At 72.7% G+C, this 56439-nt stretch carries 53 protein-coding genes (2 of these 53 running past the window's edge); 31 read left to right on the forward strand and 22 right to left on the reverse strand.

Going from position 1 to position 56439, the window contains the following annotated elements:
* From ACF08F_RS16400 to ACF08F_RS16415, 4 genes are all read left to right on the forward strand, one after another.
* A protein-coding gene (locus ACF08F_RS16400; RefSeq protein ID WP_392299168.1) for a WD40/YVTN/BNR-like repeat-containing protein crosses the window boundary here: on the forward strand, nt 1-385 show its final stretch. The gene continues 2234 nt to the left of window position 1, outside the view; 385 of the gene's 2619 nt are visible here — the last part of the coding sequence; its start codon lies off the left edge, out of view; it ends in the stop codon at nt 383-385.
* A 15-nt stretch (nt 386-400) separates the two neighbouring features.
* A complete protein-coding gene (locus tag ACF08F_RS16405) occupies nt 401-655 on the forward strand; it encodes a hypothetical protein (RefSeq protein ID WP_392299169.1) in 255 nt (84 codons plus the stop codon).
* Between the two features lie 32 nt (nt 656-687).
* Nucleotides 688-933: a hypothetical protein gene (locus tag ACF08F_RS16410; protein ID WP_392299170.1), complete on the forward strand. Its 246-nt coding sequence runs from the start codon at nt 688-690 to the stop codon at nt 931-933.
* Between the two features lie 105 nt (nt 934-1038).
* Entirely contained in the window at nt 1039-1842 is an 804-nt protein-coding gene (locus tag ACF08F_RS16415) for a DUF1826 domain-containing protein (protein WP_392299171.1), read from the forward strand.
* On the opposite strand, the gene ACF08F_RS16420 is transcribed toward ACF08F_RS16415, so the two are convergent.
* The gene (locus tag ACF08F_RS16420) at nt 1778-2719 is read right to left on the reverse strand and encodes a hypothetical protein (protein WP_392299172.1); all 942 of its coding nucleotides are present in this window, start codon (nt 2717-2719) and stop codon (nt 1778-1780) included. The genes ACF08F_RS16415 and ACF08F_RS16420 overlap by 65 nt on opposite strands.
* Before the next feature lie 64 nt (nt 2720-2783).
* Between ACF08F_RS16420 and ACF08F_RS16425 the strand changes: the two genes are divergently transcribed.
* A complete protein-coding gene (locus ACF08F_RS16425) occupies nt 2784-4145 on the forward strand; it encodes a 2OG-Fe(II) oxygenase (RefSeq protein WP_392299173.1) in 1362 nt (453 codons plus the stop codon).
* Nucleotides 4146-4200: 55 nt separating this feature from the next.
* Nucleotides 4201-6372 (forward strand): sulfotransferase family protein, encoded by a 2172-nt coding sequence (locus ACF08F_RS16430; protein ID WP_392299174.1) that lies wholly within the window; start codon nt 4201-4203, stop codon nt 6370-6372.
* A gap of 5 nt (nt 6373-6377) precedes the next feature.
* On the opposite strand, the gene ACF08F_RS16435 is transcribed toward ACF08F_RS16430, so the two are convergent.
* Together ACF08F_RS16435 and ACF08F_RS16440 are read right to left on the reverse strand one after the other, a co-directional pair.
* Nucleotides 6378-7220, reverse strand: a complete 843-nt coding sequence (locus ACF08F_RS16435; RefSeq protein ID WP_392299175.1) for an aspartyl/asparaginyl beta-hydroxylase domain-containing protein — start codon at nt 7218-7220, stop codon at nt 6378-6380.
* A complete protein-coding gene (locus tag ACF08F_RS16440) occupies nt 7217-7981 on the reverse strand; it encodes a polysaccharide pyruvyl transferase family protein (protein WP_392299176.1) in 765 nt (254 codons plus the stop codon). Before ACF08F_RS16440 ends, ACF08F_RS16435 begins: the two co-directional genes overlap by 4 nt.
* 63 nt (nt 7982-8044) lie before the next feature.
* Between ACF08F_RS16440 and ACF08F_RS16445 the strand changes: the two genes are divergently transcribed.
* A complete protein-coding gene (locus tag ACF08F_RS16445; RefSeq protein ID WP_392299177.1) occupies nt 8045-8734 on the forward strand; it encodes a hypothetical protein in 690 nt (229 codons plus the stop codon).
* A 166-nt stretch (nt 8735-8900) separates the two neighbouring features.
* Nucleotides 8901-10403 carry a flavin-containing monooxygenase gene (locus tag ACF08F_RS16450; RefSeq protein WP_392299178.1) on the forward strand — a complete coding sequence of 501 codons (1503 nt, stop codon included), beginning with the start codon at nt 8901-8903 and terminating at the stop codon, nt 10401-10403.
* A gap of 96 nt (nt 10404-10499) precedes the next feature.
* On the opposite strand, the gene ACF08F_RS16455 is transcribed toward ACF08F_RS16450, so the two are convergent.
* A complete protein-coding gene (locus ACF08F_RS16455; RefSeq protein WP_392299179.1) occupies nt 10500-12236 on the reverse strand; it encodes an amidase in 1737 nt (578 codons plus the stop codon).
* 174 nt (nt 12237-12410) lie between these two features.
* Between ACF08F_RS16455 and ACF08F_RS16460 the strand changes: the two genes are divergently transcribed.
* Entirely contained in the window at nt 12411-13064 is a 654-nt protein-coding gene (locus tag ACF08F_RS16460; protein WP_392299180.1) for a TetR/AcrR family transcriptional regulator, read from the forward strand.
* Between the two features lie 42 nt (nt 13065-13106).
* Here ACF08F_RS16460 and ACF08F_RS16465 read toward each other — a convergent pair whose 3' ends face one another.
* The 3 genes from ACF08F_RS16465 to ACF08F_RS16475 all read right to left on the reverse strand — a co-directional run bounded on the left by ACF08F_RS16465 (nt 13107) and on the right by ACF08F_RS16475 (nt 16547).
* Nucleotides 13107-14381, reverse strand: coding sequence for an MFS transporter (locus ACF08F_RS16465; RefSeq protein ID WP_392299181.1), 1275 nt, complete (start codon nt 14379-14381; stop codon nt 13107-13109).
* A gap of 112 nt (nt 14382-14493) precedes the next feature.
* The gene (locus tag ACF08F_RS16470; protein WP_392299182.1) at nt 14494-15303 is read right to left on the reverse strand and encodes a hypothetical protein; all 810 of its coding nucleotides are present in this window, start codon (nt 15301-15303) and stop codon (nt 14494-14496) included.
* A 137-nt stretch (nt 15304-15440) separates the two neighbouring features.
* The gene (locus ACF08F_RS16475) at nt 15441-16547 is read right to left on the reverse strand and encodes a magnesium and cobalt transport protein CorA (protein WP_392299183.1); all 1107 of its coding nucleotides are present in this window, start codon (nt 16545-16547) and stop codon (nt 15441-15443) included.
* A 176-nt stretch (nt 16548-16723) separates the two neighbouring features.
* Between ACF08F_RS16475 and ACF08F_RS16480 the strand changes: the two genes are divergently transcribed.
* The gene (locus ACF08F_RS16480) at nt 16724-17875 is read left to right on the forward strand and encodes a winged helix DNA-binding domain-containing protein (RefSeq protein ID WP_392299184.1); all 1152 of its coding nucleotides are present in this window, start codon (nt 16724-16726) and stop codon (nt 17873-17875) included.
* A 30-nt stretch (nt 17876-17905) separates the two neighbouring features.
* On the opposite strand, the gene ACF08F_RS16485 is transcribed toward ACF08F_RS16480, so the two are convergent.
* Entirely contained in the window at nt 17906-18736 is an 831-nt protein-coding gene (locus ACF08F_RS16485; RefSeq protein ID WP_392299185.1) for a LuxR C-terminal-related transcriptional regulator, read from the reverse strand.
* A gap of 116 nt (nt 18737-18852) precedes the next feature.
* On the opposite strand from ACF08F_RS16485, the gene ACF08F_RS16490 reads away from it, so the two are divergent.
* Both ACF08F_RS16490 and ACF08F_RS16495 read left to right on the forward strand, forming a co-directional pair.
* Nucleotides 18853-20538: an AMP-binding protein gene (locus ACF08F_RS16490; protein ID WP_392299186.1), complete on the forward strand. Its 1686-nt coding sequence runs from the start codon at nt 18853-18855 to the stop codon at nt 20536-20538.
* On the forward strand, nt 20535-22133 hold the full coding sequence (locus tag ACF08F_RS16495) for an AMP-binding protein (protein WP_392299187.1): 1599 nt from the start codon (nt 20535-20537) through the stop codon (nt 22131-22133). The genes ACF08F_RS16490 and ACF08F_RS16495 overlap by 4 nt, the downstream gene beginning before the upstream one ends.
* A 44-nt stretch (nt 22134-22177) precedes the next feature.
* Here ACF08F_RS16495 and ACF08F_RS16500 read toward each other — a convergent pair whose 3' ends face one another.
* The 3 genes from ACF08F_RS16500 to ACF08F_RS16510 all read right to left on the reverse strand — a co-directional run bounded on the left by ACF08F_RS16500 (nt 22178) and on the right by ACF08F_RS16510 (nt 25133).
* The gene (locus tag ACF08F_RS16500; protein ID WP_392299188.1) at nt 22178-22693 is read right to left on the reverse strand and encodes a GNAT family N-acetyltransferase; all 516 of its coding nucleotides are present in this window, start codon (nt 22691-22693) and stop codon (nt 22178-22180) included.
* Between the two features lie 19 nt (nt 22694-22712).
* Nucleotides 22713-23546, reverse strand: a complete 834-nt coding sequence (locus tag ACF08F_RS16505; protein ID WP_392299189.1) for a TIGR04222 domain-containing membrane protein — start codon at nt 23544-23546, stop codon at nt 22713-22715.
* A 123-nt stretch (nt 23547-23669) separates the two neighbouring features.
* The gene (locus ACF08F_RS16510; RefSeq protein ID WP_392299190.1) at nt 23670-25133 is read right to left on the reverse strand and encodes a hypothetical protein; all 1464 of its coding nucleotides are present in this window, start codon (nt 25131-25133) and stop codon (nt 23670-23672) included.
* Between the two features lie 234 nt (nt 25134-25367).
* On the opposite strand from ACF08F_RS16510, the gene gcl reads away from it, so the two are divergent.
* Nucleotides 25368-27155, forward strand: coding sequence for a glyoxylate carboligase (gene gcl / locus ACF08F_RS16515; RefSeq protein ID WP_392299191.1), 1788 nt, complete (start codon nt 25368-25370; stop codon nt 27153-27155).
* A 143-nt stretch (nt 27156-27298) separates the two neighbouring features.
* The gene (locus ACF08F_RS16520; protein ID WP_392299192.1) at nt 27299-27718 is read left to right on the forward strand and encodes a hypothetical protein; all 420 of its coding nucleotides are present in this window, start codon (nt 27299-27301) and stop codon (nt 27716-27718) included.
* Nucleotides 27719-27754: 36 nt separating this feature from the next.
* Here ACF08F_RS16520 and ACF08F_RS16525 read toward each other — a convergent pair whose 3' ends face one another.
* Nucleotides 27755-28729 carry an ArsR family transcriptional regulator gene (locus tag ACF08F_RS16525; protein ID WP_392299193.1) on the reverse strand — a complete coding sequence of 325 codons (975 nt, stop codon included), beginning with the start codon at nt 28727-28729 and terminating at the stop codon, nt 27755-27757.
* A 57-nt stretch (nt 28730-28786) separates the two neighbouring features.
* Between ACF08F_RS16525 and ACF08F_RS16530 the strand changes: the two genes are divergently transcribed.
* Nucleotides 28787-30064 (forward strand): MFS transporter, encoded by a 1278-nt coding sequence (locus ACF08F_RS16530; RefSeq protein WP_392299194.1) that lies wholly within the window; start codon nt 28787-28789, stop codon nt 30062-30064.
* Here ACF08F_RS16530 and ACF08F_RS16535 read toward each other — a convergent pair.
* From ACF08F_RS16535 to ACF08F_RS16550, 4 genes are all read right to left on the reverse strand, one after another.
* A complete protein-coding gene (locus tag ACF08F_RS16535; RefSeq protein WP_392299195.1) occupies nt 30000-30665 on the reverse strand; it encodes a DUF1524 domain-containing protein in 666 nt (221 codons plus the stop codon). The two genes, ACF08F_RS16530 and ACF08F_RS16535, sit on opposite strands and share 65 nt — an antisense overlap.
* A 513-nt stretch (nt 30666-31178) precedes the next feature.
* Complete coding sequence (locus ACF08F_RS16540) at nt 31179-32636, reverse strand: catalase (protein WP_392299196.1); 1458 nt, start codon at nt 32634-32636, stop codon at nt 31179-31181.
* 213 nt (nt 32637-32849) lie between these two features.
* On the reverse strand, nt 32850-33740 hold the full coding sequence (locus ACF08F_RS16545) for a 2-hydroxy-3-oxopropionate reductase (protein ID WP_392299197.1): 891 nt from the start codon (nt 33738-33740) through the stop codon (nt 32850-32852).
* Between the two features lie 56 nt (nt 33741-33796).
* Nucleotides 33797-34630: a TIM barrel protein gene (locus tag ACF08F_RS16550; protein WP_392299198.1), complete on the reverse strand. Its 834-nt coding sequence runs from the start codon at nt 34628-34630 to the stop codon at nt 33797-33799.
* 140 nt (nt 34631-34770) lie between these two features.
* Here ACF08F_RS16550 and ACF08F_RS16555 point away from each other — a divergent pair, with 140 nt between their 5' ends.
* From ACF08F_RS16555 to ACF08F_RS16595, 9 genes are all read left to right on the forward strand, one after another.
* Nucleotides 34771-35022 (forward strand): hypothetical protein, encoded by a 252-nt coding sequence (locus ACF08F_RS16555; protein WP_329625519.1) that lies wholly within the window; start codon nt 34771-34773, stop codon nt 35020-35022.
* Nucleotides 35023-35066: 44 nt separating this feature from the next.
* Entirely contained in the window at nt 35067-35405 is a 339-nt protein-coding gene (locus ACF08F_RS16560) for a helix-turn-helix domain-containing protein (protein WP_392299523.1), read from the forward strand.
* Between the two features lie 155 nt (nt 35406-35560).
* Nucleotides 35561-36082: a 2-oxo-4-hydroxy-4-carboxy-5-ureidoimidazoline decarboxylase gene (gene uraD / locus ACF08F_RS16565; RefSeq protein ID WP_392299199.1), complete on the forward strand. Its 522-nt coding sequence runs from the start codon at nt 35561-35563 to the stop codon at nt 36080-36082.
* Nucleotides 36079-36471 carry a hydroxyisourate hydrolase gene (uraH, locus tag ACF08F_RS16570; protein ID WP_055640663.1) on the forward strand — a complete coding sequence of 131 codons (393 nt, stop codon included), beginning with the start codon at nt 36079-36081 and terminating at the stop codon, nt 36469-36471. The genes uraD and uraH overlap by 4 nt, the downstream gene beginning before the upstream one ends.
* Before the next feature lie 5 nt (nt 36472-36476).
* Nucleotides 36477-37400 carry a factor-independent urate hydroxylase gene (gene pucL, locus ACF08F_RS16575; protein ID WP_392299200.1) on the forward strand — a complete coding sequence of 308 codons (924 nt, stop codon included), beginning with the start codon at nt 36477-36479 and terminating at the stop codon, nt 37398-37400.
* Between the two features lie 72 nt (nt 37401-37472).
* Complete coding sequence (locus tag ACF08F_RS16580) at nt 37473-38879, forward strand: nucleobase:cation symporter-2 family protein (RefSeq protein WP_392299201.1); 1407 nt, start codon at nt 37473-37475, stop codon at nt 38877-38879.
* 48 nt (nt 38880-38927) lie between these two features.
* Nucleotides 38928-40316, forward strand: coding sequence for an 8-oxoguanine deaminase (locus ACF08F_RS16585; protein ID WP_392299202.1), 1389 nt, complete (start codon nt 38928-38930; stop codon nt 40314-40316).
* 301 nt (nt 40317-40617) lie between these two features.
* Complete coding sequence (locus tag ACF08F_RS16590; protein ID WP_392299203.1) at nt 40618-42066, forward strand: nucleobase:cation symporter-2 family protein; 1449 nt, start codon at nt 40618-40620, stop codon at nt 42064-42066.
* 62 nt (nt 42067-42128) lie between these two features.
* The gene (locus ACF08F_RS16595) at nt 42129-42833 is read left to right on the forward strand and encodes an aspartate/glutamate racemase family protein (RefSeq protein WP_392299204.1); all 705 of its coding nucleotides are present in this window, start codon (nt 42129-42131) and stop codon (nt 42831-42833) included.
* A gap of 7 nt (nt 42834-42840) precedes the next feature.
* Here ACF08F_RS16595 and ACF08F_RS16600 read toward each other — a convergent pair whose 3' ends face one another.
* Nucleotides 42841-43419, reverse strand: a complete 579-nt coding sequence (locus ACF08F_RS16600) for a hypothetical protein (RefSeq protein WP_392299205.1) — start codon at nt 43417-43419, stop codon at nt 42841-42843.
* Between the two features lie 142 nt (nt 43420-43561).
* Between ACF08F_RS16600 and ACF08F_RS16605 the strand changes: the two genes are divergently transcribed.
* Both ACF08F_RS16605 and ACF08F_RS16610 read left to right on the forward strand, forming a co-directional pair.
* Nucleotides 43562-44521 (forward strand): fibronectin type III domain-containing protein, encoded by a 960-nt coding sequence (locus tag ACF08F_RS16605; protein ID WP_392299206.1) that lies wholly within the window; start codon nt 43562-43564, stop codon nt 44519-44521.
* Between the two features lie 52 nt (nt 44522-44573).
* Entirely contained in the window at nt 44574-46379 is a 1806-nt protein-coding gene (locus tag ACF08F_RS16610) for a hypothetical protein (protein ID WP_392299207.1), read from the forward strand.
* Nucleotides 46380-46514: 135 nt separating this feature from the next.
* Here the strand turns inward: ACF08F_RS16610 and ACF08F_RS16615 are convergent, their stop codons facing one another.
* From ACF08F_RS16615 to ACF08F_RS16625, 3 genes are all read right to left on the reverse strand, one after another.
* Complete coding sequence (locus ACF08F_RS16615; RefSeq protein WP_392299208.1) at nt 46515-47660, reverse strand: GDSL-type esterase/lipase family protein; 1146 nt, start codon at nt 47658-47660, stop codon at nt 46515-46517.
* 273 nt (nt 47661-47933) lie between these two features.
* Nucleotides 47934-49556, reverse strand: coding sequence for a malate synthase A (gene aceB / locus ACF08F_RS16620; protein ID WP_392299209.1), 1623 nt, complete (start codon nt 49554-49556; stop codon nt 47934-47936).
* Nucleotides 49557-49794: 238 nt separating this feature from the next.
* A complete protein-coding gene (locus ACF08F_RS16625; protein ID WP_392299210.1) occupies nt 49795-50409 on the reverse strand; it encodes an NTP transferase domain-containing protein in 615 nt (204 codons plus the stop codon).
* Between the two features lie 193 nt (nt 50410-50602).
* On the opposite strand from ACF08F_RS16625, the gene ACF08F_RS16630 reads away from it, so the two are divergent.
* The 3 genes from ACF08F_RS16630 to ACF08F_RS16640 all read left to right on the forward strand — a co-directional run bounded on the left by ACF08F_RS16630 (nt 50603) and on the right by ACF08F_RS16640 (nt 53229).
* Nucleotides 50603-50923 (forward strand): DUF5955 family protein, encoded by a 321-nt coding sequence (locus tag ACF08F_RS16630; RefSeq protein WP_392299211.1) that lies wholly within the window; start codon nt 50603-50605, stop codon nt 50921-50923.
* A 121-nt stretch (nt 50924-51044) separates the two neighbouring features.
* Nucleotides 51045-52739, forward strand: coding sequence for an MFS transporter (locus tag ACF08F_RS16635; RefSeq protein ID WP_392299212.1), 1695 nt, complete (start codon nt 51045-51047; stop codon nt 52737-52739).
* A 265-nt stretch (nt 52740-53004) separates the two neighbouring features.
* Nucleotides 53005-53229, forward strand: a complete 225-nt coding sequence (locus ACF08F_RS16640; RefSeq protein WP_392299213.1) for a hypothetical protein — start codon at nt 53005-53007, stop codon at nt 53227-53229.
* Here ACF08F_RS16640 and ACF08F_RS16645 read toward each other — a convergent pair.
* Nucleotides 53219-53857: a response regulator gene (locus ACF08F_RS16645; RefSeq protein ID WP_392299214.1), complete on the reverse strand. Its 639-nt coding sequence runs from the start codon at nt 53855-53857 to the stop codon at nt 53219-53221. The two genes, ACF08F_RS16640 and ACF08F_RS16645, sit on opposite strands and share 11 nt — an antisense overlap.
* Nucleotides 53854-55080: a sensor histidine kinase gene (locus ACF08F_RS16650; RefSeq protein WP_392299215.1), complete on the reverse strand. Its 1227-nt coding sequence runs from the start codon at nt 55078-55080 to the stop codon at nt 53854-53856. The genes ACF08F_RS16645 and ACF08F_RS16650 overlap by 4 nt, the downstream gene beginning before the upstream one ends.
* A gap of 124 nt (nt 55081-55204) precedes the next feature.
* Here ACF08F_RS16650 and ACF08F_RS16655 point away from each other — a divergent pair, with 124 nt between their 5' ends.
* Nucleotides 55205-56281: an ABC transporter permease gene (locus ACF08F_RS16655; protein WP_392299216.1), complete on the forward strand. Its 1077-nt coding sequence runs from the start codon at nt 55205-55207 to the stop codon at nt 56279-56281.
* Nucleotides 56278-56439, forward strand: the 5' end (the start) of a protein-coding gene (locus ACF08F_RS16660; RefSeq protein ID WP_392299217.1) for an ABC transporter ATP-binding protein. Its footprint extends 519 nt past the window's final position; 162 of the gene's 681 nt are visible here — the first part of the coding sequence; it begins with the start codon at nt 56278-56280; the stop codon falls past the right edge of the window. The genes ACF08F_RS16655 and ACF08F_RS16660 overlap by 4 nt, the downstream gene beginning before the upstream one ends.

Consider the following 56439-nt stretch of genomic DNA (forward strand, 5'->3'; position numbering starts at 1 on the left):
CTCCAACGGCCTGCCCAACGCCTTCGTCGGCGACCTGCTCTACCAGCGGCACGCCAGGGTGCTCCGGGCCGGGCTGCGCAACCGGGGCGTCTGGGAGATCCCGGTGGACGGCTGGATGACCCAGCCCGTGTGCGGCGTCCAGTGGACGGGCACCGTCGCGGCCAACTCGACCCGCCGCTTCTTCACCTGGGGCTGGCCCGCCACCTGGCACGTCCTGTGGACGGTCATGCCCACCACGATCCGCCCAGGTGCCGAGGAGCTGACCTGGAAGGTCCAGGTGGAACGAGGAGACGCCGAGTACGTCACGTACTGGGTCTCCGTCACCAACCTCACACCCGTCCCGGTCGCATTCGAGGGCCGGTTCGCCATCCTCAGCCGCTACTGAACCGGGAGAAGCGCGATGTGGACCAACGTTCATTACACCGGAACGCTCGGGGCCAACGCGAGCACACGGCTCTTCACCTACGGGTGGCCGGCGTCCTGGCACGTCGTCTGGTACCTGGTGCCGACGAATCCGCAGTCCGGTGCTCCGCAGGTGGACTGGGACGTTGCGGTCGAGCGCTACGAGGCCGGCTACGTGACGTACTGGATCACCGTGAAGAACCTCACCGCGGCCACGATGACCTACGAGGCCCGGTACGCCGTCCTCAACTGACCCGCCCCACCCGTACACGGAAGGACCGAGCCATGCGCATCACGATCGAGATCGACGGCGCCGGCGAGCAGCCGTCCTCCCCGGACTGCACCCCTCCGGTGCCGCGGCCCGAGCCTGTGTCGGGAGTGGACATGGGACCTGCCCCGAACTCCGGTGGACCCACGGGCCAGCCGTCCACCTCCCCCGGGCAGTCGCTGCCCTCCACCGACCAGCCGTACGCGACCGATCCGACGTCGACCGGTACCGACCTTGCGGCCGGTACCGCACCGACGATGTGACCGGCGCCGGGAGCCGGTACCAGGTCTGAGCCGAACGGGTTCTCACGGCCCCGGCCCCGCCTGTCGGGCCGGGGCCGGGGGCGGCCGACGGTTACGGTGCCGTCCGTGGTCCCCATCGACGAGGAGAGCTTCCCCGGCGGTGTCCTCCACGGAGACACGGCACGGGACATCGCACGGCTGACCGACCCCGGGCTGACCGCCGTCGTCCTGGCCCGGCGCGAACGCCCCGGCTGGCTGGACGAGTTGGCCGAGCTCGTGGTCTCGCGGCGGCTCGTCATCCCGCGTACGACACTGGCCGCGGTCTCCCCCGACGAGTTCGCCGACTGGTCCCGCACCGCCCTGGCCGGCACGGACAGGGCGGTCGCGCGTGCGCTCCTGGACGACATGACGGGGATCGTCGAGCAGGTGACGGCCACGGCGGACGTCCGCCGCGTGATGGTGCGGGTGTTCACCGAGGCGCCCACCCGGCGCTGCGGGTTCCACGTCGACACGGTCCCGCCGCAGGCCCCCACGACCGGTGCCGTGCGGGTCTACAACGGCCCGACGACGGAGTACGTCTCCGGCGACGACGTCCGGAGCATGAAGGACTTCTACGCCTACCTGTCACGCCGGGAGCGGGTGTCGAGGGAGACGGCGCCCGGCCCGGACCGTGCCGGGGCAGATCCGCTGACCGACCTGGACGAGACCCCGTCGTTCCTGCGGCCCCACGCCCCCGTCCACCGGGTGCCGCCGGACGCGACCGTCTACTTCAAGCACATCGACGTACGGCGTCACTGGTCGCCGCATCCCGTGGCGGACGCCTGGATCCACCGCTCGCCCATGCAGGGCCCGCCGAGGCTGGTCCTCAACGTGTCCCCGGCACAGCGTGCCCGGACACGCCCCGGTCGGGGACCAGCAGCACATGGCTGAGGGCGGGCAGCGAGGGGTCGAGAGAGCGCAGCAGCCGCAGCACCCGGGCGCCCGCCCGGGCCGGCCCGTGATGTGCCGTGAACCAGGACCTCGGCCCGACCGTCGTGCCGACCGCCCCCAGCACGGCCGGCACCACGTCGTCCACGCCGTCGAAGAAGGTCCCGGTGAAGGCGTTGACGTACTGCCATCCGCCGAGGATCGACCGGTTGACGACGACGGGCACGTCGAGGCAGAGGGCCTCGGCGAGCACCCTCGGCGAGGCGTCGAGAACGGCCGGAACGAACAGGCAGCGCGCGGCGGCGATCACCGCGAGCAGCGCGGACCACTCCAGCGGGCCGGACGTCCTGACCCCCGGCAGCGACCCGGCGCCGGGCGGGGCGTCGACGACCAGGACGCGCAGACCCGTCTCCGCGGCCAGTCGGCGCAGGCAGCGGGCGGCGAGCGGCCAGTTCTTCGCCCGCTGCCGCCAGGGCTCCGCACCGGAGACGTGGACCACGTCCGCGACCGGCTCCGTCGTCAGGGCCCGTGCCGCCGGGGTGCGACGGACCCGGCGCGGGTCGACCCGGAGCGGGTCGATGAAGTCGGACTCGCTCACCAGGAGACGCGGCCCGTTCGCCGGCAGGAACCGGTCCGGTTCACGGAAGCAGTGCAGCCACGCCTCGCAGAGCAGCCCGTAGTCGCGCTCGTCACGGAAACCGGCCCCCGGGAAACCCAGGTAGCTGGTGGCACCGACGAAGCGACAGCCCTCGTCCGCGAGCTCGTTCAGCCGCACGTGCTGGGCGCGGGTGACGACGGGAGCCCGGACCACCGCCCACGGCAGCACCTCGCCGCCCGGCCCGCTCACCCGCAGGAACGGCGCACCCGCCGCGAGATCCACCCGTCGTCCTCCCCACGGGGATCGACACAGCGACATCACAGGAGAGGCCATGACAGGAGAGGCCATGACCGAGCCCATCAGACGCGACTTCTTCACGGAGCGCAACGGCGCCACGCGCATCGAGATCTTCGACGAACTCGGTGACACCGCGAAGGCCGCCCTACACGCCTTCTTCCGGCGGACGGGCTCACCCCACCTGATGGACGAGGTGGTCCTGCCGCTGTTCCGCGACGGCGACTCGCAGATCTTCGCCGCCGTCCGCGACCGGCCGTGGCCGCCCTGGGGACTGGGCGCGCGCAACATCGTCGGAGTCCTGCAGACGCACCTGGTCTCCGACGGATGCTGGGGGCTGAGCCCGGTGCACGTCGCCGACGAGGACCTCACCAACACCGGCCTGTGCGCCGCCCTCTACAAGGAGGCCCTGGAGACGCTGGCCGTCGACCCCGGCGCCGAGGTGCACTACCTCCTCGCCGAGGAGTCGCGACTCGCCGACCTGGTCATGCGCCGGACCGGCTTCGAGCGCACGGAGGACGTCTTCCTCACCGAGGCGGCGCGGTACCTCACCTACCGGGCCCCGGCCCGCGAGCTCCTCAAGAACCTCGGCCTGGCCGGGGCCGACCCGGTCGACCTGCTCGCCGGCGCGGTCGACGACGAGGTGTACGCGCGCAACGCGAGCTTCCACGGCACGGTGTACCTGGGATCGCGCGCGGAATGGACCGCCGACCGCGTCACCGTCCCCTCCGAGATCGCCCGCCTGGTCCGCGGCGGCCACTACAGCAAGCCGGCCGGGGTGCCCACGGGGACGGGCCGGTTCGAGCGGGACGTGCTCGCCGAGGTCGCGCAGGGCGTACGGGAGTTCCTCACCGAAGCCGAGCAGGACGACCTCCTCCGGTACGCCCTCGACAGCGAGTCCTCGTTCCGGCCGGCCACGATCCAGCCGCACGGGCCGGGGGCGGCGGTGGTGGACGAGCGGGTCCGCAGCAGCAAGGTCCTGTACGACCTCGGCCGCTTCGAGGCCCTGTTCACCGAGCGCATCAAGGAGCAGCTGGAGACGGTACGCGCCCGGCTGGGCCACCCGGCGTTCCCGCTGGGCCGCATCGAGCTCCAGGTCACGGCCAACGGCGACCGGGACTACTTCGGCATGCACCGTGACAGCGACGACGGAGACACCCGCGAGCTCACCTTCGTCCACTTCTTCTCCGCCGAGCCGCGCCGCTTCTCCGGCGGGGAGCTGCGCGTCTTCGAGACGGTCGTCGAGGACGGGCGGATCGTCCCCACGGACCGCAGCCAGACGATCGTGCCGCGCGCCAACCTCGCGGTGTTCTTCCCGAGCCGCCACGACCACGAGGTGCTGCCCGTACGCGTACCGGGCAAGGCGTTCGCCGACAGCCGGTTCAGCGTGACCGGCTGGATCCACCGGAAGTGACCGGCGCGTGCGTGAAGAACCGGAGGCGACCGGCGCGTCGCGTCAGGAACCGGGAGTGACCGGCGCGCGGCGTGAGGAGCAGGGAGTCACCGACGCGCCGGCCGTGCCGGAGTCCCGGGAGTGCGTGGCGTGGTCCGTCGAGGGCCACGTCGCGCTCCCCTCCGGCCGCGTGCGGCGGGCCGTGCGCGAGACCCACCACGGCCCCTTCCCCGACGCGCCGGGGCTGCTGTCCCGCGCGGTGCGGGCCGACGCCCACGGCGTACGCGCCCGCTACCTCTTCGCCTCGGCCGAGGAGGCCGCCGGTTTCGCCGCCGCCGGGGACCCCGCCCTGCACCGGCTCGGGACGGCCCGCACCGGACCGGTGGCCGCCGTCCCCGACGCCCCGCTCGCCGCGCCCGTGATCATCGTCTCCCCGCCGCGCTCCGGCAGCACCGCGCTGTTCGACGCGCTGGCCCGCGGCCCCGCCCTGTGGACGGCCGGCGGAGAGAGCGAGGGGGTGATCGAGGGCGTACCCGGACTCCACCCGGCCGCCCGCGGCTACGCCTCGCACGCGCTGGACGCCGAGGACGCCGACACCTGGGGGCACGCGGTACGGGCGGGCTTCCTCGCCGATCTCCGCGACGCGCGCCGACGGCACGGAGGTCCGTACGCGAGCGGGGGCGGGCCACCCAGGCTGCTGGAGAAGACCCCGGAGAACAGCCTGCGGCTCCCCTTCCTGCTGCGGCTGTTCCCCGACGCCACGGTCGTCCGGCTGCACCGCGACGCCCGTGACACGGTGGCCAGCATGGTGCGGGCCTGGACCCACCCCGGCTTCGTCAACATCCCGGACCTGCCCGGCTGGCCACGGCGGGACTGGCACCTGCTGCTGCCGCCGGGCTGGCGCGGCTGGGCGGGCGAGGACCTCGCACGGATCGCGGCCCGGCAGTGGGCCGCCGCCGTGGACGCGATCCTCGACGCCCGAGACCTGCGCCCGGCCGTCCCCTGGGTGGACGTCGACTACGCCGCGCTGCGCGCCGCACCGGGGCGGACGCTGCGACGGCTGGAGGCCGAACTGGGCCTGCCCGCCGCGACGGCAGGCAGGGAGCTGCCCCTGTCGGCCACGACGATCAGCCCGCCGCGCCCCGGCAAGTGGCGCGACACCCCGGGCTTCGACCCGGCGGCGCTCGACGCCGTGCGGCCCACCCTGCGGCGCCTCACGAACGGACACCCGACGATGCCCCCGTCCACACCGCCCTCCCCGTCCACCCCTTCCGCCTCGCCCTCCCCGGTCTCCCGCGCAGGCCGTGCCGGCCCGGAGCCCATCGGCAGCCGCCCCGCCTTCGCCTGCTGGCTCCACGAGACGGACCCCACAGCATCGGACCCCACCGCATCGGAGGCGGTGCTCGACCCGGCCGCGGTGCTCCAGACCGGGGTCACCATCCCCCTCGGCATGGCGCGCAGGGCCCGTTTCCGGGACCGCTTCCTGACCGGCCGTCCCCTCCTGTGGACCGACGACCCCGGGACGGCGGCGCTCGTCCCCTTCTGGGTGCGCTTCGAGGACTTCTGGGCGCTCCGCGCGCTCGCCCCGGGACGCCCCCTGCCGCCCGGCTTCCCGCCCGGACTGCGCGCCGCGCTCGCCGGGGCCGGCGCGCTCGGGACGGCGGAGCAGCGCGCGCGCCGTACGGCCCTGGCCGATGCCGCCGTCGCCGAGGCCGCCGAGGAGTTCGCGCGTACGGACGTCTGCGGGACGGGCCGACTGGTGCGCCCCGGGCACCGCGCGGCGCTGCTCGACTACTACGAGAGGCTCATCGCGACCGGCTCGTGGCCCCTCGGCGACGCACAGGTCGAGGGCCGCTACGGCTGGTACAACGAGTCGTTGTCGCGCTTCTTCCACCACCAGTTCGGCCCCCTGGTGGGCCGCCTCGCGGGACGGCCGGTGAGGCCCTCGTACTCGTACGTCTCCGCGTACCGCGCGGGCGCCGTCCTCGACCGGCACGTCGACCGCGAGCAGTGCGAGTACACGGTGTCCCTGCTCCTCGGGGAGTCGGGACCGGGCATCGAGGGCGGCTGGCCGCTGCTCCTGGACACGGCCGAGGGGCCGGTCTCCCTGGTCCAGCGCCCCGGTGAGGCGGTGCTCTTCCGGGGCACCCGCGTACCGCACTGGCGCCCGCCGCTGCCCGACGGGAGCACCCACACGTCGCTGCTGTTCCACTACGTCCCGGCCGAGTTCACCCGGACCCTGTACTGAGCCGGCTACTGCGGATCGAGGAAGCCGATGTGCCGGGCCTCGGCCTCCGAGACCCGGGGCGCGATCCGCTCCCACCGGGCGACCGCCCGCCGGCCCACGGCGCGCACGACACGGGCATCGGCAAGGCCACCGGTACCGGCGTCGGCACGGGCCTCGACACGGGTGAAGCCCGTCGGCGCCGGTCCCGTCCCGAACATCGCCTCGGCGGCGGGGGCGGTCAGCAGCATGTCCCACACGAGGTGGATCCGGTCGGCGGCCCCGGTGTTCTCGGCCGCGTGGACGCACCCGTGGTTGACCAGGTAGACGGTCCCGGCCGTCAGATGGTGGAGGTCGCCGTCCAGCAGCAGGGTGGCCCCGGGGCCGGTGACGAGCGGGAGGTGGAAGCGGGCCCGCACGCCCACGTCGCCGGTGCGCGACCGTACGACGCTGTGCTCCTCGTGCGGCGCGAGCGCGGCCCCGGGGCCGAGCACGTTGATCCGGAAGTTGACCAGGTGCGGCAGCGCCTCCGCCAGCGCGGACAGGGCGGGGTAGCGTGCGCGGTCGTGGAACCGCTTGCCGAAGCAGGACAGGTCGTGGTCCCGGGAGAAGTCGTCGCAGCGGCCCGAGGCGTTGAGCAGGCTGAACTGCTCCACCCGGCCGCGAGGACCGGTCCAGGCCGTGACGTGGCCGGGATCGCCCGCCAGCGAGGGGACGTGCCCGGCACGCAGCGCCTCCGCCTCCGCCGTGAGGTCCCGCAGGGTCGGGGCGTCGGCGGAGAACAGCCGCAGGCAACGGATCCCGGGGCGGTGGTAGTTGGCGTCCCGGATGCCGCGCAGGAGCGCCAGCGGATCGTGGCGGGTCGTCGTCATCGGAAGGGACACCTCTCCAGGAGGAGGTCCAGGTCGGGGAGTGCCCCCGGGAGCGTCGCGAAATCGGCCAGCGCGACCGGGTCGAGACCGGCACCGTCGGCGCCGACGGGCACCGCCGGAGGCACCGGCACACCGACGGAGAGGAAGTAGTCGTGGAACTTGCTGTCGTCGCCGCCGGGCAGGGGCCGGAACCGGACCCAGACGGCCGGGATCCCGTACGCGTGACTGAGGACGATGCCGTGCAGGCTCGACGAGGCGACCAGACCGGCCCCCGCCAGCTGCTCGACGACGTCCTCGACCCCGCCCTGGACGTCGACGATCCGCCAGCCCGCCGGAATTCCGCGCCGCGCCCGGGCCTTGTCCGCGAAGTGCGGGACGACCGCGGGCCGTCCGCCCGCCCGGACCGCGCGCACGGGCAGGAACCTCGGCACCAGCAGCCCGGGGTCTCCGTAGACCGGAGGACAGACGGCGCCCGAGCGCAGGGCCGCCTCCCGGGTGAGCGGCCCCCGGACGGCGAGCAGTTCGGCCCGCGGGTCGACGCGCTCGCCGGCCTCCATCACACCCGCCCCCCACACCACGGCGCCGGGGCCCGCGAGCGCGGCCACGCTGCCCGTGACGAAGTGCTTGCGGCCCGGGGCGTGCGGAGCGACCCACCGGGCCGGCGCGCCGGAGATCCGGCGGATCAGCCAGGGAGTGAGCCGGTCACCGACATTGCCCTGACTGGGCACCCGGCACCAGAAGGCGGGGACGGACTCGGACACGTCCGTCACTGTAGCGAGCGGACCGCGCTTCTCGTCCGCACCTACCACCGGGATGTCGCCTGGTTGCGCTACGCGCTGGCGGCCGTCGAGAAGTGGTGCCACGGCTTCGCGGACGTGGTCGTCGTGACCCCGCGCACCGGAGCCGCCGCGGTGCGCCGGGCGGTCCGCGGCGACGTACGGCTCACGGTGTGCCCGGACTACCGGGACGACTACCTGGGACAGCAGGTGACCAAGTTGTACGCGGACGAGTTCACGGACGCCGACCTCATCTGCCACCTCGACTCGGACGTCGTCTTCGACCGCCCCGTCTCGCCCGCCGACCTGCTGGCCGCCGGCCGGCCCTGGATCGTCCGCAAGGCGGTCACCCTGCTCGGCCGGCACCGGCCCTGGCTCGCCCCGACGGAGGAGTTCCTGGGGCGTCCGGTCGCCCACGACTTCATGCAGCAGCCGCCCTTCACGTACCCGCGCGGGCTGTACGCGGAGGTACGCGCCCTGTGCCGGGAGCGCCACGGAACCCCCCTGGCCCGCTACGTGGCGGGGCGGCCGCCCCGGGGCTTCTCCGAGTTCAACGTCCTGGGCGCCCACGCCCACGCCGCCCACCGCACCGCCTTCACCTGGTACGACGCGGACACGGCGGAGGTACCGCGGCTGTGCCGCTGGTACTGGAGCAGGGGAGGCATCGACGCGCCCCTGCGCCGGGAACTGGACGCGATCGTCCACGTCCCGGGCGGCCCGCCGCCTGGGACCGCCTGATCGGTTCCCGTACGCGCGGGGAAGGCGGCGTCCACGGCACGCGTCCACCGTAGGGGTGCGGATTGTCACTCCGTACGGCCCGGATGGTGCGGTTTGCGCGTTGTTACCGTGTGGCGGCGCCCGCAGCACGGACGCGCCCGCCCCTCGACACCGCCCGGAGCCGCCCGTGTCCCCGTCCCCCGCCAGGTCCGCCGCCGAGCACCTCGACGTCCTCGTCGTCGGAGCCGGGCTCTCGGGCATCGGCGCCGCGCGCTACCTGAGGACCGAGCTCCCGTCGAAGAGCTTCGCGATCCTCGAGGCACGCCAGGCGTCCGGCGGGACCTGGGACCTGTTCCGCTACCCGGGCATCCGGTCCGACTCGGACCTGCACACCTTCGGATACGCGTTCAAGCCCTGGCGCGGCGAGCAGTCCATCGCCGACGGGCCCCGGATCCTCGACTACCTGCGGCAGACCGCCGCCGAGAACGGCATCGACGCGCACATCCGGTACCACCACAAGGTGCTCGGTGCGTCCTGGTCGACCGACGAGGCGCGCTGGACCGTCGACGTCGAGCGCACCGACACGGGCGAGCGCACCACGCTGACCTGCGGCTGGCTCTTCTGCGCCGGGGGCTACTACCGCTACGACGAGGGCTTCACGCCCCGCTTCGAGGGCCTGGACCGGTTCGCGGGGCCCGTCGTGCACCCGCAGCACTGGCCGGAGGAGCTGGACCACGCCGGCAAGCGCGTCGTGGTGATCGGCAGCGGGGCGACCGCGGTCACGCTCGTCCCGGCGATGGCCGGGACCGCCGCGCACGTGACCATGCTGCAGCGCACGCCGACCTACGTCATGCCGATCGCGCGCACCGACGTGGTCGCCGACGCGCTCAAGAAGTACCTCGGCGGGCGGCGCGGACACGCCCTGTCCCGGCGCAAGAACATCACCCGGCAGCGCCTCGGCTGGGGCTTCTGCCGGCGGTTCCCGAAGACGGCGCGACGCGTGATCCGCTGGGTCAACACCCGTCAGCTTCCCGCCGGTTATCCCGTCGACGAGCACTTCAACCCGCCGTACGACCCGTGGGACCAGCGGCTGTGCGCCGTCCCCGACGGCGATCTGTTCCGGGCGATCCGCGAGGGCCGGGCCTCGGTGGTCACCGACCGGATCACCACGTTCACCGAACGGGGTGTCCTCCTGGAGTCCGGCCGGGAGCTGGCGGCGGACGTCGTCGTCACCGCCACCGGGCTGAACCTGCAGGCGTTCGGCGGCCTCCGCCTCACCGTCGACGGCCGCGAGGTGCGGCCCTCGGACACCCTCGCGTACAAGGGCGTGATGCTCTCGGGCGTGCCGAACTTCGCCTTCGCCATCGGCTACACCAATTCCTCCTGGACCCTGAAGATCGACCTGCTGAGCCGGTACTTCTGCCGACTCCTGGCCCATCTGGACGCCCACGGCCACGACAGCTGCCGGCCCGAGCCGGCGGACCCCGGGATGGCGACCCGTCCGTTCCTCGACTTCGGCGCCGGCTACGTCCGGCGTGGCGTCGACTCGCTGCCCCGGCAGGGGGACCGGACACCGTGGCTGACCTCGATGAACTACCACGACGACGTCGGGCTGCTGGGCTCCGGCAGCATCGCCGACCCGGAACTGGTCTTCTCCCGGGCCACGGCCCGGACGGGGGCGACGGTGTGACGGGCGGGACGGCGTGACGAAGGGCGGACCTCCCGTCGGGCTCGGGAGGTCCGCCCTTCGTCGCGGTCACGACCGCCAGGTCGCTCCGCCGTCAGGTCACTCCGCCGACAGGCGCGGCGTGCGCTGCGGCTCCGTGCGCCGGGTGCCGGTCTTCTCGAAGGCCGCCGCGAGGGACAGCAGGGCGTTGTCGTCGTAGGCGCGGCCCGCGAAGGTCAGTCCGACGGGCATGCCGGTGTCCGTCATGGTGCCCATGGGCACGGTCACGGTCGGGATGCCGAGGTGGCGGGGGACCAGGTTGCCGTTGGCGACCCAGACGCCGTTGCGCCAGCCGAGGTCGGCGGAGGCCACGTCGACGTCCATGTCCGCGGGGCCCACGTCGGCCACAGCGGGGAAGACCACCGCGTCCAGGCCCAGGCCGTCCATCCACAGCTCCAGGTCGACGCGGCGCGTCTCCTCGAGGCCGCGCAGCCCCTGCTCCAGGAGCGGCATGTCGGTGAGGGACGCGTACGGGCGCTCGCGCACGAATCGCGGGTAGTCGCCGATCGTGTCGTCGAAGCCCTCGTACCGGTCGGGCAGCTCGCCCTCCCGCTTGGGCCAGATGCGGGCGCCGTCGACGTCGGCCAGGGAGGAGAGCGCCGGGTCGCCGTTGGCCCGCAGGAAGTCGTCCCAGGCCCAGGCGGACAGGTCCTCGATCTCGAAGGCGAGGTACTCGCGGCTGACCAGTCCGCGGGTGAGCAGCGAGGGCGCTCCGGGACGGTCGGACTCGTAGTTCGACACCACGGGGAAGTCGACCTCGACCACCTCGGCGCCGGCGGCCTCCAGGTCGCGGCGGGCGGCTTCCCACAGGGCGATCACCGAGGGGCGGGTGTCGACGGGCTGCCCGGTCTGGCCGCCGATGCCTCCGTCGGGGTTCGTACCGGCGGCGGGGTCGGCGTTGATGTACATCCGGGGCACGCCGACGCGCTTGCCGGCGAGCGCGGCGGACGCGGCTCCGGCGTCGGCCGGGGCGAGGGCCGGGTAGGAGGCGGGGCGGACCTGCGAAGCGGCGGGCAGCTCCACCCACGGCTGTGCGCGCCAGAGGTCCCCGCGCGTGTGCGGGTCGTCGGCGACGACGACGTCGAGCAGTTCGAGCAGGTCGGCCATGGTGCGGGTGTGCGGGACCACGACGTCCATGGTCGGTACGAGCGGCCAGTTGCCGCGGACCGAGATCACACCGCGGCTGGGGGTGTAGGCGCACAGCGCGTTGTTCGAGGCGGGGGCGCGGCCGGAGGACCAGGTCTCCTCCCCGAGGCCGAAGGCGCCGAAGGACGCCGCCGTCGCCGTGCCGGAGCCGTTGGAGGAGCCGGAGCCGTACGCGCTGGTCAGCCAGTCGGCGCTGTACGGGCTCTCCGCGCGGCCGTACACGCCGCGCTGCATGCCGCCGTTGGCCATCGGCGGCATGTTGGTCAGGCCGATGAGGACCGCGCCGCCCGCGCGCAGGCGCTCGACGGCGAAGGCGTCGCGCTGGGCGACGAGGTGCTCGAAGGCGGGGGAGCCGGACGCGGCCGTGAGCCCCTCGGCGAGGTAGCTGTCCTTGGCGGTGTAGGGGATGCCGTCCAGCGGGCCCAGCGTCTCGCCGCGGGCGCGGCGGGCGTCGGAGGCCTCCGCCTCCGCCCGGGCGCGCGGGTTCATCACGACCATCGCGTTCAGGGCGGTGGCCGTACCGGGCCGGTCGTAGGCGTCGATCCGCGCGAGGTAGGCGTCGAGCAGCTCGACCGAGGTCGTCTCGCCCTTCTCCAGCGCTGCGCGCAGGTCGGCGATACAGGTCTCCACGACATCGAATCCGCGCGTCATGTGGGTCTCTCCTGGGGGTGGGTCGGGCAGGCGGGCCGCTGGCCTTCGGGGCGACCGCGGACAGCCGGTCGTCACACACCCCATCGCACTGACTAGATCTTCAGTCTAGAGTAGCGCTCTAGATTCCCGAAACCTAGACTTGAGGTCTGGAATCCCGGAACCGAAGGTGAGCTCATGTCGACGTCAGAGACCGGGCCCGCGCGGCCCACGGCCCGGGTCCCGATCGACAGGAAGCGTCAGCCCAGCGGGGACGAGGCGCGGGAGCGGGCCATGCGGGCGGCGGTCAGCGTCATCGCGGAGAAGGGCACCGCGGCCCTGCGGATGTCGGACATCGCCGCGCGGGCCGGGATGAGCACCGGGCACATCCTCTACCACTTCGGGAAGAAGGACCGGCTCCTGCTGGAGGTCCTCGCCTGGAGCCAGGCGGACCTCTGGACCCGGTTCCAGCAGGCCGCCGACCAGGCCGCGTCGCCTGCCGAGAAGCTGGACCTGTTCGTCCGCTTCTACCTGCCCAGTCACCAGGGCGACGAACGCTACGCACTGTGGACGCAGGTACTGGCCCAGCGCCACGACGAAGCGGGGCGGAAGATCCTCACCGAGCTGCTGGACGGCTGGGACGAGCGCCTGGAGGCCATCCTCCGCGAGGGCAGGGAGCGGGGACACTTCGCCGCCGTGGACCTCGACGAGTTCACCGTCCGGGCCGTGGCGATGCTGAGCGGGCTCTCCGAGGACGTGATGTTCGGCCGGTCCCGCTGGCAGCACACCTCCCCCCACGCGTTCGCCCTGGCCGCCCTCGAACGCGAACTGCGCCCCGCCGATCAGCGCTGACACCGGCGGAGGCCGCTGAGGTTCCGCGCCGGGCGCGGAACCTCACGCGGCCTTGGCCAGGGTGGACCGGTCCCCGTTGTGCGTGTGCCGGGTGGGCGCCATGACGCCCGCCGGGGTCCGCCGTCCGTCGTGGCGCGGCCACAGGAGGAGGGCGCCGACCGTCCCCGCCCCGGCGAGGACCGCGAGGACGGACCAGGTGAGGGTGAAACCGGCGGCGGTGCCGAGCCATCCCGCGACGGGATAGGTGATCAGCCAGGCCAGGTGCGACAGGGAGAACTGGGCCGCGAACGCCTCGGGGATCGCGTTCCGCGCCACGGAGGCGCGCAGGACCTTGCCGGTCGGTGTGATGACCAGGGCCATGCCGACCCCGATCACGCTCCAGAGGATCGCCGTGCCGGTCCAGGTGAGCAGACCGGTCGCGGTGAGCACGACGGCGGCGACCGTGCTGCCGGCGAGGACCCCGGCGCCGGTCGTCATGACGGTGCGGGCGGCGACCCGGTCGAGGACGCGGGGCAGTACGAGGGCGGCCAGGAGGGTGCCGGTGCCGGAGGCTGCGAGCATCCAGGCGACGTCCGACTGCGTACCGCCGAGTTCGTCACGGACGTGGTTGACGGTGTTCACGACGACGATCGATCCGGCCGCCGCGACCACGAGGTTGAGCGCCATGACGCCGCGCAGCCGTGGCGTCCCGAGGAACGTCCTGATCCCGGCCGCCGCCCTGTCCCACGTTCCGGTGCGGCCGCTGGGGCGGGCTTCGGGGATACGGGTCGACAGGACGAGCGCGGCGGAGAGCAGGAATCCCGCGGAGGTGCCCAGGAACAGTCGGTCGAAGCTCAGGAACGTCAGGGCGACGGCCGCCAGTACGGGGCTGAGCAGGCTCTCCATGGTGGAGGCGACCTGGGAGGCGGACAGGGCGCGCGTGTAGTCGGCCTCGTCGGTGACGATGTCGGGGATCACGGCCTGGAACGTCGGGGTGAACGCCGCGGAGGCGGCCTGGAGCAGGCCGATCAGCAGGTAGATGTGCCAGACCTCGGTGACCAGGGGCAGGGCCAGGACCACCGCGCCGCGGATCGCGTCGAGGAGGAAGAGGAAGGTTCTTCTGGGGAGCCGGTCGACGTACGCGGCGGCCAGGGGTGCGATGGCCACGTACATGACCATCTTGATGGTCAGGGCCGTGCTGAGCACCGCGCCGGCGCGCGGGCCGGCGAGGTCGTAGGCGAGGAGGCCGAGGGCCACCGTGGTCAGCCCGGTCCCGAACAGGGCGATGACCTGGGCGCCGAACAGGTGGCGGTAGTCGCGGATGCCGAACAGTCGCATGGCGGGGTCCTTCCGTGTCCGTGCGGCGGGGCGTGGTCCCGTGGCGGGGGCCGCGCCCCGCGGGTACAGGCGGGGGGTTCTCAGGCATGGGTGTCGCTCTCCGTCGGGCGGGTCAGTGGTGCCCGTGGTGGTGGTCGCCGTGCGCCGGTGCGGCCTCGGTGGTGTGCACCGTGAACTCGGCCGTCCGGACGACGCCGTCGTGCTGGAAGTCCAGGTAGAGGCGGTAGGTGCCGGCCGAGGGCGCGACCGCCATGAAGCTGATCCCGGGCCCGGGCGCGGTGGCGCCGTCGCCGGGGTGGCCCTCCGGGTGGACGTGGAGGTAGCCCAGGTCGCCGACGCGCAGGGCCACGAGGTGTCCGTAGGCGGCCAGGTAGGGCTCCAGGTCGGTGACGGGCCGGTCGTTCCGGCTGACGGTGAGGGTCAGCTCGCTCGCCTCGCCGGGCACGAGCGCGCCGTCGAGGGCGACGGTGTACTCGCCGGTCCGCGCGGTACGGGTGGCCTCGGGGAGCGGGCGCGGGGCGTACGGTCCGGCGACCGCGACGTCGATCCCCAGGGTCAGGGTCCCGTCGTGGCCGACCGGGTGGATGTCGGTGAAGAACCGCCAGTCCCCGGGTTCCAGGTCCAGCTCGGTGCTCCAGTCGCCCTTCTCGTCCCGCATCGGGTGCACGTGCTGGAACCCGGACGTGTCCCGCCGGACGGCGATGAAGTGCAGGTCCTTCTCGTGTTCGGCGACGAACTCGGTCACCGGCCGCCCGTCGGGGCCGGTCACCCTGAATCCGACGTGCTGCCGCCGGCCGGCGGTGAGGATCGTGGAGTCGACTTCGAGGGTGTAGCCGTCCGCCGAGACCGCCAGCCCGCCGGGCCGCCCTCCGCCGTGGTCTCCGTGACCGCTGTGACCGTTGTGACCGCTGTGGTTGTTCATGGCATGTCTCCCCGGATGTGATCCGCCGTGGCGTCGTCCGCGCTGGACGTTGATCACAACCATATACCCCCCCGGGGTATTCCCGGAAGGGTGGAATTCCATGACGGCACCCGTTGAAGTACCGGTACGAGTGACCCCTACAGCCAGTCCTTCTTCTTGAAGACCACGTACAGGCCGGTGCACACCACGGCCATCAGCAGCACCGCGAACGGGTAGCCGCCCGCCCAGTGCAGCTCCGGCATGTTGTCGAAGTTCATGCCGTAGATCGTGCCGACCAGGGTGGGGGCGAAGAGGATGGCGGCCCAGGAGGAGATCTTCTTGATCTCCTCGTTCTGTTCGAAGCCGGCTTCCGCCAGTGTGCGCATCTCGGCGTTCTGTTGTTGGGTGACGAGGGTGGCGTTGACCGTGAGGATGTCCGTCAGGGCCTGGCGGAAGCCGTCGACGCGTTCGCTGGTGTGGGTGACGTGGTCGGCGACGTCGCGGAGGTAGCGCTGGAGTTCCTCGTCCGTGCCGTACTTGGCGAAGCCCGCCATCAGGCCGTGGAGCATGCCCACCAGGGGGCGGGTGGCGCGCTGGAACTCGACCATCTCGCGGGAGAGTTCGTAGATGCGGCGGGAGACCGCCGGGTCGCCGCCGAAGACCTCCGTCTCGATCTCGTCGATGTCGTTCTGGACGCCCGCCACCACCGGGGCGTAGCCGTCGACCACCGCGTCGAGGATCGCGTACAGGACCGCTTCGGGGCCGAGGGAGAGGAGGTCCGGGTTCCCCTCCATGCGGTGGCGGACCGTGGAGAGGTCCGGGGCCGCGCCGTGGCGGACCGTGATGAGGAAGTCCGGGCCCACGAAGATGTGCAGCTCGCCGAACTCGACCTCCTCCTGGGCGTCGAGGTAGCGGGCCGCGCGCAGGACCACGAAGAGCGTCTCGCCGTACCGCTCCAGCTTGGGGCGCTGGTGGGCTTCGAGGGCGTCCTCCACCGCCAGTTCGTGCAGGTCGAACTCCGCTGCCAGGGAGTGCAGTTCCTCCTCCGTCGGGCGCTGCAGGCCGATCCACGCCATGCCGTCCGGGTGCTCGCGCAGCCGGCGGAACGTGTCCGCGAGCGTGGCGGGGGAGGAGACCCGCCGGCCGTCGCGGTAGACGCTCGCCTGCACCACGCTCGGCCGGTCGGCGGGGTGCGGCGTCGACGCGGGCTCGGGCTGTGGTTCCGGACGGCGGCGCCAGGCCGCGCGGGGACGACGGTCGGGCACCGGCCTTCACCTTTCGGAGGGATTCGGGGGATTATTGGGTGACTGGGGGTTTTCGGTGCTATCAGTGTCTTTGGGGATGGTATCCGGTGGTGCGATCTCGGGTGTGTCATGGCTTTCGGTCGTCGGGCTCGGGATTGCGGAAAGGATCTGTCCGCAAAGGCCAGTAGCTTCCTCGTATGGCCTCCACGACGAAGCACCCGGTCCTCAGCCGCCGCGCGCTCAACCGCGCCACCCTCGACCGTCAGCTCCTCCTCCGTCGCGCCCCGCTCGGTGCCGAGGAGGCCGTGGCGCACCTCCTCGGCCTCCAGGCACAGAACACCAAGCCCCCGTACTACGCGCTCGCCGCCCGCCTCGACGGCTTCCGGCCCGAGCAGCTGTCCGGCCTCATGGAGTCCCGCGCCGTCGCCCGCATCGTCACCATGCGCTCCACCGTCCACACCCACACCGCCGAGGACGCCGTCGCCCTGCGCCGGCTCGTGCAGCCCGGGGCCATCGACCGGGAGCTCGCCGTCTTCGTCGGCCGCAAGGGCCTCGACGGCGTCGACCTGGAGCGGCTCGCCGCCCTCTCCCGCGACCTCGTCGAGGAACGGCCCCGCACCCCCAAGCAGCTCCGCGAGGAGCTCCTCAAGGAGTGGCCGCACGCCGACCCGCAGTCCCTCTCCCTCGCCGCCCGCTGCCTGCTGCCCCTTGTCCAGGTCACCCCGCGCGGTCTCTGGGGACGCGGCGGGCAGGTCGCCCTCACCACCGTCGACGAGTGGTTCGGGGACACCGTTCACAGCCAGGCGGCTGCGGGGCGTGGTGAGCTCGACGCGACCGTGCTGCGCTATCTGCGCGCCTTCGGGCCCGCCTCCGTCAAGGACATGCAGACCTGGTGCGGCCTGACCCGGCTCGGCGAGGCCTTCGAACGCCTCCGGCCCGGCCTCCTCGTCTTCCAGGACGAGCGCGGCACCGAGCTCTTCGACGTGCCCGACGCGCCCCGCCCCGACGAGGACACCCCCGCCCCGCCCCGGTTCCTGCCCGAGTTCGACAACCTGCTCCTGTCGCACGCCGACCGCACCCGGGTCGTCACCCCCGAGATCCGCTCCCGCACCTGGCAGGGCAACCGGGCCTTCTCCGTGTTCCTCCTCGACGGCCTCCTCGCCGGGCTCTGGCGCCTCGACGAGGCCGAGGACGGCACCACCACCCTCACCGTCGAGCCCTTCGCGCGCGTGACGCGCGCCCAGCGCGCCGAACTCGCCGCCGAGGCCGAGCGGACCCTCCGGATCATGACGCCGCCGGGCACCCCGTACGACATCGTCCACAAGGAACCGCGCGAGACGGCGGCGTGACGCCCCGCGGGACGCCGCCCCCGCCGCCGGTCACGGCAGCGCCCCCGCCCGGCGGGCCGCCACCACCGCCTCCAGGCGGGTGTGCGCCCCGAGCTTCCGCATCGCCGAACGCAGGTAGCCCTTCACCGTCTCCGGCCGCAGCCCGAGCCGCTCCGCCGCCACCGCGTTCGTCGCCCCCGAGGCCACCGCCGCCAGGACGTCCGTCTCGCGCGGGGTCAGCGGCACCGCCGGCGCGGACTGCCCCGGGACCGCCGTCCCCGTGCCGGACGCCGCCTCCAGACGTCCGCACACCGCGAGCAGCCGATTCCGCAGCTCCGCGTCCTCGACCCGGGGTGCCAGCGCCCGCAGCTCCCCGTACGCCTGCCGCACCTCCTCCCAGGACGGCGCCGAGGGCGGCGGGACCAGCAGCCGCTGGACCTCGTCCCGTACCGCGAGCGCCTGCTCGACGTCCCGGGCCGCCGCCACCGCCGCGTCGAAGACCCGCTCACCGATCGGCAGCGCGTCGCGCAGCGCCCCGTACAGCACCCCGCGCACCTTCCGGCGGACCACGACCGGCACCGCCACCACCGACCGCAGCCCCTCCGCGGAGACCGGCACGTCGTACTCGTGGGTGATGTGCCGCGCCGACGGGTAGTCGGTCACGGCGCACGGCCGCGACAGGGCCAGGCACTTGCCGCCGAGTCCCGAGCCGGCCGAGATCGCGAGCCCGCGCAGCGCCGGGGTCACCGCCCCGCTCAGCTCGGCGATCCGCAGCGCCCGGCCGTCCTGGAACAGCCCCCCGAAGACCACCGGGAGACCGGTGGTGCGGCGCAGCCGCAGCAGCGCGCCGCGCAGCTCCACCGATTCGACGTGCTCGCGCACCGTTCTCTCCCCGCTGTCCGTCGGCAAGGTGCCTGGTTCACCCCCGAACGGGGGTAGTGAGACCTGGGTCACCGATTACACGATGTCCGGGACCGGTCCCGCAACGAGGAGGACACATGACGGATGCGAGCGCGACCAGCGCGACGGAGAGGTTCCGGGCCGCCCGGGACTTCCTGCTCCACCATCGCGAGGACTACGAGACGGCGTACGAGGGCTTCGCCTGGCCCCGGCCCGACCGTTTCAACTGGGCGCTCGACTGGTTCGACGTCATCGCCGCCGGCAACGACAGGACCGCCCTGCACATCGTCGAGGAGGACGGCTCCGAGACGAGGCTGAGCTTCGCCGAGATGTCCGCCCGCTCGAACCGCGTCGCCAACTGGCTGCGCGCCCAGGGCGTCCGCGCCGGGGACCGGATCATCGTCATGCTCGGCAACCAGGCCGAGCTGTGGGAGACGATGCTCGCCGCGATGAAGCTGCGCGCCGTCGTCATCCCCGCCACCCCCCTCCTCGGCCCCGCCGACCTCCGCGACCGCGTCGAGCGGGGCCGCGCCCGCCATGTCCTCGTCCGCTCCGAGGACACCGCCAAGTTCGACGACGTGCCCGGCGACTACACCCGCATCGCGATCGGCGGGGACGGGGTGACCTGGCTCGGCTACGAGCACGCCGCCCAGGAGTCCGCCGACTTCGAGCCCGACGGCGTGACCTTCGCCGAGGACACGCTGATGCTGTACTTCACCTCCGGCACGACGGCCCGGCCGAAGCTCGTCGAGCAGACCCACACCTCGTACCCCATCGGCCACCTCGCGACGATGTACTGGATCGGGCTCAAGCCCGGCGACGTGCACCTCAACATCTCCTCGCCCGGCTGGGCCAAGCACGCCTGGTCCAACCTCTTCGCGCCGTGGAACGCGGAGGCGACCGTCTTCATCCACAACTACACGCGCTTCGACCCGGCCCGGCTGATGAGCGAGATGGACCGGAACGGGGTCACCAGCTTCTGCGCCCCGCCGACGGTGTGGCGGATGCTGATCCAGTCCGACCTGGGCCGGCTCAAGGCCCCGCCGCGTGAGGTCGTCGCCGCCGGCGAACCCCTCAACCCCGAGGTCATCGAGTCGGTGCGGCGCGCCTGGGGCGTCACCATCCGGGACGGCTTCGGCCAGACGGAGACCGCCGTGCAGGTCTCCAACAGCCCCGGCCAGCGGCTCAAGGAGGGCTCCATGGGCCGCCCGAGCCCCGGCTTCCGCGTCACCCTCGTCGATCCCGTGACCGGCCGGGCGGGCGTGGAGGAGGGCGAGATCTGTCTCGACCTGTCCGCGAACCCGGTGGGTCTGATGACCGGCTACCACGGCGACCCGGAGCGTACGGCCGAGGCGATGGCGGGCGGCTACTACCGCACCGGCGACATCGGCTCGCAAGACGCCGACGGGTACATCACGTACATCGGGCGCGCCGACGACGTCTTCAAGGCCTCCGACTACAAGATCAGCCCCTTCGAGCTGGAGAGCGCGCTCCTGGAGCACGAGGCCGTCGCCGAGGCGGCCGTCGTCCCCGCCCCCGACCCGCTCCGGCTGGCCGTCCCCAAGGCGTACGTCGTGCTCGCGGCCGGCTGGGAGCCGGGCGAGGAGACGGCGCGGGTCCTCTTCGGCCACTCGCGCGCGGTCCTCGCCCCGTACAAGCGGATCCGGCGCATCGAGTTCGCCGAGCTGCCCAAGACCGTCTCCGGCAAGATCCGCCGGGTCGAACTGCGCCGGCTCACCGCCGAGGGCGGCGGCAAGGAGTACACGGAAGGGGACCTCGCATGACGACGACGGAACTCTCCTACGCCCACGGGCTGTCCGGCACCCCGCTCCTCGGCGACACCGTCGGCGCCAACCTCGACCGGGCCGTCGCCACCTGGCCCGACCGCGAGGCGCTCGTCGACGTCCCCGGTGGGCGGCGCTGGACGTACGCGCAATTCGGCGCCGACGTCGACCGGTTGGCCGGGGCGCTGCTGGGCAGCGGCGTCCGGAAGGGCGACCGGGTCGGGATCTGGGCGGTGAACTGTGCCGAGTGGGTCCTCGTCCAGTACGCCACCGCCCGCATCGGTGCGGTCATGGTCACCATCAACCCTGCTTACCGCTCGCACGAGTTGGCGTACGTGCTCAACCAGGCGGGCATCTCCCTGCTCTTCGCCTCGCTCGCCCACAAGACGAGCGACTACCGCGCCATGGTCGAGGAAGTGCGGGAGGACTGCCCGGAGTTGAGGGAGGTCGTGCACTTCGGAGACCCCGGCTGGGACGTCTTCCTCGCCCGTACGGCGGGAGGTCTGCGGCCCGAGCCGCTCTCCTGCGACGAGCCGGTCAACATCCAGTACACCTCGGGGACCACGGGCTTCCCGAAGGGGGCCACCCTCTCGCACCACAACATCCTCAACAACGGTTATTTCGTCGGGGAGATGATCGCCTACACCGAGCAGGACAGGATCTGCATCCCCGTTCCCTTTTATCACTGTTTCGGCATGGTGATGGCCAATCTGGCGGCCACTTCGCACGGCGCCTGCATGGTGATCCCGGCGCCGTCCTTCGAGCCCGCCGCCACCCTCAGGGCCGTGCAGGAGGAGCGCTGCACCTCGCTGTACGGGGTGCCGACGATGTTCATCGCCGAGCTGGGCCTGCCCGACTTCGCCGAGTACGACCTCTCCTCCCTCCGCACCGGCATCATGGCCGGATCGCCGTGCCCGGTGGAGGTGATGAAACGGGTCGTCGCCGAGATGAACATGGCGGAGGTGTCGATCTGTTACGGCATGACCGAGACCTCGCCCGTCTCCACCCAGACCCGCCGCGACGACGACCTGGACCGTCGCACCGGCACGGTCGGCCGGGTCCTGCCGCACGTCGAGGTCAAGATCGTCGACCCGGCGACCGGGCTGACCGTGGAGCGGGGCACCGCGGGGGAGCTGTGCACCCGCGGCTACAGCGTGATGCTCGGCTACTGGGACGAGCCGGAGAAGACCGCCGAGGTGATCGACGCGGGCCGCTGGATGCACACCGGGGACCTGGCGGTGATGCGGGACGACGGCTACGTCCAGATCGTCGGCCGCATCAAGGACATGATCATCCGGGGCGGGGAGAACGTGTACCCCCGCGAGATCGAGGAGTTCCTCTACGGGCACGCCAAGATCGCCGACGTCCAGGTCGTCGGCGTGCCCGACGTGCGGTACGGCGAGGAGATCCTGGCCTGTGTGATCCCCCGCGACCCGGCCGACCCGCCCGGCCTGGAGGAGATCACCGCCTTCTGCCGCGACCGGCTCGCCCACTACAAGATCCCGCGCCGGGTGGAGATCCTCTCCGAGTTCCCGATGACGGTCAGCGGCAAGGTGCGGAAGGTGGAGCTGCGGGATCGGTACGGGACGGGGTGACCGGGCCGGCCGGTCAGGCCGGTCCGCGGCCCTTCGGCGGACCGTCAGCAGACCTCTCGGCGCATGCACACCCGGGGCCAGACCGAGAGGCCGTGGGCCGCCTCCGCGCGGCTGATCGCACGCAGCCCCTCCGTCAGCGCCGGGTCGGACTCGGTGAGCGGGCGGAAGCCGAGCCGGGCGTAGTACGGGGCGTTCCACGGGACCTCGGTGAACGTCGTCAGGGTCAGGGCCGTCAGCCCCTGCTCCCTGGCGGCCGCCGCCAGGTGCTCGATCAGCTCCTTGCCGACGCCCCGGCGGGCGGCGTCCGGGTGCACCGACACCTGCTCGATGTGGGCGGAGCCGTCGACGGTGTCGGTGAGCAGATAGGCGACGGGACGGTCGGCGGGGTCCACCGCGACCCAGGCCCGGCCCTCGCGGCGGTACGCCTCCAGGACGTCCAGGGGCAGCGGGTCGTCGTCGGCGATCGCCGCCATGCCGAGAGTGCGGAACGGCTCGCCCGCCGCCCGTTCGATGTCCTGGAGCAGCGGGAGTTCGGCCGGAGCGGCCGCTCTGATGCGCATACGACAGTATGGCGCGGCGTCAGAGGGCGGTGCGGCCCGTCCTCCCGCCCGGCTCCGGAGGAGGCCGGTTCTCGTCCGCCTCGCCGGGCCGGTCGAGCAGCCCGCCGTCCCGGGAGAAGCGGGGCAGGAACAGGGCGAGCGCCGGATCCCCGTACAGCGCCACGTACAGCTGGACGAGGCGGCCGTCCGTCACCTCGCGCCGGTGCGCGGGCAGCGGATGCCGGTCCCGCAGGCCGTCGAGCAGGTCCCGGGCGGCGGGTGTGACCGGCCGCAGCCGCAGCAGCAGCACCGTCGCCGCGAGGACCGGCGGCACGGTGAAGGCCGCGACGAGGCCGGCGCCGCCGTACCCGTCCGCGTACCCTCCGCCGTGCCCGTGGCGTGCCCAGGTGAGGAGCAGGCCGGTGCCGACCGTCAGCGGTACGCAGACGAGCAGGACGCGGGCGGCCCGCAGCCGGGCGGGCGGCCGCAGCAGACCGGCCCGGCCGAGCTCGCCGCCCAGGGCGTCCACGGCCCGGCGCGCCTCCGGGCGCAGGGCGAGCGCCCGCAGGGCCAGCGCCCGGTGCAGCGAGCCGTGCACCCCGAGCTGTATGGGGTCACGGGTCCGGCCCGGTCCGCCGTTGGCCCGAATCGTACGTTTGCGGCCCGCGGCGACCGCCCCTCGCTGGTGCAGGGCCACGAGCGCGACCGTGACGGCCGCCCGGCGCCCGCCCCGCAGCAGCGCGAGGGCCTGCGGCGGCGGCTCGGCGTCCGCGGTCCACGCCCCGCTTTCCTGGCTGCGGGTTCGCAACAGCACGACGGCGAGCACCAGTTCCGCGCAGGCCACCCCGATGAACCACCACATTGCCGTCGTCATTGACGCCACCCCCGAGGGTGTTGTGCCCGGGGGAGCGTGATCGTCACGCGTGAATGGCCGGTTTCGGATGACGATCGGACGGTGAGGCGTCGTGTACGGGCCACCGGGCGACCCGTGGCCCGGTCAGGCTCCGGCGGCGGCCAGTTCGTCGGCCGCGTGGTTGACGGGCTGCGGGGTGCCGGTCAGGTCGAGGACGAAGAGAGGGAGGCCTATCTCGGCGGCGCGTTCACGCGCCTCCGGGGTGTAGCCGGCCAGCGAGAAGAACACGCTGACGCTCGTGCTGGGGGTGCTCAGGCCGTTGAGCCACAGGCATTCGACGGCCCGCAGCCCGGCGGGCCGGGTGCTCGGGTCCACCTGGGCGACGAGCCCGGGCGCCCGCAGGTCCACGCCGGAGGCGGGGCGGTCCTCGGGCTGGACCACGTCCCGGAAGCCGAGCCAGCGGAGGTACCCGGCGGCGGCGGCCACCGCGTCCCGGGCGGTACGGATCGTCACCGGCCGGAAGGCGCCGCGCACCGGCTCCGGGCGCGGGGCCGTGGGCGGCAGCGGGATGTGCGCGGGGTACCGCTCGGCGAACGTGCGGTGCCCGCAGGACCCGGGCGGCACGTCCAGGGCGTCGGAGCCCTGGCCGTCCCGCCCGGCGGGGCCCGTACCGAACCACTCCGAGCCGGGCTCGACCGCCCGAGGCCCACCCGGCCCGGTACCGGCCTCGCCGGGTCCGCCCGTGCCGGGTCCACTCGCATCGAATTCGCCGGCGCCGGGTCCGGATCCGGGTCCACCGGCACCGTGCCCGCCCGCACCGGCCCCACCCTCACCAGGCCCACCGGCACCGAACCCGCCCGCGCCGGGTCCGTCCGCCCCGGGTCCACCCGTACCGAACGTGTCCGCGCCGGGTCCGCCCGCGCCGGGTCCGCCCGCGCCGGGTCCCCCCGTGTCGAGTCCGCTCGTGCCGGGGCGGACGGGTGCCGCGTCGGGCCGGTCGCCGCCGAAGGTGCCGGCCGTGGCCGGCGGCGGCGCGAGCCCGGGGCCGCCCGGGTCGCGGGGGGCCGTACCGGGGCCGCCCCGGGGGTCGGCCTGCGGAGTCGTACCCCAGGCCGTCCCGGAGGGCGGTCCTGAGCGGTCGGGCCCTCCCGCCGTGCCCCCGTGCCCGGACGGCCGGCCGGTGCGGCCGGTGAAGAGCCCCTCCGGGTCGGGCGGGGTCAGCGGGGGCCGTGGGGCGGGCGGGTACTGCGGGGCGGGCGTCCGCGCCGGGGCGTGGCCCCGGCCACCGACGGCCCGCGAGTCCTCCGCCCCGCCGCCCGCTCCGGGCTCCGTACCGGGCTCCGCGTCCACCGACCGGACCGGGACCCGGAGGACCGTGCCGCAGGCGCAGCCGAGCTCCGGGTGGGGCCAGTCGTCCTCGCGGCCGCAGGCGCCGCAGCGGACGGTGACCCACTCGTCCGTCCAGTTCCGGTGCGTGATCGGTTCCGCCGTCGCGCCGGCCGTCACCGGCGGCGCGACCGGGCTTCCGCACGCGCAGGGGAAGACAGGCGCCGCGTACGCCTGCGTCCGCTGGCACTCCGGGCAGCGCACCGGTACCGACTCAGCCACAACCCCTACCCCCTGTCGTTCGGTCCCATCGTCCACCCATCGGCCACCTCGGGGGAGGAGTTCGGCCACTTCGCCGATTCCGCGGGCCGGACCTCTCTTGACGGTTCTCCGCGAGCCGACCTACATTGCTTCCGTATAGCAGAACAGTATTTCCGCATTACGGAAACAGGCCTCCCGGGTTCGTCGAACAGCCGGGTGCGCCTGCCTCCGACCGGCCGAAGCAGGAGCACTCCCATGCCTCGTATGACCGCCGCCGCAGCGGCCGTTGAGATCCTCAAGCGCGAAGGCGTCACCCAGGCGTTCGGCGTCCCCGGCGCGGCGATCAACCCCTTCTACCGCGAGCTCAAGAACGTCGGCGGCGTCGGCCACACGCTCGCCCGCCACGTCGAGGGCGCGTCCCACATGGCCGAGGGCTACACCCGTGCCCAGGCCGGCAACATCGGCGTCTGCATCGGTACGTCCGGCCCCGCCGGCACCGACATGATCACCGGCCTGTACTCGGCCATCGCGGACTCGATCCCGATCCTCTGCATCACCGGCCAGGCCCCGGTCTCGAAGCTCCACAAGGAGGACTTCCAGGCCGTCGACATCGCCACGATCGCCAAGCCGGTCACGAAGGCCGCGACGACCGTCCTGGAGGCCGCGCAGGTCCCGGGCGTCTTCCAGCAGGCCTTCCACCTGATGCGCTCCGGCCGTCCCGGCCCGGTCCTCATCGACCTCCCGATCGACGTCCAGCTGACCGAGATCGAGTTCGACCCGGAGACCTACGAGCCGCTGCCGGTCTACAAGCCGTCCGCGACCCGCGCCCAGGCCGAGAAGGCCCTGAGCTTCCTCCTGGAGGCCGAGCGCCCGCTGATCGTCGCCGGTGGCGGCATCATCAACGCCGACGCCTCCGACCTCCTCGTCGAGTTCGCCGAGCTGACCAACATCCCGGTCATCTCCACCCTCATGGGCTGGGGCACCATCCCGGACGACCACGAGCTCGCCGCCGGCATGGTCGGCGTCCAGACCGCGCACCGCTACGGCAACGCGACCTTCCTGGAGTCCGACACCGTCATCGGCATCGGCAACCGCTGGGCCAACCGCCACACGGGCTACAACCTGGAGGCGTACACCAAGGGCCGCAAGTTCGTCCACGTCGACATCGAGCCCACCCAGCTCGGCAAGATCTTCGCCCCCGACTACGGCATCGCCTCCGACGCCAAGGTCGCCCTGGAGCTCTTCGTCGAGATCGCCAAGGAGTGGAAGGCCGCGGGCAAGCTGCCCGACTTCTCCGCCTGGGCCGCCTCCGCGCAGGAGCGCAAGGCCACCCTCCAGCGCCGCACGCACTTCGACAACATCCCGATGAAGCCGCAGCGCGTCTACGAGGAGATGAACAAGGCCTTCGGCCCGGAGACCCGTTACGTCACCACCATCGGTCTCTCCCAGATCGCGGCCGCGCAGTTCCTGCACGTCTACAAGCCGCGCCACTGGATCAACTGCGGCCAGGCCGGCCCGCTCGGCTGGACCATCCCGGCCGCCATCGGTGCCGCCACCGCGCAGCCGGACGTCCCGGTCGTCGCGCTCTCCGGCGACTACGACTTCCAGTTCATGATCGAGGAGCTGGCGGTCGCCGCCCAGCACAAGGTCCCCTACGTCCACGTCCTCGTGAACAACGCCTACCTCGGCCTGATCCGCCAGGCGCAGGGCGGCCTCGGCATCAACTTCGAGGTCAACCTCGAGTTCGAGAACATCAACACCCCGGAGATCGGCGTCTACGGCGTCGACCACGTCAAGGTCGCCGAGGGCCTGGGCGTCAAGGCGATCCGCGTCACCGACCCGGACAAGCTGGGCGAGGCGCTGGAGGAGGCCAAGAAGCTGGCCGTCGAGTTCCAGGTCCCGGTCGTCGTCGAGGCGATCCTGGAGCGCATCACCAACATCGCGATGAGCAAGACGGTCGACATGAGCGACGTCACCGAGTTCGAGGAGCTCGCGACCGAGCCCGGCCACGCGCCGACCGCGATCAAGGCCCTCAAGGTCTGATCCTCCGGAGGAGGGTCTCGCAGGGACCTCGCCGGGGCCTCGCGGCCGGATAGGCTGCGACCTCACCGAACGGCGCTCGGGGCAATGCCCCGAGCGCCGTTTTCGAGCGTCGTTCCGCGTGCCGTTCCGAGAGGACACACCCCATGCCCGTCGTGACCCGACTCGTCACCCACGTCGAGCTGGACGAGGCGTGGACGACCCCCGCGCAGCTGTCGGTCTCGGCCCGCCTGGACGCCGAACTCTCCGACGGGCGGACCCTGGTCCTCCTCGACGACCGGGGCTGGAGCGAGAGCGTCGTGGGCGACGGGGACATCCGGGCCTTCCTCACCGCCGAGGACATCGAGGACAGCGCCCGCACGGTCGTCGGCCCCGACGAACCCTTCGGCGACGAGACGCGCGAGCAGGCGCAGGCCGCCCACTGGGCGGCTCTCGCCGCTCTCGTCGAGGCGCGTGCGCAAGGGGTACGGGCGGACGCGGCCGAGCTCTCCCGGCTCACCCACACCGTCGTCCTCGGCGACCGCCTCCGCGCCTGGGCGGGCCTCGACGCGCCGCGGGAGAATTGACCGGCCCCCGCCCCGAGGAGCACCGGGGCGGGGGCCTCACCCCTTCTGTGCCCGTACGAGCACCGCGCCCGCCTCCGTCCACTCGTACAGGACCGAGCGGCCCGCCCGCCCCCGCCGCACGAGCCCGGCGTCCCGCAGCACCTTGAGGTGCCGGCCCACCGAGCCGAGCCCCTGCCCGGTCAGCGCCACCAACTGGCTGGTGGACAGCGGCGATCCGAGGCGTACGAGCACACCGGCGCGCGCCGGCCCGAGCAGCGCCCCGAGCGCCTCGGGCACGGCAGGGCCAGAGGTGTCGGCCAGAACCCCCGCGCAGGGATAGACGATTGCGCTCCGCTCCGTCCCCTCCCAGGACACCCAGCCGGTGACCGGCGTCACCGGGACGAGCAGCAGTCGCCCCTGCACGAACGAACGCGCCGGATAGTCACGGGTGTTGACCTGGAGCCGCCCGTCGCCGAGCCAGCGCATCCTGCCCGGGCACAGCTCGTCGAGCGCCGCCGCCCAGCCGTCCCGGCTCAGCCGGGCCGTCCGCGCCGTCACGTCCGCCTCCAGGATGCGCCGCCGCCGCGCCCACTCCGGCCGCACCGTCTCCCGCCACACCCAGCCGAGCACCCCCGCGAGCCGTTCCGGCAGATCGCGCGCCGAGCGCAGCGGCTCCGGCACCGGTCCGCCGATCGCCACCGCCAACTGGTCGACGGCGTCCGCGGGTTCGGTCGCGAGGACCGCCTCGACCTCCTCCTCGAAGCTCCGCTCGCGGTCGCCCACCGGCGTGGGGGTGAGGAAGTCCGCGTTCCAGGTGGGGCCGATGGCCGCCCGCACCAGCAGCGCGTCGAGCGGCTCGGCCGCGAGCCGCTCGCGGTAGACGGGCAGATGCCGGTCGAGCCAGCCGCGCTCGCCCGGATGCGTCGACACCCCCGCGTGCAGCGTCTTGAGCGAGGCGACCGTCTCGGCGAGCGGCGAGAACACGAACCCACTCCCCGCGAGGGTGTCCGTCCCGATCTGCCACCAGCCCATGTTTCGCCTCCCCGCGAAACATTACCGGCGGTCGGGGAGCTCGCCGAGACTCCCCGCATGCCCCGCTACCGCGGCCTCTTCCGCACCCCCGAGTTCACCCCGCTCTTCCTCACCGGCTCCGCCCAGATCGCCGCCCAGACCGTCGCCGGACTCGGGCTCGCCACCCTCGTCTTCCGCGCGACCGGCTCCCCGCTCCTGTCCGCCCTGGCGCTCTTCGGGCCCTCGCTCGCCCAGCTGGCCGGCGCCACCACCCTGCTCTCGGCGGCCGACCGGCTCCCGCCGCGCGCCACGCTCGCCGGGATCGCGGCCTTCTTCGCCCTGAGCACCGCGGTGCTCGCGGTCGCCGGGATGCCGACCTGGGCCCTCTTCGCGGTCCTGCTCGCCCAGGGGCTCGTGGCCTCGCTCGGAGGAGGGGTGCGCTACGGGCTCCTGAACGAGATCCTCGCCCGCGAGGACCACCTCCTGGGCCGCTCGGTGATGAACATGGCCGTCGGCGTCTGCCAGATCGCCGGCTTCGCCACCGGCGGCGTCCTGGTCGCCCAGCTCTCGCCGCGCGGCACGGTCCTCGTGGGCGCGGGGCTCTACCTCGCCGCCGCCCTCCTCGCCCGCCTCGGCCTCGGGGCGCGGCCGCCCCGCGCGGCCGGCCGGGCCTCGGTCGGCGAGACCTGGCGCACCAACCGGCTCCTGCTCTCCTCGCCCGCCCGCCGCCGCTCCTACCTCGCGCTGTGGGTGCCCAACGGGCTGGTCGTCGGCTGTGAGTCGCTCTTCGTGCCGTACGCCCCCGAGCGCGCCGGGCTCCTCTTCGCCTGCGGCGCGCTCGGGATGCTGGCCGGGGACGCGGCCGTCGGCCGCTTCGTACCGTCACGGCTGCGCGAACGGCTCCGCTTCCCGCTCCAGGCCCTGCTCGCGGCCCCGTTCCTGCTCTTCGCCCTCGACCCCGGGCTGCCGCTCGCGCTCGCGCTCGTGGCCGTCTCGGCCGTCGGGTACGCGGCGAGCCTGCTGCACCAGGAGCGGCTGATGGCCCTGGTGCCGGCGGAGCTGAGCGGTCACGCGCTCGGGCTCCACACCTCCGGGATGCTCGCCCTCCAGGGGGTGAGCGCGGCGCTCGCGGGCACCGTCGCCCAGTTCACGTCACCGCGCACGGGGATGGTGCTGCTCGCCCTCGCCTCGCTCGCCGTGACCCTGGCACACGTCCGGGCGGAGCGCAGGCCCGACGGCCCGGAACCCCCCACCCATGGGCCGGAACTCCCGATCGACGGCCCGGAGCCCTCTACCGAGGTGCCGTCGAGCGCATCACGACCGTCTGCTCGCACGGGCCGTCGGCGAACAGCTTGAGCGCCTCCATCTCGTCCTTGTCGACGGAGAGTCCCCAGCGCAGCTTGGTGCTCACCCAGTCGCCGACGTAGCGGCAGTAGAGGGAGTCGTCGGCGGGCACCCACTCGGCGGGGTCGCGTCCCGCCTTCTCCTTCTGGCTGCGGGCGGTGACGGCGACGAGCGTCGCGGCGGCACCCTGGTCGTTGGCGTACTGCTCGCGCCGGGCGGCCGTCCAGCCGGAGGCGCCCGACTGCCAGGCCTCCTCCAGGGCGACGACGTGGTCGACGCGGAGCGAGGCCGGGTCGGTGACGCTCTGGCCGTCGTAGGAGGAGGTCCACCGGCCACCGGTCAGCGTGCAGTCCGTCCCGGCCTTCGGGGCGTCCTCCGCCTCGGCGATGAGGACCTCGGAGCGGGTGTCGCAGCCGTCCGCCGCGTCGAGCCCCTGGTTCCAGTGGCGGAACGCCGACTCCTGGTAGCCGTCCGGGTCCTCGGAGGCCTCGGTCAGTTCGGCGAGCGCGTCGGGGAAGAGGACGACGCCGGCGGAGAGCGCGGGGGAGGGGGCGACGAGCGGGGACAGGATCAGGGCGAGCGGTGCGAGACCGCGCATCAGGTTCTTGATCATGTACCAGTGGATAGCGCCGGTCGCGGGGCGCGCGGGCGGAGAATCGCGGCGCGCTCCCCCGAGCGGGTGCGGATCTTCACCGCAGAAACGATGGGCTGGGGGTCCGTGCGCCCGTCCGTCCGGAGAGCGCGCTCGTATGACACGTCCGTACACACGAAGAAGAGCGCGGAACCAGGGACCGTAAACCTGGTTCCACGCTCTCCCGTTGTACCCGTCCGACGGCACGAGGCTGGCGCGACAGGACGTTCGCGCCGCCGGACGGAGTCTGTGGGGCCCCTGGGGGAAAGGGCTGGGCGTTGGGACCGCGGCGGCGGCGACGGGCGTGCCGGTTGTCCTCTTCCTTCAGGTCAAGAAGAGGGCCCGACGCCCTTACCACCGCACTGGCTCGACGCCGCCGCGGTCCTCACGCTTGTCCGGTCCGCCGACCACCCCTCATCCGGGCCGGCGATCCGGACCGCGTAGGGCACTGACCTCCCGTCAGGTGCCTTACGCAGTCTGGGTGGTGCTGGAGGATCAGTCCTCGCGCAGGGCGCGGACCGCCTCTTCCACGCGCTTGCCGTAGTCCGCGTCGGCGGCGGCGAAGTGCGCGAGGTTCTTCTCGATGACGTCCTCGCGGGACACCTGGGAGAGACCGCCGGCGATGTTGGCGATCAGACGCTTCTTCTCGTCCTCGGACATCAGGCGGTAGAGCTCACCGGCCTGGAAGAAGTCGTCGTCCTTGGTGTGGGCGGGCGCCTCGTGGGTGCCGGTCCAGCCGTGGATCGCGAGCGGCGCGGAGAGCGCGGCGTCGGTCTGGGCCGGGCCCTGGTACGAGTTGGGCTCGTAGTTCTTGTCGTGGCGCGAGCCGTTGCGGAGCGCCATGGCGCCGTCGCGGCCGTAGTTCTGGGCGGTCGTGGCCTTGGGGGCGTTGACCGGCAGCAGGGTGTGGTTCACGCCCAGGCGGTAGCGGTGCGCGTCCGCGTAGGCGAAGAGACGGCCCTGGAGCATCTTGTCCGGGGAGGGACCGATGCCGGGGACGAAGTTGTTCGGGGAGAAGGCGGCCTGCTCGACCTCTGCGAAGACGTTCTCCGGGTTGCGGTCGAGGACCAGGCGGCCCACGCGCTGGAGCGGGTAGTCGCTGTGCGGCCACACCTTGGTGAGGTCGAACGGGTTGAAGCGGTACTCCGCGGCCTCGGCGGCGGGCATGACCTGGACGTAGAGGGTCCAGCTCGGGTTCACACCGCGCTCGATGGCCTGGAGCAGGTCGGTCTGGTGCGAGTTCGCGTCCTTGCCGACGAGCTCGGCGGCCTGGTCGGCGGAGAGGCTGCGGATGCCCTGGTTCGTCTTGAAGTGGTACTTGACGAAGAAGGCCTCGCCCGCCTCGTTGGTCCACTGGTAGGTGTGCGAGCCGTAGCCGTTCATGTGGCGGTACGAGGCGGGGATGCCGCGGTCGCCCATGAGCCAGGTGATCTGGTGCGTCGCCTCGGGGGCGTGCGCCCAGAAGTCCCAGACGTTGTCCGCCTCCTGCTTGCCCGTGAAGGGGTCGCGCTTCTGGGAGTGGATGAAGTCGGGGAACTTGATCGGGTCCTTGATGAAGAACACCGGGGTGTTGTTGCCGACGAGGTCGTAGTTGCCCTCTTCGGTGTAGAACTTCAGGGCGAAGCCGCGGGGGTCGCGCACCGCGTCCGCGCCGCCGAGCGAGTCGGCCACGGTGGAGAAGCGGATGAACGTCTCGGTCTTCTTGCCGACCTCGCCGAGGAAGTCCGCCTTGGTGTACGCGGTGACGTCGTCGGTCACCTCGAAGTAGCCGTACGCACCGGAACCGCGGGCGTGCACCACGCGCTCCGGGATCCGCTCACGGTTGAAGCGCGCGAGCTTCTCCAGCAGGTGCTGGTCCTGGAGCAGGATGGGGCCACCGACGCCGGCGGTGGCGGAGTTCTGGTTGTCGGCGACGGGGGCGCCGGACTCGGTCGTAAGCACGCGCTTCGACATCGTGACCTTCCGTACGGGAGCTCTGCTGACGGTCCGAGGAGCGTAAATTCGGCTCGAACGTAACGTCAACAGTTTGTTGAAAATGAAGTGTGGTGTTCCGGCCGGCGGTGACGCCTGGGCGCGACAGGACAGGTGTCAGCGCCACCGCCGGCCGGAATTCAGGGGCCCCGTGGAAGGGGCTGGGGCCGGCCCCGGGGGGCGTGGCCCCAGGGATCAGACCTGCTGGCCGGAGAGACGCTCGACGGCGCGCAGCAGGGCCGAGTGGTCCAGGCCGCCGTCACCCTGAGCGCGCAGGGAGGCGACGAGCTGGGCGACGACCGCGCCGACCGGGAGGGCGGCACCGACGTTGCGGGCGGCGTCGGTGACGATGCCCATGTCCTTGTGGTGCAGGTCGATCCGGAAGCCGGGCTTGAAGTCCCGGTTCAGGAAGTTGTCCTTCTTGCGGGTCAGGACCGTGGAGCCGGCCAGACCGCCGTTGAGGACGTCCAGGGCGGCCTGGAGGTTCACGCCGGACTTCTCGAGGAAGACGACGGCCTCGGCGCAGGCCTGGATGTTGACCGCGACGATGAGCTGGTTGGCGGCCTTCACCGTCTGGCCGGAGCCGTGCGGGCCACAGAGGACGATGGTCTTGCCGAGGGTCTCCAGGATCGGGAGGGCCTCGTCGAAGTCGGCCTGCTCGCCACCGACCATGATCGAGAGCACGGCCTCGATCGCGCCGGCCTCGCCGCCGGACACCGGGGCGTCGATGACGCGGATGCCCTTCTCGGCGGCGTTCTTGGCGAGGTCGACCGAGGTCTGCGGGGTGATCGACGACATGTCGACGATCAGCGCGCCCTGCCTGGCGTTCTCCAGGATGCCCTCGGGGCCGTAGGAGATGGCCTCGACCTGCGGGGAGGCGGGCACCATCGTGATGATGACGTCGGCGTCCTTCACGGCCTCGGCGATCGAGGAGGCGGAGGTGCCGCCGGCCTTGGCGAGCCGGTCCAGCTTGTCCTGCTCCAGCGTGAAGCCGGTGACCGAGTAGCCGGCCTTCAGCAGGTTCTCGGACATGGGCGAGCCCATGATGCCGAGGCCGATCCAGGCAATCTTGGGAAGGTTGCTCATGAGGGTGCCTCTCAAAAACTGGTGGTACGTGGGGAGGGGGACGGCGGGGCCGCGCGTCAGCGGGCCGGGCGGGCCTCTGCGGGGAGCCACTCGAAGGACGCGGCGGCGTCGGCGGCCTTGTACTCCAGGCCGACCCAGCCGTCGTAACCGGCCTTCTTGAGCTCGTCGAGGAGCTGCTCCAGGGGGAGCTCGCCGGTGCCCGGAGCGCCGCGGCCCGGGTTGTCCGCGATCTGCACGTGGCCGGTCTTGGCCGCGTACTCCGCGATGACCTGGCTGACGTCCTCGCCGTTCATCGACAGGTGGTAGATGTCGAGGAGGAACTTGGCGTTGCCGAGCCCGGTCGCCTCGTTGACCTTGTCGACGATCTCGATCGCGGAGGGGGCGCTCACCAGCGGGTAGAGCGGCGACTCCGGCTTGTTGAGGGTCTCGATCAGCAGGATCGCGCCGACGCGGTCGGCGGCCCGGGCGGCCAGGACCAGGTTCTCCAGGGCGAGGGTGTCCTGGACAGCCGGGTCCACGCCCTCGACGCGGTTGCCGTAGAGGGCGTTGAGCGCCTTGCAGCCGACCGAGGCGGCGAAGTCCGCGGCGACGTCGATGTTGGCCCGGAATCGCTCGGACTCCTCACCGGGCACCGAGACCGCGCCGCGGTCCGGGCCGGGGAGCTGTCCGGCGTAGAAGTTCAGACCCACCAGCTGGGTGCCGGCGTCCTCAAGGGCTTTCCTGAGGGCGTCGAGCTCGCTCTGCTCGGGGGTGGCGGTGTCGATCCAGGGCCACCACAGCTCGACCGCGGTGAAGCCCGCCGCGGCGGCGGCCGCGGGGCGCTCCAGGAGCGGGAGTTCCGTGAAGAGGATCGACAGGTTCACATCGAAGCGCTGGTCCGTGTATCCCATGAGGGGCGGCGCTCCTTCCGTATCGCGGAAGTAAGTTTCTGTCTGACGGAATGTTGCAAGGGGGTTGCCTCAGTTGTCAAGAGGTCCCCGCAGGTCCGGGGCTCCCGCGCGCCGGAGCGGGGCCGTACTTTGGGTCCATGGTGCGTTTGAGAGTGGAGTTCACGACCGAGCCGTTCGACCTCGACGAGGCGCCGGCGCACGCGGTCGTGGCCCGTGAGGTCATCCAGTCGGCCGAACTGGACGCGGTCGACGTCGGCCCCTTCGGCAATACGGCGGAAGGCGGTGCCGACGAGGTGCTCGGCGCGGTCGACGCGCTGCTGCGCAGGTCGCTCGCGGCCGGTGCCACCCGGGTCTCGCTCCAGGTGAATGTGATCGGGGAGGGCGAGAAGTGACCGAACACCCGCTGGTCGCGGCAGTGAAGCCGCTGGTCGACGCCATGGGCGCGGAGCTGCTGGGCCCCGCGCAGGCGGAGGCCGACGACGTCGTCCTCTCCTGGGAGGGCGAGGACGTGCTCGCCGTGCGGCTGCCGCAGCTCTCGGACTCGCTGGACCACATCCTCGCGGCGATGGAAAGACGGCACGGGATGCCGTTGGCCGAACTCGACCGCAAGGCGAAGCAGGAAGCGGTGCGTCTCCTGGAGGCACGCGGTGCCTTCTCGGTGCGCCACGGGGTGGAGACCGTGGCGGGGGCGCTGGGTGTCAGCCGCTTCACCGTGTACAACTACTTGAACAGGGAGACCGCCCTGAGCAGGGAAAAGGCCGCCGAGGGCAGCTAGTTGATCTTGTTTGGCCGGAAGCCGTCGTCCAGATGTCGGGACGACGGCTTTTGTGTGGCCGACTTTTCAACAAAGTGTTGACGTCGTGTTGCGGAGGGCGTTAGCTATCCGCAGCCCGTCCGACGCACAGCGAAAAACAGCCACGGAGGCTTCCCGTGACTTCAGGTACGACACCGGGCCTCAACCGGTTCAACACCTCGGCGGACAGCGAGGCCCTCGCCGCGCTCCACGAGGTGTGCTCCAGCTCGGCGTGGGGGAGCAAACTGCTCGCCCAGCGCCCGTACGCCACCGCCGAAGCCCTCTTCCTCGCCAGCGACGCCGCCATGGCCGAGCTGACCACCGAGGACCTGGCCGACGCGATGGCGGGCCACCCGCCGATCGGTCGTCCGAAGGCCGGGGACCCGACCTCCTCCCGCGAACAGAGCGGGATGGCCGGAGCCTCCGCGGAGCTCAAGGCCGAGATGCTCGAACTCAACCTGGCCTACCAGGACAAGTTCGGTCATGTCTTCCTCATCTGCGCCACCGGCAGGACCGGCGAGCAGATGCGCGACGCGGTCCGTGAGCGGATCGGCAACTCGCCCGAGACGGAGCGGGAGATCGTCCGCACCGAACTGGGCAAGATCAACCGCATCCGGCTGACCCGTCTCGTAGAGACCTCCGAGGAGAACTCCGCATGAGCACCGACACCACGGCCTCGGTGTCCACCCACATCCTGGACACCAGCATCGGCCGCCCGGCCGAGGGCGTGACCATCACGCTCGCCGCCCGCAGCGGCTCCGACGCCGAGTGGGTCGCGCTCGGAGGCTCCGCCACGGACGCCGACGGGCGCTGCAAGGACCTGCCGGCCCTGCCGGAAGAAACCACCCACGTGCGTCTCGACTTCGAGACCGAGACGTACTTCGCCAAGAAGAAGCAAGCCGAGGCGCAGCAGGACGCCCCCCGCGTAAGGGACAGCGGTGCGTTCTTCCCGGAGGTGGCGATCACGTTCGCCGTCCAGCCGGGCGAGCACTATCACGTACCGCTGCTGCTCAACCCGTTCGGCTACTCCGTTTACCGAGGGAGCTAGCAGACATGCCCACGATTCTCGGCCAGAACCAGTACGGCAAAGCAGAGAACCGCGTCGTCAAGATCACGCGGGACGGCGACACCCACCACATCAAGGACCTGAACGTCTCCGTCGCCCTCTCCGGCGACCTCGACGACGTCCACCTCACCGGCTCCAACGCCCACTGCCTCCCCACCGACACGACGAAGAACACCGTCTTCGCGTTCGCCAAGGAGTACGGCATCGAGTCCGCCGAGCAGTTCGGCATCCACCTCGCCCGCCACTTCGTGACGAGCCAGGAGCCGATCAAGCGGGCGCGCATCCGGATCGAGGAGTACGCCTGGGAGCGCATCGCCTCCTCGGACGCCAACTCCAAGTTCATCGGCGCCGACGAGGTCAACCACTCCTTCGCCCGCAAGGGCCAGGAGACCCGGGTCACCCAGGTCACCTACGACGGCGAGAAGTGGGAGGTCATCTCCGGCCTCAAGGACCTCGTCGTCATGAACTCCACCAACTCGGAGTTCTGGGGCTACATCAAGGACCAGTACACGACGCTCCAGGAGGCGTACGACCGCATCCTGGCCACCCAGGTCTCGGCCCGCTGGCGGTTCAACTGGACCTCCGACGAGCAGCGCCTGCCGAACTTCGAGCGGTCCTACGAGCAGACCAAGAAGCACATGCTCGAAGCCTTCTCGGAGACGTACTCGTACTCCCTCCAGCAGACGCTGTACCAGATGGCCACGCGCATCATCAACCACCGCTCGGAGATCGACGAGGTCCGCTTCTCGCTCCCGAACAAGCACCACTTCCTGGTCGACCTCGAGCCCTTCGGCCTCAAGAACGACAACGAGGTCTACTACGCCGCCGACCGCATGTACGGCCTCATCGAGGCCACCGTCCTCCGCGACGGAGCGACGGCGCAGATCCCGGTCGACATGACCAACCTCTAAGCGGCATCCGCGTCACCTGCCCCGCCCGCCCGCAGTCGGGCGGGGCAGGTGAACCGGACCGGAGGGATTCTCATGGCACAGCCCGCAAAGGGGCCGGCGCACGCCGAAGGCCCGTGTTCCACCCCGCCGGACACGACCCACCAGGTCCACCCGGTGGACGAAAAGCTCCCCGCCTCGCGGCTCGTCCCCGCGGCACTCCAGCACATCGCCGCCATGTACGCGGGCGTCGTCACCCCTCCGCTGATCATCGGCCAGGCCGTCGGCCTGGACACGGCCGGGATGACCCGGCTCATCGCCGCCAGCCTGCTGATCGCCGGCTGCGCCACGATCCTGCAGACCCTCGGCATCCGGACCTTCGCCGGCAACCGGCTCCCGTTCGTCAACGCCGCCTCCTCGGCAGGCATCACCCCGATGCTCGCCATCGCGGAGACCAGCTCTCCCGGGCACCAACTCCCCGCCATATACGGCGCCGTGATGGTCGCCGGAGTCTTCTGCCTCGCCGTCGGACCCTTCTTCGGCAGGCTCCTGCGCTTCTTCCCGCCGCTCGTCACCGGCGTCGTCATCACCCTCATCGGGGTCACCCTGATGCCCGTGCCCGTCGGCTGGGCCCAGGGCGGCGACAAGCACGCCGCCGACTTCGGCGCCATGAAGTACCTGGCGCTCGCCGGCTTCACCCTCGTCGTCGTCCTGCTCTTCCAGCGCTTCGGCAAGGGCTTCGTCAAGCAGATCGCCCTCCTGCTCGGCCTCTTCATCGGCACGCTCGCCGCGATCCCCTTCGGGATGGCCGACTTCACGGCCCTGCGCGAGGCGCCCGTCGCGGCCCTGCCCACACCCTTCGCCTTCGGCGCCCCCGAGTTCCAGCCGGCCGCGATCCTCTCCCTGTGCATCGTGATGCTGGTGCTCATGACCGAGTCCAGCGCCGGCATGCTGGCCCTCGGCGAGATCTGCGACCGCCGCAGCGACGGGCAGACCATCACCCGGGGCCTGCGCACCGACGGCATCGCGACCCTGATCGGCTCCGTCTTCGGCGGCTTCCCGACCTCGGCCTTCGCCCAGAACGTCGGCGTCGTCTCGCTGACCCGGGTCCGCTCCCGGTACGTCGTCGCCGTCGCCGGCGGAGCCCTCCTGGTCCTCGGCACCTTCCCGGTCCTCGGCGCCGTCGTCTCGATGGTCCCGATGCCCGTCCTTGGCGGCGCCGGCATCGTCCTCTTCGGCTCGATCGCCGTCAGCGGCATCCGCACCCTGTCGGAAGCCGGACTCGACGACAGCTCCAACATCATCCTGGTGGCCGTGGCGCTCGGAGCGGGCATCATCCCGCTCGCCGCCCCCACCTTCTACGCCGACTTCCCCGCCTGGGCGCAGACCGTGCTCGGCTCCGGGATCAGCGCGGGCGCGCTCGTCGCCGTCCTGCTCAACCTGTTCTTCCACCATCTCGGCACCCGGAGCCGTCACGCGGCTCCGGCACTCAAATCCTCCTAGGGTCCTGCCGTGCCCACACCACCCCCGAGGAATGAAGGAAGCACCGCCATGGCAGCACCTTCGGCAGCCCAGCGCATCGTCATCGAGAACGCGGCGATCGCGACCGTCGACGCGAACGACACCGAGTACGCCTCCGGCTACCTGGTCGTCGCCGACAACAAGATCGAGTCCATCGGTGCCGGCAAGGCGCCCGAGGGGCTGGAGAACGTGGTCCGGCGGATCGACGCCACCGGTCATCTGGTGACGCCCGGTCTGGTCAACACCCACCACCACTTCTACCAGTGGATCACCCGTGGCCTGGCCACCGACCACAACCTCTTCAACTGGCTGGTCGCGCTCTACCCGACCTGGTCGCGCATCGACGAGTCGATGGTCCGGGTGGCCGCCCAGGGCTCCCTGGCGATGATGGCCCGCGGCGGTGTCACCACCGCCATGGACCACCACTACGTCTACCCGAAGAACTCGGGCGACCTGTCCGGTGCCATCATCGGCGCCGCCTCCGACATGGGCGTCCGCTTCACCCTCGCCCGCGGCTCGATGGACATGAGCGAGAAGGACGGCTTCCTGCCGCCCGACTTCGCCGTCGAGACCACCGAGGGCGCGCTCGCCGCGACCGAGGAGACCGTCAAGAAGTTCCACGACGCCTCCTTCGACGCGATGACCCAGGTCGCCGTCGCCCCCTGTTCCCCCTTCTCCATCTCCACCCAGCTCCTCAAGCAGGGTGCCGAGCTGGCCCGCCGGCTCGGGGTGCGCATGCACACCCACGGCTCGGAGACCGTGGAGGAGGAGAAGTTCTGCCACGAGCTCTTCGGCATGGGCCCGACGGACTACTTCGAGTCCACCGGCTTCCTCGGCCAGGACGTGTGGATGGCGCACTGCGTCCACATGAACGACTCCGACATCGCCGCCTTCGCCCGCACCGGCACCGGTGTGGCGCACTGCCCGTCCTCCAACGCGCGCCTCGCCGCCGGCATCGCCCGCGTACCGGACATGCTGAAGGCGGGCGTGCCGGTCGGCCTCGGCGTCGACGGCACCGCGTCCAACGAGTCCGGCGAACTCCACACCGAGCTGCGGAACGCCCTCCTCATCAACCGCCTCGGCGCCCACCGCGAGGCCGCGCTCAACGCCCGCCAGGCCCTGCGCCTCGGCACCTACGGCGGCGCGCAGGTCCTCGGCCGCGCCGACAACATCGGCTCCCTCGAAGCCGGCAAGCTCGCCGACTTCGTCCTCTGGAAGATCGACGGCCTCGGCCACTCCTCGATCGCCGACCCGGTCACCGCGATCGTCTTCGGCGCCGCGGCCCCGGTCACCGCCTCCTTCGTCAACGGCAAGCAGATCGTCGAGAACAACCGACTGCTGTTCGCCGACGAGGAGCAGATCGCGCGCGACGCGCGCGCGGAGGCGCAGCGCCTGGCCCGGATCACGGCCCAGAGCTGACCCTCCCCATGGAGTCCGACCGAGGGGGACGGCCCTCGGTCGGTCGCCGCGGACCCGAGCGGGGCCCGCGGCAGCCCGACCGGGAGGTGCCGTACGAAGAAGACGTACGGCACCTCCCGGGAAGGTGAACCCCGCCCGCCCCCCGACGGGCACCCGTCCCCGCGCAGCGCCTCCTCCCCACGCGCACCCGCTCCACCCCAGCACCTCGCAACGAGCCGTACCTCCTGCACCGAGCACCGCATCGCACCACCTCCCTGAACCCCGCGTCACCGCCGACGTGTAACCGACCGGAGGAACCGCCGTGGCCGCCAAGCCCCAGGTTCGCAATGCACAAGACGCAGGCTCCGCCCCCGAAGACCGTGAGAAGCATCCGGTCGACGAGACGCTGCCCCCACTGAAGATGGCCACCAGCGGCCTCCAGCACGTGGCCGCCATGTACGCGGGCGTCGTCGCCCCGCCCCTGATCGTCGGAGCGGCCGTAGGCCTCTCCGGTACCGAACTCACCTTCCTGACCGGCGCGAGCCTCTTCACCGCCGGTCTCGCGACCTTCCTCCAGACGCTCGGGGTCTGGAAGATCGGCGCCCGGCTCCCGTTCGTCAACGGAGTCACGTTCGCCGGTGTCGCCCCGATGCTCGCGATCGTCGACACGACCGACGACAAGTCCGACGCCCTGCCCGTCATCTTCGGCGCGATCATCGTCGCCGGACTCCTCGGCTTCCTCGCCGCCCCGTGGTTCTCCCGGCTCGTGCGGTTCTTCCCGCCGGTCGTCACCGGCACGGTCATCACCCTCATCGGTGTCTCCCTCCTCCCGGTCGCCTTCGGCTGGGCCCAGGGGCCCAACCCCAAGGCCGAGGACTACGGTTCGACGACCTTCCTCTCCCTCGCCGCCATCACGCTCGTCGTGGTGCTGCTGCTGCGCCGCTTCACCCGCGGCTTCCTCAAGCAGGTCGCCGTCCTGGTCGGCCTCGTCATCGGCACGCTCATCGCCATACCCTTCGGGGTCACCGACTTCTCCCCGGTGACCGAGGCGGACATCGTCGGCTTCCCGTCCCCGTTCCACTTCGGTGCCCCGCAGTTCGCGCTCGCCGCGATCATCTCCATGTGCGTGGTCATGCTCGTCTCCATGACCGAGTCGACCGCCGACATGCTGGCGCTCGGCGAGATCGTCGAGCGGCCCGCAGACGAGAAGACCATCGCGGCCGGCCTGCGCGCCGACACCCTCGGCTCCGCCATCAGCCCGCTCTTCAACGGCTTCATGTGCAGCGCCTTCGCCCAGAACATCGGCCTGGTCGCCATGACCAGGATCCGCAGCCGCTTCGTCGTGGCCTGCGGCGGTGGCTTCCTGGTCCTGATGGGGCTGTCCCCGGTGGCCGCCTCGCTGATCTCGGTCGTGCCCCGGCCGGTCCTCGGCGGCGCGGGCGTCGTCCTCTTCGGCTCGGTCGCCGCCAGCGGCATCCAGACCCTGGTCAAGGCCGGCCTGGAGAAGGACAACAACGTGCTGATCGTGGCCGTCTCGCTGGCCGTCGGCATCATCCCGATCACGGCGCCGGAGTTCTACCACGCCTTCCCGGAGACCGCGAAGATCATCCTGGACTCCGGCATCTCCACCGGCTGTGTCGCGGCCGTCCTGCTCAACGTGGTCTTCAACCACCTGGGCAGCGGCAAGGACGACGACCAGGTCACCGCGCCGATGGAGCCGGGCGAGGAGATCTCCGGCAGCGCCACGGCGAAGGCGGCGCACGTCCACTGAACCCGCTCGTCGCCCCACCGACCGCCCCGGTCCCCGCGCACGCCGCGGGGCCCGGGGCCGTCGTGCTGATCAACCCCAACACCTCCACGGCGACGACTGCGATGATGACCGCGATAGCCCGGCGGACCCTGGCGGCCCTGGGGACCGAGGGGGGTGCGGGCGCGGGTGCGGGCGCCGGCCGTGCGGCCCTCGGCGTCCGGGCCGTCCGCGGCGTCACCGTCGCCCGGGGCCCGCTCATGCTGACCGACCCCGCCGCCCTGCGCGCCGCCGCACCCGAGGTACTCGCCGCCGGGCTCCGGGCCGCCGCCGAGGGCGACTGCGCGGCGCTCCTCGTCGGCGCCTTCGGCGACCCCGGCCTCGACGCGCTGCGCGCCGCGACCGGTCTGCCCGTGGCGGGACTCGGCGAGGCCGCCCTCCTGGAGGCCGCCGCCGGCGGCAGGCCCTTCGGCGTCGCCACCACCACGCCGCTCCTGGCCGACGCGATCGCCGAGCGGGTGGCGGCCCTGGGCCTCGCCGACCGGTACACGGGCATCCGGCTCACCGCCGGCGCCCCCGAACGCCTCTCCGCCGACCCGGTGCTGCTCCACGACCGGCTGGAGCGGGCGGTCCGGGCCTGCGCCGAACGGGACGGGGCGCGCGCCGTCGTCATCGGCGGCGGCCCGCTCGGCGAGGCCGCCGAGGCGCTGCGCGCCCGCTGCGCGGTCGAGCTCGTCGCCCCGGTCCCGGCCGCCTGCCGCGCCCTCACCGGCCTCCTGTCGACGGCCTGACACCTCCTCACCTCTCCACCGCGATCCGGCGCAGGCACTCCTGGGCCAGTGCCGGGTAGGCCTCGGCGATCGCCTCGTACAGGCGGTGCCGCAGCAACCGCTCGGCGTCTTGGCGGCCGGCCTCCCCGTACAGCCCGTCGAGCAGCGACTCGTACCGTGCGAGGGCCTGTCGCAGGTAGCTCACCTGCCACCGGACGAGCGCGCCCCGCGGGACCTCGCCGGGGCCCCGTGCGCCCAGGAGGTGCCGGTGGCGGACGGCCCTGCGCTCCAGCTCGGGGCCGGGGAGCAGGGGCACGTCGATCGGCGCGGCCCGGATCGCGGTGAGCACGGCGGCCCGCCGCCGCTCCGCGTAGAGTCCGGCCGCCGCGGACCGGGCCTTCGACAGCAGGGAGGCCGCGGCGAACTCGGCGGTCCGCTCCACCGTCTCGACCCGCACCAGGAGGTAGAGCCGCACGGGCGCGAGGGACCAGCGGCGCGGATCTCGGCCCTGCACGTCGGGCGAGCCGAGCAGGTCCCGGATCATCGCGTCGGTCCAGCCGCGCCGGCGCACCCCGGTGAGCGTCACATAGGTCGTACGGTCCGTCATGATTCCCCCTGGGTCGACTACGGAGCGTGACGATTCCAGTGAAGCGGACGCCACTGACAACGCCCTCCGGCACACCCTCTTGCCGGGGTCGGCCCGGCTGTGCGATATAGGTCTGGACCTTTTCGACGGACGGAGGGCCTCCGTGCAACGCCCGCTCGCCGCAAGCCTGTTGGCCATACTGATGCTCACGCTCTCCGCCTGCTCGGGCGCCCCGGAGCCCCCGCCGAAGGACACCACCGCCCCGACCGCCCCCACCGGCGTCACCGCCACCGCGGGCAGCGCGAGCACCGTCCACGTCATGTGGAGCGCCGCCACCGACGACCGGGCCGTCACCGGCTACACGGTCTACCGCGAGGGCCGCAAGGTCAGGGACCTCCCCGCCGCCACCCTGATGACCGACGTCGTCGGCCTCGCGCCCGCCACCCGGCACACCTTCACCGTCCGCGCCCGCGACACCGCCGGCCACACCTCACCCCCCAGTGCCACCGTCACCGCGACCACCTTCCCCGCCGACACCGAGGACCGCACGCCCCCCACCGCCCCGAGGACGCTCCGCGCCACCGCCGACGGCAGCCGCGCCGCCACCCTCACCTGGACCCCGTCCCGCGACGACACCCGCGTCACCGCGTACGACGTCTACCAGGCCGACACCCGCGTCCACACCGCCCCCGGCACCGCCACCACCGCCCACGTCACCGGCCTGCGCCCCGGCACCGCCTACGCGTTCACCGTCCGCGCCCGCGACGCCGCCGAGAACTCCTCCCCGGACAGCCCCCGCGTCGAGCTCACCACCACCCCCGCGCCCGGCGCACCCCCGAACACCGCACCCGAGGACCTCACCGCCACCTCCGCCCGGGGCGAGATCACCCTCACCTGGACCCCGCCGGACACCGGAGCCCCCGTCACCCACCACCAACTCCACCTGAACGGCCGCTTCGCCACCACCGTCGTCTGGGGCACCACCCCGCCCCCGGCCCGCGCCACCTACACCTTCCCCGTCCAGGACCCCCCGGGCACCCGCTACACCGTCACCCTCCGCGCCCAACTTCCCGACGGCACCTGGGGCGACTTCTCCGCGCCCCGCGTGGTGGTGGTCCGCTGACCGGCATGTCTCGCTTGCCCGCATTCGCCTCCCCGGAACTACCCTGGGAAGCGTGGCCGAGACCGTTCTCTCCAACACCGGGCTCGACAGCTTCCTCGACGGAACGCCCGAGCGCCGCGACCCCGCCTTCACGCGTGCCGCCGAAGTGGTCCTGGGACTGCTCGCCCTGCGCGGGGCGGACCGGGGGACCGGGGTGCCCGAGCCGACGCCGAGGCTCGTGCGGCACCTCCTCGTCGAGGACCTCCCGGCGTTCGTGTACGCGGCACCCGGCGACCTCGGCGCCTATCCGGCCGTGCTCGGGGCGCTCGCCGCCCGGTTCGACGGCGGCCGGGGCGAGCAGGTCGTCGCCGTCGTCGCGGAGGCCGGACCCGACTTCGAGCGCGCCATGAACGACCCCGGAAACCTCACCTGGCACCGCTGGTACGCCTCCCTGCTGCGGGCCTGCGGCACCGACCTGGCCGACCCCGACGACGTACGCCGCCGCCTCGCCGCCCTCGACGGCGCCCCCCTCCCGCCCGGCGTGCGACGGGCCGACCTGATGGGCCGTACGGCCCTCGCCGACGTCCTGCTCTCCGAGGCCCTCACCCGGGCGTACGTACGCGACGCCGAGACCGCCCCGACCGCCGGACCGCTGCTCAGCGACCACGCCGTCGCCACCGGCATCGGGCAGGTCGCCGCCGCGCTCCTCGACCGGTGGACCGCCGCCGGCCTCGCCGAACAGCTCGCCGGGCCGTACGCCCGCTTCGCCCCCGGACCCGACGCCTTCCCCCACCTCGTCCTCGCCGACGCCCTCCTCGGCGAGCACCTCGACTACTACGGCGACCCCACCGCCCCCGTCCCCCCGCCGCCCGCCGTCGAGACGCCGAGCGGGTCCGGGACCGTCGAGGAGGACGCCGACGCCCTCGCCGCCGCCGTCGAGACCGTCACCGAGGAGGGCGGCCCCTACAGCGGCGAGGCGCCGCACCTGCTGTACGTGGTCTACCAACGCGGCTGCTCCGCCGAGTCCGTCGCCCGCAAGGCCGCCGAGTACGAGGACTGGACCGTCGACCCGGCCGTCGAGGACCTGCCGGTGCGGGTCCCGGACGAGTCACCCGCCGCGTACACGACCCCGCCGCCGGAGGAGCTCGTACGGCTCCTGGGCGCGCCCGAGCTGACGGAGGCCGACCGCGAGCGCCTCACCGGACCCGCCGGCGACCTCGCCGCGCTCGTCGACCGGCTCGCCGCCACCGGCCTCCTCTTCCGCACCGGCGACGCCTTCGGCCTGACCCCGCGAGGGGCCGGCGTCCTGCGCTACCTGCTGAGCGTCCGCGGCATCGCCGCCCCCGACGCGGCCGAGGCCGCCGCCTGGTCCGCCCGGGCCGTGGTCACCGCCGCCACCGGCTGGCCCGTGCCGTCCGCCGCGCGCGTCCTCGACGACTGGCTCCACGCGCGCGTGGACACCGAGGAGGCCTGGTCCCAGCTCCTCGCCGCCCTCGGCGCCGCACACGCGGGCACCTCCGACGCGGCCGCCGCCCGGGGCCTCCTCGCCGTCCTCGACACGACCGCGGCCCCGGCCGAGGCCCTGCGCGGCGCCCTGCGCGACCCCGTCGTCGGCCAGTACGCGTACGAGATCCTGCGTGCCAGGGGCGAGCGGGCCGACCACCTCCAGGTCCCCACCTCGGCGCGGGCGCTGCACGTCCTCGACGGACTGCCCGGCAAGAAGGGGCCCCTGGAGACCCGCCGCGCCGCCTTCGACGCGGCGGCGGCGGCCTGGCCCGGCGGCTCGGCCACCCTGGTCCGGGCGATGACCGAGGCGGACCGCCACGAGACGGCCCGGGTCCTCGGCCCCCTCGGCATCGTCGGCGTCACCCCTCCGTGAGGCGATGCTCGGACCCCACTCCGCCCGCCGTGAGGCGATCCTCGGACCCCACTCCGCCGTGAGACGGGGCCCGGGCCTCACTCCGCCGTGAGACGGGGCCCGGGCCTCACTCCGCCGTGAGACGGGGCCCGGGCCTCACCCCGCGGTGAGGTACATCCCGGAGGCCCCCGACCCCGCCGTGTTCTTGCAGCTGTGGTTCCCGGTGGGCCGGGCGTGGACGAGGGCGAGGCAGCGGCCCAGGGCCTGCTGGCCGTAGGCGTTCGGGTGCATCGACTCCTGGACCAGGCCCTGCGTGCTCTGGCTGTCGATCCAGCGCGCCCACTCGCTCGTCGTCGCGGACGCCGGCACGGTCGTCGTGACCTGCTTGCTGGCCTTCGCGCAGACCTCGCGTCCCTGGAGCGCGTCCCGCAGGTCCAGGAACTGCACGCCCTTCGCCGTCGCGACGCCCTTCAGCCGGTTCGCGAGCTGCGGCACCAGGGAGTCCCGCGCCCAGTCCGAGTCCGCGTTCCAGAACGGGCAGCCGCCGGTGTTGGTGCGGGTCCAGCCGCTCTCCGCGTACCGGTTCTCGGAGGAGCGGGGGATGGGGGAGGGGTACGACTGGAGGACGATCCGGTAGTCCGACGAGGAGTAGCCCGCGCCCGTCATCACGGCACGGATCTCGTCGACCGAGCGACCGACGTCCGCCATGACGCCGTCGATCTTCGCGTCGACCTCGACCTGCTGGTCGTCGTGGCAGTACGAGTACCAGACGATGTAGTCCTTCGCGCAGGTGGCGATGATGTCGGCGAAGCCCAGGTCGTTGCCGCCGATGGAGAGGGTGATGAGCTCGACGTCGTGCGAGGCGGCCACCGCGGCCAGCTGGTCGGCCTGCGGGGCCTCGCCCTTGTAGGCCTGGCCGCCCTGGGAGGCCCGGACGACGTTCTTCGTGGTCGCCCCGGAGCAGGCGAGGTTGATCAGGGAGCTCGCGATCGGCCCGGCGCTCTTCACCTCGGAGACGTCCGAGCGGTGGCAGCCGCCGGCGGTGGCTCCGTACACCCGGGACGGGTCGTAGCCGCTCCCGGTCCAGGCCCGGTCGGTGCCGGTGCGGCTGCCGGAGTTGGTCAGGCTGTTGCCCAGCCAGCGTCCGGCCTCGCCGGAGATGTAGCTGTCGCCCATGGCGACGACGGCGGTGGGGCCGCTGCCGGGGGAGGCGTGGGCGGACGGAACGGCGACGGAGGCGAGCCCGGCGGCGGTACACAGAGCCAGGAATCCGCGCAGCGCACGGTGGGGGGTCGAAGACATGGCTGTGCTCCTGCGGTATGCGGTACGCAGTGACGTGGGGGACAGCCGCCGGCCGGTGGCATGGCGGAATCTCGCACGCTCTGGCTTGTTACCGCTAGGTAGCTGCATATCTCGGTTGCGTCACGTCCCCTGTGAGGCGCCAGGCGGCCCGGAGCGCGACAGGGCTCGGCCCCGGTGTCCGTGCGGACACCGGGGCCGAGCCCTGTTCGGTACGTCGTGCGGAGCTGTTCGGCAGCTGTGCGGGCAGCCGGATCAGCCGGTGCTGCTACGCGGTCAGCCGACCAGCTGCTCGTAGGCGGGGAGCGTCAGGAAGTCCGCGTAGTCCGCGTCGAGGGAGACGTGCAGGAGCAGGTCGTGCGCCTGCTGCCACTTGCCGGCCGCGAAGGCCTCCTCGCCGATCTCGGAGCGGATCTCGGCGAGCACCTCGGCGGCGACCTCGCGGGCGAGCTCGGGGGTGGCCGTCTGCCCGTTCTCGAAGACGACTCCGGCGTTGATCCACTGCCAGATCTGCGAGCGCGAGATCTCGGCCGTGGCGGCGTCCTCCATCAGGTTGAAGATGGCGACGGCGCCGAGGCCGCGCAGCCAGGCCTCGATGTAGCGGATGCCGACCTGCACGGCGCTGACCAGGCCCTCGTAGGTGGGCCGGGCATCGAGCGAGTCGATCGCGATCAGGTCGCCGGGCGCCACGGAGACGTCCTCGCGAAGGCGGTCCTTCTGGTTCGGCTTCTCACCGAGGACGGCGTCGAAGGAGGCCATCGCGATCGGGACCAGGTCGGGGTGGGCGACCCAGGAGCCGTCGAAGCCGTCGCCGGCCTCGCGGTCCTTGTCGGCCTTGACCTTCTCGAAGGCGACCTTGTTGACCTCGGCGTCCTTGCGGGACGGGATGAAGGCCGCCATGCCGCCGATCGCGTGCGCGCCGCGCTTGTGGCAGGTGCGGACGAGGAGTTCGGTGTACGCGCGCATGAACGGGGCCGTCATCGTGACCGCGTTGCGGTCCGGGAGGACGAACTTCTGCCCGCCGTCACGGAAGTTCTTGACGATGGAGAAGAGGTAGTCCCAGCGGCCCGCGTTCAGGCCGGCGGCGTGGTCGCGGAGCTCGTAGAGGATCTCCTCCATCTCGTACGCGGCCGTGATGGTCTCGATGAGGACCGTGGCGCGGACGGTGCCCTGCGGGATGCCGACGTAGTCCTGGGCGAAGACGAAGATGTCGTTCCAGAGGCGGGCCTCCAGGTGCGACTCCGTCTTCGGGAGGTAGAAGTACGGGCCCTTGCCGAGGTCGATCAGACGCTGGGCGTTGTGGAAGAAGTACAGGCCGAAGTCGACGAGCGCGCCGGGGACCGGGCGTCCGTCGAAGGTGAGGTGACGCTCCTCCAGGTGCCAGCCGCGCGGGCGCATGACGACCGTGGCGAGCTCGTCGGCGGGCTTGAGGGCGTACGACTTGCCCGAGCGCGCGTCCGTGAAGTCGATGTTCCGGGTGTACGCGTCGATCAGGTTGACCTGGCCCAGGACCACGTTCTCCCAGGTCGGCGCAGAGGCGTCCTCGAAGTCGGCGAGCCAGACGCGGGCGCCGGAGTTGAGCGCGTTGATCGTCATCTTGCGGTCGGTCGGACCGGTGATCTCGACGCGGCGGTCGTTCAGGGCCGCCGGGGCCGGCGCGACCTTCCAGGAGTCGTCCGCGCGGATCGCGGCGGTCTCCGGGAGGAAGTCCAGGGTGGACGTGCGGGCGATTTCGGCGCGACGCTCCGCCCGGCGGGCGAGGAGCTCGTCCCGGCGCGGAGTGAACCGCCGGTGCAGTTCGGCGACAAAGGCCAGGGCGGCCTCGGTGAGCACCTCCTCCTGACGCGGCAGGGGCTCGGCATCGACGACGGCCAGGGGGGACGGCGCTGGTGCGGACATGAACTGTCACTTCCTTCAGCGAACTTCACGGGCGGTGCCAGGCGGCCGCCGGGCGTCGTGTCATGGCACGGAGTGCCGCAGGCGCCGAGATACGGCCGCGAGCGCCTCCGGAACTGGCAGGCGCTTCTGAACAGTGGATACTAGTTTCCTCATGGTGGAAGTTCAATGGTTTGTTGATGTCGAGATTCTCCGGATCGACACAACGTGGCGCTGCGTGCCACGCCCCGTGCCCCACCGCTCACTCCAGGTGGGCCAGATCCGCCTCCGTGTCGATGTCGTAGGGCTCGGCCACATCCGAGCAGTCCACCGGGGTGATCGCATCCCGGTGCGCCGCCAGATAGTCCCGCGCGCCCCGGTCGCCCACCGCCGTCTCCTCGATGCCCGCCCAGTGCCCGGCGCCGAACAGCACCGGATGGCCCCGCTGCCCGTCGTACGAGGCGGCCGCCAGTGAGTCCCGCGAGTCGTACGCGGCCCGGACCCGGGCCACCGCCGCCACCCCGATCCCCGGCTGGTCGACCAGCAGGACGAGCGCCGCGTCCACCCCCCGCGCGTCGGCCGCCAGCGAGGCGAGCCCGGCCCGCAGCGAGGACCCCATCCCCTCCGCCCACTCCGGGTTGTCCACCAGCACGCACCCGGGCAGCTCCGCCCGCTCCCGTACGGTCTCGGCCGCCGCCCCGAGCACCACGTGCACCACCTCGCACCCGGCCCCGCGCAGCACCCCCACGGCATGCTCGACCAGCGGCCGTCCCCGGTGCGTCAGCAAGGCCTTGGGGCGCCCGCCGAGGCGCCTCCCGCCTCCGGCGGCGAGCAGCAGTCCGGCGACGACGGGGCTTCGATCTTCTGCGGTTGTCATGGGGACTGCATACCTCATGGGTGGAATCACACGGTCGCCTGAATTCCGGCCACCAAGGGTGGCGCGCCGGGGTGGCGAAGGAGTTAACTGGCCCGCGACTCACGGCGCCCGGCCGCCGTACGAGGGGGTTCGGCCCGGGCTCGGAGTGTTCGGAGTGGAGTTCTGCGCACAGTGTCGTGCGAGGGGGAGAACCGTGTTGCGAAGCGTGGGGCAGAGGCGAGTGACCGGCGAGGGTGTGGACCCCAGGGTGGCCGAACTGCGGTTCGCCGTGTCCCGGCTCCGGCGTGAGCTGGCCGCGCACCGGGTCGAGTTCGCCGACCGGGGGATCGCCGAGGACGAGCTCGCCGCGCTGGACGCCATGGCGCTCAGCGGCGACCCCGAGGTACGGCGGCTGCGCCGCTCGCTGCTGCTCGTCGCCGGCTCGGTCGGCTCCGTCAGTGCGCTGGCCGAGGGCCTCGCGGGCGTCCGCCGGGCCGTCGAGCTCTTCGGGCCTCCGCCGCCCCCGGGACAGTAGGCCCGCCCGCCCAGGCGTCTTCCGGTGGCTCGGGCGCCCGCCATCGGATGTGATGGCCGAGGAGGGGTCCACCCCTCCGCTGCCGGTGACTCCGGCAGCCGGGTTCGACGAGGCGGCGGCCATGGGACGTTGGCGTGCTCTGATCGTGCTGGGCGCGGCCCAGTTCCTGATGGTGCTCGACACCTCCGTCATGAACGTCTCGATCAGTCAGCTGGTCGAGGACTTCGACACCGAGGTGACGGCGATCCAGGCCGTCATCACCCTCTACGCCCTGGTCATGGCCGCATTCATGATCGTCGGTGGCAGGTTCGGGGACATCTTCGGACGCCGGCGCATCTTCCTGATCGGCATGGCGGTCTACGGCGTGGGCTCGGCCCTGACCGCCGTCGCGCCCACCCTGTGGGTCCTGACCCTCGGCTGGTCGATCATCGAGGGCCTCGGCGCCGCCCTGGTGCTGCCGTCGATGGCGGCGCTCGTCGCCGAGTCCTACCGCGGCCGCGACCGCTCCGTCGCGTACGGCGTCATCGGCGGTCTGGCCGGCGCCGGCATCGCGGTCGGACCGCTGCTCGGCGGCTGGGTGACGACGTACCTCACCTGGCGCCTGGTCTTCGCGGGCGAGGTCGTCGTCGTGCTCGCCGTCCTGCTGCTGCGGAAGGCGATCCCGGTGCACCCCTCGGCGAGCCGGCCTCCCGGGCTGGACGTCGTCGGCGCCGTGCTCTCGGCCGCGGGCCTGGGCCTCGGCGTGCTCGGCGTGCTGCAGAGCGGCACCTGGGGATGGGTGCAGCCGCGCAACCCGCCCTTCACCGTCCTCGGCTTCGCCCCCACGCTGTTCGTGATCGGCGCCGGCGTGGTGGTCCTCTTCCTCTTCCGGGTCTGGGAGGAACGGCGAGAGGGCCGCGGCGAGGACCCCCTGGTCCATCTGGCCCTGTTCCGCAGACCCGTCCTGAGCGCGGGGCTGATGACCCTGTTGAGCCAGAACCTCATCCTGCTGGGGTTGTTCTTCACCATCCCGCTCTACCTCCAGGTGGTGCAGGGCCTCGATGCCTTCGAGACGGGACTGCGGCTCCTGCCGGTCTCCGTCACCATGCTCGTCGCCTCCATGGGCGGGGCTCGGCTCGGACGCCGGGCGGGCCCGCGCAGGATCGTCCGGGCGGCCCTGGCGCTGCTCCTCGCCGCCGTCGTCTGGCTCCTCGCCACCATCGACCCGGTCATCGACGACGCCCAGTTCTTCTGGGCCATGGCACTCCTCGGCCTGGGCATGGGCCTGCTCGCCTCGCAGCTCGGCAACGTCGTGCAGTCCAGCGTCGGCGAGAAGGAACGCAGCGAGGTCGGCGGGCTGCAGTTCACCGCGCAGAACCTGGGGTCCTCGCTCGGCACGGCCCTCATCGGATCCCTGCTGATCGGCGCCCTGGCCCAGGCCTTCACCACCCAGGTGGAGGACGACCCGAGACTCTCGGACGAGGCGCGCGCGCAGACGAGCGTCGCCCTGGAGGCCGGGGTCAGCTTCGTCCCCACCGACCAGGTCCGCGCGGCGGCGGAGAGCGCGGGGCTCCCGCCCCGGGAGGTGGACGCCGTCACCGAGTCCTACGCCTCCGCCCAGCTCGACGGCCTCAAGGCCGCCGTCCTCGCGACCGGCGGCATCGTCCTGGCGAGCTTCCTGGTGACCCGCGGGCTGCCCGGAGCGGCCGGGGCCGGAGCGGGAGCGGGAGGAGCCGGAGCGGGCGGGCCCGGAGCGGGTGAGGCCGGAGGAGCGCGCCGAGAGCCGGGCGCCGCGGGTACCGACCCGCCGGATCCCGGCCCCACCCCGGAGCCCTGACCCGACCGGACCCGGCGGAACCCTGACCTGACCTGACCTGACCTGACCTGACCTGACCTGACCCGCCGACCCGACCGGACCCGCCGGCCCGTTGGCACGACCGGACCCGGCCGGGCCCGCCCCGACCTGCAGGAGCCCGCCGGAGCCGGCCGTGCTCCGACCTCGGTGGCCCGTGACCCGTTCACCCACATGGCCGGGGCCGCCGTGCCGGGGCCGCCCGGCACGCGTTGGCTGGAACCAGGACACCCGGAGAACGGAACCTGCCATGTACGAGATGCACATCGCACCCGACGACTCCAGCGGCCTGCTGGTCTGGCACGTGATCGCCAAGGAGGCGGGCAACAGCCTCTGCGGCCGGGCCGTCGACCGCGGCGCGGACGGCGCGCGGACGGACCGGCACTGCCTGCCGTGCATGCGGTCCTTCCAGGACCTGATGGGCGCCCGAACCGACGCGTCGGCCGCGGACCGGCCCGACGGCGTCACCGCCTGATCAGCCGCCGGGCCGTCGCCGCCGCCACCGCGGCCGTCCGCGAGTCCACGCCCAGCTTCGCGAAGATGTGCACGAGGTGCGATTTCACCGTCGCCTGGCTGAGGAACAGCGCCTTGCTGATCTGCTGGTTCGACAGGCCCTCGCCCACCAGCTGGAGCACCTCCAGCTCCCGCTTCGTCAGCGCCTCGGCCGGTGTCCGCATCCGGTCCATCAGCCGGTGGGCCACCGCCGGGGCGAGCGCCGACTGGCCGGCCGCCGCCGTCCGGACCGCCGCCGCCAGCTCCTCGGGCGGCGCGTCCTTCAGGAGGTAGCCGGAGGCGCCCGCCTCCACCGCCGCCAGGATGTCCGCGTCCGTGTCGTACGTCGTCAGGACCAGCACCTTCGGCCCGCCCGGCGCCGCCGTGATCGCCGCCGTCGCCTCCGAGCCGTGCATCCCGGCGCCGAACTGCAGGTCCATCAGGACCACGTCCACGCCGCCGGCGGCGGCCAGCTCCACCGCCCGCTCGGCCGTCGCGGCCTCGCCGACCACGGTGAAGTCCGGCTCCGTGTCGAGGACCGCGCGCAGCCCCGCCCGTACCACCGGGTGGTCGTCGGCGAGGAGGAGCCTGATGGTCGGGACGGTCGTCATGCGGGGACTCCTGCGGGGAGGGGGAGGGAGACGGCCACCGCCGTGCCCTGCCCGGGTGCGGATTCGACGGTGAACGTGCCGCCCAGCGACTCGGCCCGCGAGCGCATCGCCGGCAGCCCGAAGCCGCCCTCCGAGGACTGCCGTACGGAGCCGGGGTCGAAGCCGCCGCCGTCGTCGACCACGTCCAGCGTCACCGAGGCGTCCATGAACGAGAGCGTGATCTCGGCCCGGGAGGCCGAGGCGTGCCGCACCGTGTTCGCGAGCGCCGACTGCGCGATCCGCAGCAGCGCCACCTCGTACGGAGTCGGCAGCGCTGCCGGCGTACCGCTCACCGAGAACCGCACCCGCGGCCCCGACGGCCCTGAGCCGTACGCCCCCGAACCGGCCCCCGGCTCGCACAGCCGCTCCAGGGCCGCCGCCAGCGAGCCGTGCTCCAGGTCCGGCGGCGTCAGCGCGCGGACGAAGCGCCGCGCCTCCGCCAGGTTGTCCTGCGCCGCCCGCCGCGCCCGGTCGATGTGCGCGGCGGCCGGGGAGCCCGGCGGCAGCGCCCGCTCGGCGGCGCGCAGCAGCAGCTGGATCGAGGACAGGCCCTGCGCGAGCGTGTCGTGGATCTCCCGCGCGAGCCGCTCGCGCTCGGCGAGCGTCCCCGCGTGCCGCTCGGCCGCCGCCAGCTCCGCCCGGGTCTCGATCAGCTCCTCGATGAGCCGGCGCCGCCGCTCGCTCTCCCGGTACAGGGCCTGGTAGCCGAGGACCGTCGCCACCGCGACCGCCCCGCCGAGCAGCGGCCCGATGAAGACCCCCGGGTTCAGCGCGGCGCCGTGGCCCACGTACGAGAGGATCGCCGCGCCCGCCGTCAGGGCGACGGCCGGCAGCGACCAGCGCGTGGGCAGCAGGTGCAGCTGGAGGAAGTACAGCGGGAAGGCGACCCACAGCGCGTCGGGCGTCAGCCAGAGCAGCCCCAGCCAGGACGCGCCCAGGACACCCAGCCAGACGGCGGCGGCCCGCTGCGAGGTCGCGACGGACGGCACCAGCGAGCCGGCCGCGTACACCGCGCCCACGACCGCCGCCATGACGGTCCCGGCGGCCGAGCCGGCCCGTACCGCAGCGAGGACGAGCAGGCCCGCCATCAGGAGGTGGAGACAGAGGCGCAACGCGCGCAGGACGGGGGTGAGGGACCGCCGGGAGGCAGGCAGGACGGGGTGGGGGGAGGAGCTCGGTTCCATGTCCCCTCCAGCGTAGACAGCGGGAGCAGAGGGAACGGACAATTCGGACTCCATCGAAAGTTTGATTGTGGAGCCATCCGTGGCGCGATGCCCGGACGGCCCTCCCCGGACCACCCTGGTCACCATGTTCGTGGCATGGAGAGACCTGAGATTCGCCAAGGGGCGGTTCGCCCTCATGGGCACCGTGATCGTCCTGATCACCCTGCTCGTGGGCCTGCTGTCCGGGCTGACCGCCGGACTCGCGCGAGAGAACATCTCCGCGATCACCGGCCTGCCCGCCGACCGGATCGCCTTCGCCGCGCCGCCGTCCGGGCAGTCGGTCTCCTTCACCAACTCGACGGTGACGGAGGAGCAGTGGAACGGCTGGGCCGGGCGCCCCGGGGTGACCGGGGCCGAGCCGCTCGGCATCCGTACGCTCAACGCCGCCGCCGGCGACCGCACGGCCGCCGTCTCCGCCTTCGGCACGGAGCCGGGGTCCGGGCTCGCCCCCGGGACCGTCGGTGCGGGGAGGGCCGTCCTGTCCGAGTCCGCCGCCGAGGAACTGGGCGTCGGCGTCGGCGACGCGCTGCGCCTCGGCCCCCTGGAGGCCACCGTCACGGCCGTCTCCGGCGACGCCTCGTACAGCCACACCCCGGTCGTGTGGACCTCCCTCGACGACTGGCAGCGGCTCGGGCACAACGGCACCACCCCCGAGGAGCAGGCCACCGTCATCGCGCTCAGCGGCGACGGGGCCGACTGGACGGCCGGCGACGAGGCCGCCGGCACCGAGGCGCGGACCGTCGACGGGGCGCTCACCGCCATAGGGTCCTACCAGGCCGAGAACGGCTCGCTCCAGCTCATGCGCGGCTTCCTCTTCGCGATCTCCGCGCTCGTCATAGGAGCCTTCTTCACCGTCTGGACGATCCAGCGCAGCGGCGACGTCGCCGTCCTCAAGGCGCTCGGCGCCTCCACGCCGTACCTCCTCAAGGACGCCCTCGGCCAGGCCGTGCTCATGCTCACCGCGGGCACCCTGCTCGGCACCGCCCTCGCGGTCGGCATCGGCGCCCTCGTCAGCGGCGGGAATGTGCCCTTCGTCCTGGAGCCGCTCACCGTGCTCGGGCCCGCCGCCGTGATCATCGTGCTCGGGGTGCTCGGCGCGGCCCTGTCCATCCGGCGGATCACCGCCGTCGACCCCCTCACCGCCCTCGGGAGCGCCCGATGAGCCTCGTCCTCGACGCCGTCACCCTGACCTACCCCGACGGAGACGGCCGGCTCACCGCCCTCGACTCCGTCTCCCTGACCGTCCCCGCCGGCACCCTTACCGCCGTCGTCGGCCCCTCGGGATCCGGCAAGTCCAGCCTGCTCGCCGTCGCCGCGACC

This window comes from Streptomyces sp. NPDC015130 (genome assembly GCF_043080005.1).
Lineage (GTDB): Bacteria > Actinomycetota > Actinomycetes > Streptomycetales > Streptomycetaceae > Streptomyces.

Excerpts from the sequence above, each read along its gene's own strand:
- ACF08F_RS16405 (WP_392299169.1), top strand. The coding sequence starts at position 401 with ATGTGGACCAACGTTCATTACACCGGAACGCTCGGGGCCAACGCGAGC.
- ACF08F_RS16410 (WP_392299170.1), top strand. The coding sequence starts at position 688 with ATGCGCATCACGATCGAGATCGACGGCGCCGGCGAGCAGCCGTCCTCC.
- ACF08F_RS16425 (WP_392299173.1), top strand. The coding sequence starts at position 2,784 with ATGACCGAGCCCATCAGACGCGACTTCTTCACGGAGCGCAACGGCGCC.
- ACF08F_RS16435 (WP_392299175.1), bottom strand. The coding sequence starts at position 7,220 with ATGACGACGACCCGCCACGATCCGCTGGCGCTCCTGCGCGGCATCCGG.
- ACF08F_RS16455 (WP_392299179.1), bottom strand. The coding sequence starts at position 12,236 with ATGACGCGCGGATTCGATGTCGTGGAGACCTGTATCGCCGACCTGCGC.
- ACF08F_RS16460 (WP_392299180.1), top strand. The coding sequence starts at position 12,411 with ATGTCGACGTCAGAGACCGGGCCCGCGCGGCCCACGGCCCGGGTCCCG.
- ACF08F_RS16465 (WP_392299181.1), bottom strand. The coding sequence starts at position 14,381 with ATGCGACTGTTCGGCATCCGCGACTACCGCCACCTGTTCGGCGCCCAG.
- ACF08F_RS16470 (WP_392299182.1), bottom strand. The coding sequence starts at position 15,303 with ATGAACAACCACAGCGGTCACAACGGTCACAGCGGTCACGGAGACCAC.
- ACF08F_RS16480 (WP_392299184.1), top strand. The coding sequence starts at position 16,724 with ATGGCCTCCACGACGAAGCACCCGGTCCTCAGCCGCCGCGCGCTCAAC.
- ACF08F_RS16490 (WP_392299186.1), top strand. The coding sequence starts at position 18,853 with ATGACGGATGCGAGCGCGACCAGCGCGACGGAGAGGTTCCGGGCCGCC.
- ACF08F_RS16495 (WP_392299187.1), top strand. The coding sequence starts at position 20,535 with ATGACGACGACGGAACTCTCCTACGCCCACGGGCTGTCCGGCACCCCG.
- ACF08F_RS16500 (WP_392299188.1), bottom strand. The coding sequence starts at position 22,693 with ATGCGCATCAGAGCGGCCGCTCCGGCCGAACTCCCGCTGCTCCAGGAC.
- ACF08F_RS16505 (WP_392299189.1), bottom strand. The coding sequence starts at position 23,546 with ATGACGACGGCAATGTGGTGGTTCATCGGGGTGGCCTGCGCGGAACTG.
- gcl (WP_392299191.1), top strand. The coding sequence starts at position 25,368 with ATGCCTCGTATGACCGCCGCCGCAGCGGCCGTTGAGATCCTCAAGCGC.
- ACF08F_RS16520 (WP_392299192.1), top strand. The coding sequence starts at position 27,299 with ATGCCCGTCGTGACCCGACTCGTCACCCACGTCGAGCTGGACGAGGCG.
- ACF08F_RS16525 (WP_392299193.1), bottom strand. The coding sequence starts at position 28,729 with ATGGGCTGGTGGCAGATCGGGACGGACACCCTCGCGGGGAGTGGGTTC.
- ACF08F_RS16530 (WP_392299194.1), top strand. The coding sequence starts at position 28,787 with ATGCCCCGCTACCGCGGCCTCTTCCGCACCCCCGAGTTCACCCCGCTC.
- ACF08F_RS16535 (WP_392299195.1), bottom strand. The coding sequence starts at position 30,665 with ATGATCAAGAACCTGATGCGCGGTCTCGCACCGCTCGCCCTGATCCTG.
- ACF08F_RS16540 (WP_392299196.1), bottom strand. The coding sequence starts at position 32,636 with ATGTCGAAGCGCGTGCTTACGACCGAGTCCGGCGCCCCCGTCGCCGAC.
- ACF08F_RS16545 (WP_392299197.1), bottom strand. The coding sequence starts at position 33,740 with ATGAGCAACCTTCCCAAGATTGCCTGGATCGGCCTCGGCATCATGGGC.
- ACF08F_RS16550 (WP_392299198.1), bottom strand. The coding sequence starts at position 34,630 with ATGGGATACACGGACCAGCGCTTCGATGTGAACCTGTCGATCCTCTTC.
- ACF08F_RS16560 (WP_392299523.1), top strand. The coding sequence starts at position 35,067 with ATGGGCGCGGAGCTGCTGGGCCCCGCGCAGGCGGAGGCCGACGACGTC.
- uraH (WP_055640663.1), top strand. The coding sequence starts at position 36,079 with ATGAGCACCGACACCACGGCCTCGGTGTCCACCCACATCCTGGACACC.
- pucL (WP_392299200.1), top strand. The coding sequence starts at position 36,477 with ATGCCCACGATTCTCGGCCAGAACCAGTACGGCAAAGCAGAGAACCGC.
- ACF08F_RS16580 (WP_392299201.1), top strand. The coding sequence starts at position 37,473 with ATGGCACAGCCCGCAAAGGGGCCGGCGCACGCCGAAGGCCCGTGTTCC.
- ACF08F_RS16585 (WP_392299202.1), top strand. The coding sequence starts at position 38,928 with ATGGCAGCACCTTCGGCAGCCCAGCGCATCGTCATCGAGAACGCGGCG.
- ACF08F_RS16600 (WP_392299205.1), bottom strand. The coding sequence starts at position 43,419 with ATGACGGACCGTACGACCTATGTGACGCTCACCGGGGTGCGCCGGCGC.
- ACF08F_RS16615 (WP_392299208.1), bottom strand. The coding sequence starts at position 47,660 with ATGTCTTCGACCCCCCACCGTGCGCTGCGCGGATTCCTGGCTCTGTGT.
- aceB (WP_392299209.1), bottom strand. The coding sequence starts at position 49,556 with ATGTCCGCACCAGCGCCGTCCCCCCTGGCCGTCGTCGATGCCGAGCCC.
- ACF08F_RS16625 (WP_392299210.1), bottom strand. The coding sequence starts at position 50,409 with ATGACAACCGCAGAAGATCGAAGCCCCGTCGTCGCCGGACTGCTGCTC.
- ACF08F_RS16635 (WP_392299212.1), top strand. The coding sequence starts at position 51,045 with ATGGGACGTTGGCGTGCTCTGATCGTGCTGGGCGCGGCCCAGTTCCTG.
- ACF08F_RS16640 (WP_392299213.1), top strand. The coding sequence starts at position 53,005 with ATGTACGAGATGCACATCGCACCCGACGACTCCAGCGGCCTGCTGGTC.
- ACF08F_RS16645 (WP_392299214.1), bottom strand. The coding sequence starts at position 53,857 with ATGACGACCGTCCCGACCATCAGGCTCCTCCTCGCCGACGACCACCCG.
- ACF08F_RS16650 (WP_392299215.1), bottom strand. The coding sequence starts at position 55,080 with ATGGAACCGAGCTCCTCCCCCCACCCCGTCCTGCCTGCCTCCCGGCGG.
- ACF08F_RS16655 (WP_392299216.1), top strand. The coding sequence starts at position 55,205 with ATGTTCGTGGCATGGAGAGACCTGAGATTCGCCAAGGGGCGGTTCGCC.